This window comes from Victivallis sp. Marseille-Q1083 (genome assembly GCF_903645315.1).
Lineage (GTDB): Bacteria > Verrucomicrobiota > Lentisphaeria > Victivallales > Victivallaceae > UMGS1518.
In genome coordinates, this window is sequence record NZ_CAHJXL010000001.1 from 3620246 (window position 1) to 3676281 (window position 56036).

Genomic DNA, 56036 nt, shown 5'->3' on the forward strand with positions numbered 1-56036 from the left:
ATACCGTTTCGAGGCCGTTGCCGGCCGGCGGTATGCGCTCGACATTGAGCTGGTGGCCGAATTGCCGAATCCGGAGTTCAAACTGTTGTGGAGCGCTCCCGGCGATCAGGAAAGGATGGCGGCCGAAGCGGTGGCGCTGGCGGAACAGGCCGATGTGGTCATCTTTTGCGGTGGCACCAGCCATCTGTATGACAAGGAAGCGATGGGGTTCGGCAATGTGCTGGATGCCGACATTCCGGATCTGGAGCTGATCGGCCCGCAATCGGAGTTGATTCAGCGGATCGCCGCGGTCAATCCGAATACGGTGGTGGTGCTGACCAACGGTTCGGTTGTCAACGTCGAACCGTGGATCGACCAGGTGTCGGCGTTGCTGGAAACCTGGTATGCCGGCATGGAGGGCGGCAACGCGATTGCCGATGTCTTGTTCGGCGACAATTTCCCGGGCGGCAAGCTCTGTGTCAGTTGGGCGCGGCGGTTGAGCGATTACCCCTGCCACGCCAACGGCAACTATCCGGGCGTCCGCGAAGGCGACGATCCGCATGTCGATTATGATGAGGGAATCTTTGTCGGTTACCGGCATTTCGACCGGGCGCCGGCGGCGGTGCGTTTTCCGTTCGGCTTCGGTTTGTCCTATGCCAAATTCAAGCTGGACTGGGAGAATTTCGAGCTGGTATCGGCGGAGGCGTCGTCGCCGCAGGTGAAACTGGCGGTTCGGGTGACCAACGTCGGCAAACGCTGCGGGACGGAAGTGGTGCAGCTCTATGTCGGGGATGAAGCGTGCAGCGTGCCGCGACCGTTGAAGGAGTTGAAAGGGTTCGGCAAGGTGCTGCTCGATGCCGGTGAATCCAGCGTGGTCGAGTTGAGTTTGAACTGGCGCGATTTCGCCTTCTGGTCGCCGGATGCGCGGCAATGGATGATCGAGCCGGGGATTTTCAAGCTTTACGTCGGCACCTCTTCGGAAGATATCGCTTTTACCCGGAGCATCGAATTGAAATAATTGGGGTTGTCATGGCGTGAACGCCTGACGAGTTCAAACCGCTTGCGCATTGGGCCCAAGCGGTTTTTTTCTTGTTATTTTTTTCCGACAAACGGCGGTTCAAACGGTGCGGAGGCGGATGGAACTGGCGGAGAAGAACGTTTTTATCGGCGTTTTTTGACAAAAAACAGGCAATATTACTGCATATTTTATGAAATTGTCTGAAAAGTTCGACAAAATAGATTTGCTTGTATTCCTGAATTTTCCGGTTACTGTGATAGGGCAAAAGGAAAACGATTGAAAGAAAAAATGCTATGAGTCTCATCGCCATTCTCCTGATCTGCGTCACCGCTTTTACCCATTCCGGCTGGAATTTGCTCTGTAAATCCAAAAATCCGTCGGCGGCTTTCTTCGTCATCGTGGCGGTCTGCTCGATTGCCGTATTGTCGCCGTTTTATTTCCTGGGCTGGAATGCCATCGTCAATTTGCCGGCGTTTATCTGGCTGGCGCTGGCGGCGACCGGATTCATCCAGGCGGTTTATTATGCCTGCCTCGGCAATGCCTATCGCTTGTCGGAAATCAGCATCGCCTACCCGATCACCCGCTCGCTGCCGGTATTGATCATCCCGTTGGTGATCCGTTCGCTGCATCTCGGCGAAGAACTCGGCTATCCGGCCTGCCTCGGTATGATATTGATTTTCGTCGGCTGCATTTTTCTGCCGCTGCCGCGATTCCGCCAGTTGCTGCATTTGAAGGATTACGTCAACATCGGACTGCTGTTCGTCGTGATTGCCGCTTTCTGCACCGTCGGCTATACCGTCATCGACAATGAAGCGATGAAACGCCTGAATGACAGCGGGCTGGTCGCTTCGCAATACATTACCGGTCCGCTGTACCTGGCGCTGACGATGCTGTTCATCTTTCTTTTTCTGACGCCGTATGTGCTGTGCTGCCGTCCGGAACGGGAAAAATTGCGGGAAATTCTCAGACATTCGTGGAAAACGCCGTTTTGCGCCGGTTTGATGACCAGTTTCGACTATTCGCTGATTCTGACGGCGATGAGCCTGGTGCCGAATGTCAGCTATGTCGCCGCATTCCGGCAATTGAGCATTCCGGTCGGAGCGGTGCTCGGCATCATCCTGTTTGCCGAACGGCGCGATCCGCCGAAACTGGTCGGACTGCTGCTGATCGTTTCCGGCTTGGTGCTGGTGGCTGTCGACAAGTGACAGGAGAACAAACGCCGGTGCCCGGAAGCGGACACCGGCGGATGTTTTTTAGGGCGGTCTATTCCGGTTCCAGTTCCGTCGAATAGCCGCGTTCCATCCGGCAGATGACATAGATGGCGCCGATCAATGTCAGGTTAATCAGAATTTCATTCAGCCAGACGATGGTGGCTCCTTTGTCCATCTGGTAGAAAACGGCGGCCCAGGCCTGATAAAGACAGATGCCGAACAGCAGCAGATGTTTGATTGCCACGATCAGCAGGATGCCGTGATGCGGGATGCCGTTGCGCAGCGGGCGGCCCGCCCGGCTGGCGCGAATGTCGGCCATGATGCCGCGGCGGACCCATTGCCAGATCAGGTAGGTGACTGTCGCCGCTGGGACGGCCGCCCAGAGCAGATAGCGGCCGTCGGCGCCGGCGCCGTTGCGGTAGGCCCAATAGGCCATGAAGCCGGCGCCGGCCAGCGAGAGCAGCAGATTCAAGTCGAACAGCCAGAAGGTGATTTGCAGGCATTTCAGCCGGGGACCGATGGTTTTGGCAATCGGCATCGATTCAAATTTTCCCGGCGACCAGGGGGCCGGGGCCTTGAAACCGCGCGCGCCGCCGAGCGCCTGCCACTCGCGGTACATGTAGTAGGACATGATCAGGATCGGTATCGTCCAGCCGAATTCCCAGAGGAAGCCGAACCGGTAAGCGTAGTTCGGCGTTTCCGGGAAGAAATATTTGACGCCGTCGAGAAAGAGACCGGCGATGACGCCGAAGATCGTCGTGCTGGCGGAGCGCAGCAGCGCCTGGGCCGAACAGAATTGACCGTAACGGGATTTGGGGAACATCAGCATTTCGGCCGGGCATAACGCGGTGCCGAGCATCGCGCCGAGCAGGGCCCCGATCATTCCGACCGCCAGCGTACTGTAAAAATAGACGCCGACCGGAAACGTGAGGAACAGATATTTGCAGCCGACCAGCATGCTGCAGGAGACGAAGAATGCGCCGTACAGCGTGATGCGCACCGGATGCCAACTGTCGATGAAAATAGCCGCGAAATAGGTGAGGATTGCGGCGATGATCAGCGAGGCGATGCCGTTGACGAAGTTGAAATTGCCGATGTCCGTCAGGCTCATGCCCATTTCCTGCGAGAGAAAAATGCCGAAAACGTAGATGAGCCCGCTGATGGCCGTCATCGCGGTGATTCCGAAACGCAGCCAGTAAAATTTGTGGGAAAAACTCTCTTTGAGGAAAGTGATGACTCCGGCGATGCCGTTGCTCTGCCGTTTGTCCTCTTCGCTCAGCGGCGGATATTCTCCTTCCTTCAGCATGAAACACATGATGCCGACGCCGATCGCGTAGACGACGGCGCCGCCGAGCATGATCTCCCGGTAATGGGTTTCGGCGTGGCGGAAGATGAAATAATTGAAGATGGCCGCCGCCGCCGTGTTGACGATGGAAAACAGGCCGTTCATGCGGGCCAGGAATTGCGGCGGGGTGATGTCGTTGGGGATATACCAGAGGACCGAACCGACGAACATGAAGAAGAATTGATAGAGCGCCATGATGACCAGGATGACGCCGATGGTGATCGTCGTCGGCGCGATGCCGGCCAGCAGTCCGACGTTCTTCTGCACGAATGCCGAAATTTCGTCGCCGAAGGCGAAGAGCGCCAGCGCCAGGCAGAAAAAAGGCAGCGTTTTTAAAATGAACGGAATGCGCCGTCCCCATTTGCTGCGGTAGCGGTCGCTTTTGAAGCTGACCATCGGGCAGATGGTCATGTTGAAGATGCCGCCGATGGCGGTCATGATCGTACTGATCTGCCAGTCGGCGGCGTGCAGCGCTTTCAGCTTCAACGGCACCAGCGCCGGCACGATTGCCACGGTCAAGCTGTAGCAGAAAGCGCCCAGGAGAAACCAGATGAAGGCCAGCGCCAGGCCGCCGAGCGTATAGCGCAGAGTGCCGCACTGGTAAAGGGTGGGAGATGTCGTCGTTTTCAATTTGAACTATCCTGTCGATGGAAAGAGCGGTAAAGGATGAGAATAAATCAGCCGCCGGCAGTGCTGCCGGCGGCCGGTTGCCTCGGCGAAGCCCGTCGAGGTCATTCGAGGTTGCGGGTCTCGGCGGCCTTTTTCATCGCATCGGTCAACGGCCGGCTGCCGTCCGGCATCCGGTCATGCACCATCGCCCAGCAGAACACGCCGCCGTAACCGTTGCTCAAAGCCCACTGCGTTTTTTCATAAATGCTCTGCGGACTGTCGAGCGTCATGATCTGGCTGCCGTCCGGCGAGAAATACCAGGTGCCCTTGGAATTCGGTTCGTAGACCTTTTTCCAGCCGTCGCTGCGGGATATCATCGACGCATAGGAGTCGTCGAACCAGTTGTCGTCCTCTGCTTTGGCGAAGCGCGGGGTGTGGCGGTAAGTGTTGCCGTAAAACGGCACGCCGACTGACAGTCTGGCCCGCGGCACGCCGACGACTTTTTCCAGATATTCCAAACCTTCGACCGTGCTGTCGTGCAGCGGATCCTCCGGGTCGGCGAACAGCGGCGCATGATAGGCGGCTTTGCCCCAATTGTGGTCGTAACACATGACATTGATGTAATCAAGACAGGTCCGCAGCACCGCTTTATCGATGAATTCATAGGCCCATTCACCGGCCGGCAGCGCGGAAGTCAAATACATTTTGCGGCCTTTTTCGTTGCCGGTTTTGTCGAGTTTCAGGCGCAATGTGATCATCAGCTCTTTCCAGCGTTCCCCATCCTCCGGCGTCCGCGGCAGTTCCCAGTCCAGATCGACTCCGTCATAATCGTTCCGGTCGACGAAATCGACGATGGCATCGGCGAATTTGCGGAGCTTTTCCGGTGTTTCGAGGATGACCGGAAAATCGCCGAAGCCGCCGCCGCCGAGCGAGACGATCACTTTGGCGCCGTTTTTATGCGCCTGTTCGACCAGCTCCGGATAAGGCAGATAACGTTCGTCCAGTTGCAGTACGCCGTCCCGGTTGGCGTTCAGAAAAGCTTGAAAGACGAAATTGTAGGTGTCGTAACGAACTTCGTCGACCGGCATGCTGTAGGTGAAATAGCCGCCGAGCATCGGTTCCGGCGGTTCGGCTCCCCGGCAGGGCTGACAGCAGCCGCCCAGCAGGCCGACGGCCAGCAAGCCGGAGAAAAAACGGCGAACGGGATGATTCATAAATGGCACTCCTGTTGTGAATTGATTGCGATATCGGATCTTATCATTAGTATACAAAAAATTCGGGAGAAAAACAATTGCCATGATCTGGACAAATCGTCTATTAATCATCAGAAAACGATTACCCGCCGATGTTACAATCTCCTATTTTTCCCGAATCCCCGACTGGACAAGTCGCCGTTGTCACTGTAATTTTATAAAAAGTGTTTGCCGAAAGTGGAATTGGACGGGAAGAATGAGCGGACCATTTGAAATCACGCTGGTGCTCGACCGGCTGCGCAGCGCGCACAATACCGGCAATATTTTCCGGCTGGCCGAAGCGGTCGGCGCCAGGGAGATCATTGCCTGCGGCTATACGCCGTCGCCGCCGCATCCCAAACTGGCCAAAACGGCGATGGGAACCGACCGGCTGGTGCCGTGCCGCAGCGTGGAAAGTTCTTTGCTGGCGGTGGAATTGCTGCGCCGGGAAGGCGTCCGGCAGGTGTTGGCGGTCGAATGCACCGACAACAGCGTGCCGGCCTGGGAATTCGACTATCGGTTTCCGCTGGCGCTGGTGTTCGGCAACGAGGCGCTCGGCGTGGCGGCGGAAACGCTGGCCGTTTGCGACGGCGTGGTCAGTTTGCCGATGTTCGGCGCCAAGGCATCGATCAATGTCGGCAATGCGGCGGCGGCGGTGTTGTATGCTTTGATCGCCAAATGTAAACTCTCTGAAAAAAACGGAACGACGGCATGAATATCAGATTGATCGGTAAAAATCTGGCCGATATCGCGCCGGGCCTGGCCTCCATCGGCCTGGCCGGGACGGACGCGGCGCCGCAACTGGTGGTGGCGCACGGCGGCGACGGCACCTTGCTGCAGGCGGTGCGGCGGTTTCCCGAATTGCCGGTCTGGCCGATCCGGGATGCGGCGACCGCGCCATTGTGCGGGCGTCACCGCTACGACCGGCAACTGGCCGCCTTTCAGGCCGGTTTGACGCCTCTGCATATCCTGCCGTTGTTGAGCGGCAGTTTCGAGGCGCGGGAGGTGCGGGCGCTCAACGATATTTTCATCCACAATCGGGAACGGGTCAGCGCGCTGCGCTACCGGGTCTGGATTGACGACGAGTTGTACGCCAATGAAATTGTCGGCGACGGCGTCGGGTTGGCGACGGTCCACGGCAGCACGGCTTATTACCGCAGCATCACCCACAGCCTGTTCCGGGTGGGAATCGGTTTGGCTTTCAGCAACAGCACCGAAGAGGTGAATCACCTGGTTTTGCCGGATACGGTCCAGGTGCGGATTCAGATCATTCGCGGCCCCGGCTGCATGGTGGCCGACAATTCTCCCGATATCATCGAAATTCCGGAAGGCGGCGAAGTGGTCATCCGGCGTTCGCCGGCGACGGCGTTGATTTACGGCATCAACGATTTCATGTGTCCGGAATGCCGGCTGCTGCGCCATCCCAATAAATATCCGGTCCAATATTTCACCATGTATGCCCAGGCGCATCCGGAAACGCGGAAGGACACGCATGAATAAGACGGCCGAAACGGTGTTGATCACCGCCGGGCCGACCCGGGAAAAGATCGATGCGGTGCGTTTCCTGTCCAACCGGTCGAGCGGCAAGATGGGCTATGCGCTGGCGCAAGCGGCGGCGGAAGCCGGGTTCCGGGTCGTCCTGGTCAGCGGTCCGACTGCGTTGACGCCGCCGGAGGGCGTGGCGTTGATCGACGTGGAGTCGGCGGCGGAGATGGCCCGGGCGGTTCATCGTCTGGCGCCGTCGGCGCGGCTGATCATCATGGCGGCGGCGGTGGCGGATTACCGGCCGTTGACGGCGGTTGATTACAAGCTGAAAAAGCTGCCCGGCAAACTGGTGCTGGAACTGGAGCGGACCGAAGATATCCTGCAATCGCTGGGACAGCGGAAAAGGCCCGGCCAGGTTCTGGTCGGCTTCGCCGCCGAAACGGACGATCTGCTGGCCAACGCGCAGGGCAAGCTGGAACGTAAAAACCTGGATTGGATCGCCGCCAACGATGTACGGTCCGCCGTCAGCGGCTTCGGCGTCGATACCAACGCGATTACGCTGCTGAGCCGGGACGGCCGGCAAATTGAAATTCCGCTGGCCGACAAACTGACGGTCGCCCGGCGATTGCTGGAAATTGTCGCCCGACCGATTTCATCTTGAGCGGCGGGCCGGCGATATTTTCCCCGGCTCGCCGCGACAGGGATTCCTGCCGGTCAGTTGCCGCCGAACTGGGTGGTATGCAGTTGCTTGTAAACCCCGTCCAGCGCCAGCAGTTCCGCATGGGTGCCGCGTTCGATGATTTTGCCGTCTTTCAGAACGATGATCAGGTCGGCGTTTTGAATGGTGCTCAGCCGGTGGGCGATGGCGAAGACCGTCCGGTTGCTCATCACCCGGTTCAAGGCATCCTGCACCAGTCGTTCGGTCACCGTGTCCAGCGCGCTGGTCGCCTCATCCAGGATCAGAATCGGCGGATTCTTGAGAATCGCCCGGGCGATGGCCACCCGCTGCTTTTCGCCGCCGGAGAGTTTGAACCCCTTTTCGCCGACTTCGGTGTCGTAACCTTCGGTGTGATGGCCGTCGACGATGAACTGATGGGCGTTGGCCTGTTTGGCCGCTTCGACGATCGCTTCCGGACTGGCGTTGGGGCAGCCGTAAGCGATGTTGTTGGCAATCGTATCGTTGAAGAGGATGGCATCCTGGGTGACGATGCCGATGTGCCGGCGCAGCGAAGCGAGGCTGAAATCACGGACATCGACGCCGTCGATGGTGACGCTGCCGCGGTCGACATCGTAAAAGCGGGCGATCAAATTGGCGATCGTCGTTTTGCCGGAACCGGTTTCGCCGACGACGGCGACGACGCTGCCCTTCGGAATGTCGAAGGAAATGTCGTCGAGAATCTTATGGTCGGCATAGGCGAATTCGACATGCTGAAAGGAGATCCGGTCGTTGAAGTTTTGCAGCTCGACGGCGTCCGCCTTCTCGCTCAGGGCGGTATGGGTGTCGATCAGGTCGAAATAACGATCGGCGGCGGCCATGCTTTTCTGCAGTTCCGGTATCACCTTGGAGAGGTTCTTGATCGGCTCGTAGGCCAGAAAGGCCGGCGCCAGCAGAGCGACAAGCTGTTCGAGTTTGATGCCGCTGCGATAGGCGTAGAGCAGGAACACCAGCGTCGCTGCGACCGCCACCACTTCCATCAGCGGCGCCATCAGCAGTTGAAGTTTCAAGGCATGGACGATCGTCCGGAAATATTTCCGGTTGATCTGGCGGAAACGTTGTTCCTCGCGCTCGGCGGTGTTGTAAGCCTTGACGACCAGAATGCCGGTGAAGACCTCGTGCATCCGGGAGATGACTTCGGCAATTTTGGCGAACGACGCTTTATAGGTCTTGCGGATTTTACGGCTCAGGATGATGACCGGCAGGATCACCATCGGCATGCCGATCACCAGAATGATCAACAGCGTGTAATTGTCGTATTGGCGGCAGGCGACCAGGGTGGCGGCGACGCAGGCGAGGATTTCAATCGGACAGCGGGTCGCGTCGGCGATGACGCTGGAAACCGACGATTCGATCGCCGAAGTGTCGTTGGAACAGCGGCTGATCAAGTGGCCGATATCCATTTTGCCGTAGAAACGCAGCGATTGATTGAGCAGACTGCGGAACACTTCGTTGCGCAAATCGGCCACCACCCGGGCGCCGACCCAGCGGGTATAATAACGGTTGATATAGGTGGCCAGGTTTTTCAGCGTCCAGGCCAGCACGAATCCGACCATATACAGCGCGAACAACTGCCAGGCGATCCGGTCGTCGGCCCCCTTGACCGGCAGCGAGAACTCAATCGGCCAGGTGACGTGAATGCTGTAGCCTTCCACTTTCAGCGGCAGATAATAACGCTCCGCCGCCTTTTCCAGTTGCTTGAGCATTTTGGCCAGTTGCGGGTCGTCCTCCGGCGGCGCCAGGATGTTTTCCACCAGTTGGATGCGCTCCGCCTGGTTGCGGTTTGGATTCTGCTCCAGTTGCCGGCAGATCTCTTCGGCGGTTGCGGCGGAAACCGTCACCGCCGGGTTATTCTGCGGCTGCTGGGAGTCGAAAACCTGCGTCAACTGCGGCAGCAGCATGATGGCCAGGAACAGCGAGCCGCCGACCAGCAAACCGGCGGTGACGCCGATGATCAGCCGCCAGCGGTAAGGCTTGGCATAATTCAGCAGGCGGAAATAGCTTTGGCGCTTGAATTCCCGCTCATTTTCTTGATTTTTTCCCATGGGCGATCAACCGAGAATCTGCTCGGCTGCCGAAACCAGATAAGCGCGCTGCTCATGGCTGGACTCCGCATAGATCGGCAGCGCCAGAATATCCTGCGAAACCGCTTCGCTGACCGGATAATCACCGGTTTTGCCGCCCAGCGACCGGAAACAATCCTGCAGATGCAGCGACAGCGGATAGTAGATCGCACAACCGATGCCGCGCTCCTGCAAACCGGCTTTCAATTCGTCGCGCCGTCCGTCGGCGACCCGGATGCAGAACTGGTTGTAAATATGGCGAACCGGGTAGGGGGCTTCCTGCGGCAACGCGATTCGATCGCCGATTTTGGAGGCGGCGAACAGTTGCCGGTAATCGGCGGCGTTATGCTGGCGTCCGGCGGTCCAGCTGTCGAGATGTTTCAACTTGATCGACAGAACCGCCGCCTGCAATGCGTCGAGCCGGAAATTACCGCCGACATATTGATGAATATAGGTGCCGCTCTGGCCGTGGTTGCGGAAGATCTTCAGCAATTTCGCTTTCGCTTCGTCGTTGGTGGTCACCAGCCCGCCGTCGCCGAAACAGCCGAGATTTTTGCTCGGGAAGAACGAAAAACAGCCGTAATCGCCGATACTGCCGGCCCGTCTGCCCTTGTATTCGGCGCCGATGGATTGGCAGGCGTCCTCGATGACGATGAGATTATGCCGGCGGGCCAATTCCATAATCGGATCCATATCGGCGCATTGGCCGAACAGGTGAACCGGGAGGATTGCTTTGGTTTTCGGCGTGATTTTGGCGGCGATCGCTTCCGGCGCAATGTTGAAGGTCACCGGATCGATATCCGCGAAGACCGGCGTGGCGCCGACCCGGGCGATGGCGCCGACGGTGGCGAAGAAGGTGAACGGGGAAGTGATGACCTCGTCGCCCGGTCCGATTTTTTCGACCATCAAGGCGATGATCAGCGCGTCCGAGCCGGACGTGACGCCGCAGGCGTACGGCGTACCGCAATATCTGGCGGCTTCCGCTTCGAACTGTTCCACCTTGGGACCGAGAATAAAACGCTGCGATTCGCAGATATCGGTAATTTCGGCGAGGACTTCATCTTTGATCGTCCGGTATTGCATCTGTAAATCCAACAGAGGAACCTGCATGCTATGGTACTCCTTCCATAAATATTTCAAAATTCGGCAGAAAAACATCCGCCCATTAACATACCACCACTTGGAACGTATTTCATCCGGTGATTATGTTTTTTTTACTTTTTTCTATGTTGATCCGGCTGAAAATAAACTTTGCTCAATGTATATTATGGAATGACTGTGGAATCGAAAGCAAATGTTGGGCAATTGGGAAAGGGACGACGTGAAAGTCGGAGAGCGTTTTAAAGCGGAAGTGCAGGAAGTGGTGTTCGGCGGAGCGGGGCTGGTTCGGCTGGGCGCGCTGGTGGTGTTCGTCGAAGGGGTGGCGCCGCATGAAGTGATCCTGGGCGAAATCACCCAGCTCAAAAGCGATTACTGCCGCGCCAAGGTGATCGAATTTCTGACGAAGAGCCCGCGGCGGGTCGAGCCGCTCTGCCGCTATTTCGGCCGTTGCCCCGGCTGCAGCTATCAGCATCTCGACTATTCGCTGGAGTGCGAAATCAAGCAGGAGCAGTTGCGTCATCAACTGCAGGGCGTTCTGGCCGCGCCGGGGAATGAAACGGTGCTGCAAACGCCGATTGGTCCGGCCGACCCCTATCATTACCGCAACAAAATCGTCCTGCACGTGCAGAAACGCGGCGGGGAGACGCTGCTCGGCTATTTCGGGCGAGATAACACGACGGTGATCGACATCGAATCCTGCCCGCTGGCCGCTCCGGCCATCGATGAAAAGCTGCGGGAACTGCGTGCCGATCGCGGTTTTTTCCATACCTTGCACGATCGCATGAGTTTGACTTTGCGCCATACCGCCTGGAATGGGGCGCTTTACTGGCGCAATCAGCCGCCGGGACGTTTGAGTTGGCTGAAAGAGTCTTTGGAAGCCGGCACTTTTGCGGTGCCGGCCGGCAGTTTTTTTCAGGTCAATCCGGCCGGCGGCCAGGCGTTGCTGCGCGAGGTTTCGAGCTGGCTGAAGCGGCTCCGGGTGCCGCAACTGATTGATGCTTATTGCGGGGCGGGCGTTTTCACGGTGACGGCGGCGCTGGCCGGCGTGCCGGAGGTGATCGGCGTGGAGCTGGATGCGGCGGCGGTCGCGGCGGCGGAATACAATTTGAAACAATTTCAGTGTGCCAATGGCCGGGTGATTGCCGGGGATGCCGGAACATGGTTGCCGGAACTGCTGAAGCAGGCGCCGGCCGGCGCCGTGCTGCTCGTCGACCCGCCGCGGACCGGCCTGGCGGCCCGGGCGGTCCAGGCGGTGATGGACAGTTCGCTGCGCGGCTTGCTTTACATATCCTGCAATCCGGCGACGCTGTATCGCGACCTGCGTAAATTGACATCGGCCGGTTTCCGGCTGCGCACGGTGCGGCTGATCGACATGTTTCCGCGCAGCGCCCATTTTGAAGTATTGACTTTTTTAAGCCGCGAATAGACGGGAGAACGGACGAAGATGACGGAATTTGATTGGCAGAAAGGACATCGGCAGCGATTGCGCGAGCGGTTCAAACGCACCGGCTTTGTCGGTATGCACGACTATGAGAAACTGGAACTGCTGCTGACCTATGCGATCCCGCGCCGGGATGTCAAGCCGGTTGCCAAGGCGCTGCTGCTGAAATTCGAGTCATTGCCCGGCGTGCTGGATGCCACGCTGGAGGAGCTTTGCCAGGTGCCGTGGGTGGGGGAGAACGTCGCGCTGTTTCTCAAATGCCAGCGGGAGCTCTGCTGCGCTTATCTGGAACAGCGGATGCGCAGCGTCGATGTGCTGGCCACGCCGGAAGCCGCCGCCGATTTTGCCCGGATGAAACTGGGCGCCAACCGGCATGAAACCTTCATGGTCATTTACTTGAATCCGCAGGCGCACGTCATCGATTTCGCCTGTATCGAAGGCGCGGTGGACCGGGCGGCGGTCTATCCGCGCAATATCGTCGAAGAGTGTCTGCGTCTCAAAGCGGTTTCGGTGATCCTGATTCACAACCATCCCAGCGGCGTTTGCCTGCCGTCCAACGAGGACATCGCGGTGACCAGGGCGGTGGAAAAAACCTTGAATGCGATGAACATCCGCCTGATCGACCACCTGATCGTCAGTCCGGCAAGTTTGCGCAGCATGGCGCGTGACGGGTTGCTGTCATCATGAATGAAGAGGAAGCGAAACCGGCGGCAATGGTGTTGTCGCCGCTGGAAACCGGCAATATCATCGTTTATGCGCGCCGGCTGGAGACGCTGCTGCGGGAGCTGGGTGCTTCGCCGGAAGCCGGCGGGCTGCATACCGCCACCGATGAATTGCAGCATAAGCTGCCGGCTGAAACGGTGAGCCGGCTGCATTATATCGCTTCGATCCGCAACAAGGCGGCCCATGGCGACGGCTTGATTGAAAATTTGAACTATCCGGAATTCGAGGCGACCTGCCGGCAGGTGCTGGAAACTTTGCAGCATCTGAAAGAGGGCGGCCGCCCGGCGGAGCCGAAGAAAAAAAATACGGCGCGGAAAGCGGCTCCCCGGGCGGATGATGAAGCCGTTCCGGAGCTGTTCAGCGAGGAGTATCGCAAACTCAATAAAATTCTGGGGATTTGTGCCTGTATTCCGGTGGTCAATTGTCTTTATTTCCTGGTCATGCTGCTGCGCGGCCTGTTTGCGGCGCGGTTGGCGATCGTTTTGTTGACGTTTTATACGCTGGCATTGCCGATCATCATCGACGGGTACCAGAAAAATAATCAACTGGTCTGGGGGGCGGGGGCACTGCTGATGCTGCTGGTTTACGTCGGCGGCATCGTTTCCGGTGAACTGTTGCGCCGGGACGGCTGCCGGGTGTCGCGCGTTCTTTACTGGCTGCCGGGCATCGACCTGATTTATTTCATCGTTTTATTGCTGTTGACGATCGAATGGCGGTTGCTGATCAGCGGGGCGGTGCCGCTCGGCATTACCGTCGGCGCCGGTTATGCTTTTCGGGCCGGCTGGGAAGCGGTCGGTTATATTGCCTTATCGCTGGCTTATTTGATGAGCCTGTTGTCGCTCTGGTTCGACCAGCGTCATCTGCTCTGGCCGGAGGAGGAAGTCTCGGAATAACCGGAAATCTCCGGGCGTGAAAACGGAGATTTCCGGGGGGGGAATTTTATTTTTTCAACCGGGCGGCCAGTCCTTCGCAATACTGCCGGAGGCCGAGCACATCGCAGCCGATGTTGACCAGCCGATACCCCATCCGGCTGTATTCCGCGAACGATTCCGGGCTGCCGGTGGTGCCGGCCAGTTTGCCGTGCCGGGTGGCGCATGCGGCGATTTTCTGACGGGCGGCATTGACTTCCGGGTGCGCCAACTGGCCGGGAACGCCCAGGGCATGGCTGTAATCGCCGGGGCCGAAAAAAATCATGTCGATGCCCGGCGTGGCGCAGATGTCGTCCAGCTCCGCCATCGGTTCGGGATCTTCGATCTGGATGATCACCATCCGGTTGGCATTGGCCGATTGCGTGTATTCTTCAGTCGGCAGCAGGCCGAAGCCGCCGTCGGCGTTGCCGCCGTCCAGCGGCCGCCGGCCGATCGGATGAAACTTGGTCTGCCGGGCGATGCGGGCGGCTTCGGCGGCGCTCATGACGTGCGGCACCATGATGCCGGCGGCATCCATTTCTAGCGGCAGCACCAGATCGCTGTAGGAACCGCGTTTGACCCGGACGATCAAATCCATATCGCAGGCTTGAGCCGCCAGCACCTGTTGTTCGATTGCCGCTGTGCCGTTGGGCGTGTGTTCCATATCGCTCCACAGGCAGTCGAATAATTTCAGTTGGCCGATCTGTTGGACGATCCGGCCGCCTTCGAGGTTGAATTTGAAACAGCTGATTGTTTCTCCGGCCCGCATCCGTTTCAATGCCCGACACTCTTTGGATACCATGATGTAAAATTCCTTAAAAAAATGAATGGTTTCGGAAATGGTTCCGGTTGGGATTTCCCTACATAGTATAGCAAAGGATGATCAATTTGGCTACGATAGAGAAAAGCTTTTGATTGCAGAAATATGCACTTTTTTCCGAAACGGTTTGATTTGTTTTTTTTGCGATCGATTCATTTGCTTATTGCCCTTTGGCCGGTTATTGTTAAGAAAGTGATCAGGAGGAACCGGTAGTGGATTGGTATGAGATTGTTTTTTTACTGCTGCTGTGTCTGGTGATTGCCGGAGGTGTTTGGTATGTTTCCTGGCGCCGGAAGCGGCGGCGCACCTGGCTGATGCAGCATCAGATTACGCCGAGCCAGGTGAAAATTCTGCACCGGCTGCCGTTGTATCGGCGTTTGCCGCATCAATTGCGCCGGGAGCTGCGCGGGCGGCTGGCGATTTTTCTCGATGAAAAGGTTTTCGAAGGGTGCGGCGGACTGAAAGTGACTGAAGAGATGCAGGTGATGATCGGCGCGATGGGTTGTCTGCTTCTGTTGGGCAAGGAGCTCGACGACTATCCGGATCTGGACTCCATCTTGATCTATCCGAATGCTTATGTCGTGCCGGTGAAGCCGGCGCTGTTCAACAACGAAGTGCATTTGCGTGCCGAAAGTGTCCGCCTGGGGGAATCCTGGCTGCACGGCAGTTTGGTGCTGGCCTGGTCGCAGGTCCGTTCGGAATGCCTGAACCCGCACACCAGGAGCAATGTGGTGCTGCATGAATTTGCCCATCAACTGGATCAGCTCAACGGTCCGGCCGACGGCATTCCGCCGCTGCCGGACGGTAAAACGATTTTTCTGGAATGGCGGACCTTGATGAAAGCGGAATATGACCAGCTGGTGGCCGAGGCGCGGCACGCGGTGCCGGACGTGCTTGACTGGTATGGCGCGACCAATGCGGCGGAATTTTTCGCGGTGACGACGGAGAGTTTTTTCTGTTCACCGATCCGTTTGAAGGAAGTGCATCCGAATCTCTACGAGTTGTTCCGGGAGTTTTATCGAGTGGACCCGGCCGGCTTTGCGGCGGTTTGACCGCTCGGCAATATTTGGTCGGGAAAATTTCATTTTTTGTTGCAATTTAGAAAATAGTAATTATTATTAATAAGCAATACGTCTTTCTTTAAGGTTGTCAAGCAGGAGAATAAAAATGGCGGTTTACGTTTGTGAAGTTTGTCAGTTCGAATACGATGAAGTGGCGGAAGGCGTGGCGTTTGCCGATTTGCCGGCCGATTGGCAATGTCCGGTGTGCGGCGCCGAAAAAGAAGGCTACCACTTGAAAAGCGGAGCGGCCGCCACTTCGGAAGCCGTTTCAACAGCGGTGGATATGAGCAAATTCATGCGGTCCGGAGACGATCTGGAAAGCTATATGAGCGATATCAAGGCGATTGCCGAAAGCGGCAAATCGCTGGATGAGGCGATGCGGACCAGACTGCCGGTCATTTCGTGGGACGATATTTTGATCAAGGGCTGCCAGTTGTCCCGGTTGCCGCTGCTGCAGGAGGAGACGGTGGCGACCGAAACCGTCATCGGTCCGAACGCGAAACAACCGATGCGGCTGGAAACGCCGATCATCGTCAGCCACATGTCGTTCGGCGCGTTGTCAAAGGAAGCGAAGATCGCTCTGGCGCAGGGCAGCGCGCAGGTCGGCGCGGCGATGTGTTCCGGGGAGGGCGGCATCCTGGAGGAGAGCATCGCGGCGGCGCACCGGTATATTTTTGAATATGTGCCGAACCGCTATGGAGTGACGCCGGAAAATTTACAGCGCTCCGATGCGGTGGAGATCAAATTCGGGCAATCCGCCAAACCCGGTATGGGCGGTCATCTGCCGGGGGAGAAAGTCACCCCGGAAATCAGTGCGGTGCGCGGTTTTCCGGTGGGACGGGACATTCTGAGTCCGGCACATTATGCGGATATTACCTCGACCCGGGAATTGAAGGCGAAAATCGATTGGCTGCGGGAAATCTCCGGCGGCCGGCCGATCGGCGTCAAATTGGCGGCCGGCCATATCGAGGAAGATCTTGATTTCGTTCTGCCCGCCGCGCCGGATTTCATCACCTTCGACGGCCGGCCCGGCGGAACCGGTTCGGCGCCGAAGTACATCAAGCAGGCGACGTCGATTCCGACTATTTTTGCGTTGTACCGGGCCCGGAAGCATCTGGACGCCTGCCGGGCGGAAGGCGTTTCGCTGATCATCACCGGCGGCTTGCGGATTTCGCCGGATTTCGCCAAAGCGCTGGCGCTCGGCGCGGATGCGGTGGCGATTGCCACCAGCGCGTTGATCGCCCTGGGATGCCAGCAGTACCGGATGTGCAATTCCGGCCGTTGTCCGGTCGGCATCACTTCGCAGGACAAGGCGCTGCGGGCCAATTTCCAGCCGGCTGCCGCCGCAACGCGGTTGGCCAATTTCCTGCGGGTCAGCACCGGGGAATTGCAGCAATTCGCCCGGATTACCGGCCACCGCGACGTGCATGAGCTGAATATTGACGACTTGTGTACTTGCAATTCTGAAATATCGGATTACACTTCTATAAAGCATGTGTGATCCCAAACACCAAGCAAAAGGAGTAATGAAAAATGAAATCGGTCAAGGGAACTGAAACGGAAAAAAATTTGCTGAAGGCGTTTGCCGGTGAATCGCAGGCGCGCAACCGCTACACCTATTTCGCCAGCCGGGCGGCCAAGGACGGGTACATGCAGATTGCCGATATTTTCACCGAGACGGCCAATCAGGAAAAAGAGCACGCCGAGCGTTTCTTCAAATTCCTGGAGGGCGGCGATCTGGAAATAACCGCTTCCTATCCGGCCGGCGCGCTGCGTTCGACGCTGGAAAATTTGCAGGAAGCGGCGGCCGGCGAATACGATGAATGGCACAATCTTTATCCGGCGTTTGCCGACAAGGCCCGCGAGGAAGGCTTTGAGGCGATCGCCTCGGTCTGGGATCATGTCTGTGTCGCCGAGCGGCAGCATGAACGGCGTTATCGCGCACTGTTGGCGAATATCGAAAACGACACCGTGTTCAGGAAGCCGGAAAAGGTGGTATGGCGCTGCCGCAACTGCGGCTATCTGCATGAAGGCACCGAAGCGCCGGAAACCTGTCCGGCCTGCGCCCATCCGAAAGCCTATTTCGAAATCCTGGCGGAAAACTGGTAAAACGGCGTTTGCCAATTGAAAGATTCCGGCTGACTTTGCCGTCCAGGCAGGTCAGCCGTTTTTTTTCAATTGGTGAAACGACATGCGGCTTCCGCCTGGCCGGCAACACTTGTTCCCTCTCTCCTCCGTGCATTCAGAACGCGGAGGTGACGGCCGGTTGAGCGTGCGGCAGCCGCCGTTCCAATTGCTGCAGGAAGTCGGCGATGTCGCGCCATTCCGGCCGGTCGTCCGGATTTTTGGCCAGCATGCTGGCGATAAAATCGGAAAGCTGCGGGTCGAAACAGCCGCGCTCCTTCAGCGGTTCCGGAACCGTGAAGCGATGCTGGTCGAGCACCCATTGCTGGTCATCGCTCGGGAAGGGGGCTTCACCGGCAAACAATTCATACAGCGTGGCGCCGAAACTGTAGATATCGCTTTTATAGCCCATATGTTCAAAATCGAAATTAATCACTTCCGGCGGCGCATACAGCGGCGTGGCCATCACCTCATCCTGATAAGGCTCGTTGGCGAATTTGGCCAGCCCCAGGTCGGCCAGTTTGGGACATTTGTCGCTCTGGCGGATGATGATATTGCCGGGTTTGATGTCGCCGTGGGTCATGCCGTATTTTTCCCAGGCGTAGGCCAGCGCATCGGAAATGCGGGCGCCGATTTTCAGCGCTTCGGCATAAGTCAGGGCGCCGAATGCCAGCAGCCAATCGTCGAGCGATTTACCGGCGACCAGTTCCATCGCAAAAAAGCCGTAGCCGTGTTCGGTGACGCCGGCGGCCCAGGCCTGGACGATGTTCGGGTGGCTCAATTTGGCGGTCACCTTGCTCTCCCGGAAAAATGCCTGCCGGGTTGCCGGCTCCTCGAAACGTTCCGGCGGCAGGATTTTCAACGCCACCTCACGGTTCAAAATTTGCTGACGGGCCAGGTAAACCACGCCGTTGTTGCCGCGGCCGAGCTCGGCCAGCACGGTGAATTCGCCGATCCGGCCGCCGGAAAATTCTCCGGCCAGTTCCTCGCCGCAGTGCGGACAGCGCCCGGTGGAGAATTCCGGTGAGGTGCTGTCGGACTGCCGGCGGCAAAAGCTGCAACGGTAAAGCATGCGTCTCCTGAAAGTGAATGTTCTTTTCCGGTTTTTCCATTCCGGCGGGAACGCCGGAAACGGCCAGATACTTTACAGCCGAAGTGCCGCAAAAGCAAGGTCATTCTTTTTACGGAAATCCGTCGAAAACGCTTGTTAAGTGGACAAGGTACGATATATTATACGACTTGTTCACAATACATAAAACATCTGGATGAATGAAAGATATGGCTCAGAAGGAATTGGAGTGCCGCCGGCAGGTGTTGGCCGAGTGCCGCCAGGTGGTGGTCAAAGTCGGGACCCGGTTGTTGACTGACCAGAGCCGGATTCCGAAATTGATTGCCGGGATTGCGGCGCTGCGGGAAAAAGGGTATCAGGTACTGCTGGTCAGCTCCGGTGCGGTCGGAATCGGCATGCAGCAACTGGGGCTGGCGAAGCGGCCGCGGAAATTGTCGGAAGTGCAGGCGCTGGCGGCGATCGGGCAGGAGAAATTGATGTCGCTGTACGATCAGGCTTGTCAGCCGTTCGGATTCAAGTCGGCGCAACTGCTGTTGACCGCGGCCGATTTGCGTGCCCGTGAACGGCATTTGAACGTACTGAACTGCATCAAGGCATTGTGGGCGCATCGGGTATTGCCGATCGTCAATGAGAACGACTCGGTGTCGGTCGACGAATTGCGGTTCGGCGACAATGACATTCTGGCCGGGATGCTTTCGACGATGACTGGTTCGCAGTTGACGATCATCCTGACGACCGAAGTGGGGCTGCGGCAGCGGAATGCCGACGGGGCGCTGGGGGAACGCATTTCGCTGGTCGGCAGGATCGACGATACGATGCGGGCTTCGGCGACCGGTACCGACAATGCCACGTTTTCGATCGGCGGCATGACCTCCAAGCTGCGGGCGGCGGCGATGGTGACGGCGGCCGGCGACTATCTCTGGATTGCCGACGGCCGCAGGGACGACATGCTGCAGCGGATGATTGCCGGCGAGGATGTCGGCACTTTGTTCGTGCCGCGCCATTCCAAATTGCAGGCCCGCAAACGGTTCATCCGCTTTTTTGCCAAATGCGCCGGCGCGGTGACCGTCGACGACGGGGCGGCGGCGGCGGTCGTCGACCGGGGCCGCAGCCTGTTGCCGTCCGGGGTGGTGTCGGTCAGCGGTAAATTCCGGCGCGGCGACACCGTGGAAGTGCTCGACCGGCAAGGCCGGGTGCTCGGCCGGGGATTGGTGAATTTCGCCAGCGAGGAGTGTGCCTTGATCATCGGCAAACACGGTGTGGAAATCCCGAAAATCCTGCAGCGCGATGCCGATGAGGAACTGATCCACCGCGACAATCTGTCGATCGCGGAAAATTGAACGGAAAATTGGAATGACCCGTCCTTTGCAGATTTATATCAAGACTTACGGCTGCCAGATGAACGAACGCGATTCGGCGGCTTTGGCCGGCAAACTCATGCGGTTGGGCCACGCGATGGTCGAACGGGAAGAGGAGGCCGACGTGCTGATTTTCAACACCTGTAGCGTCCGCGACCAGGCGGAACGCAAGGCGGTCGGCAAGATCAGTTATCTGAAAAAGCTGAAGCGGCGCAAGCCGGAACTGCTGATCGGCGTAATCGGCTGCATGGCCCAGAATCGGGGCGAATCGCTGTTCCGGGAGTTGCCGCATCTGGATTTCGTGGTCGGAACCGGCCAGTTGCATCAGTTGCCGGAGATTATCGCTTCGCTGCGGGAGGATCGGCGGCAAATCGCCCGGCTGGCGACCGGCAGCGAAGTGTTGACGGAAATGGGCGTCCATCAGCCGGAAGCGAAGTTGAGCGATTTTATCGCGATTACCCGTGGTTGCAACCGGTTCTGCGCCTATTGCATCGTGCCGTATGTGCGCGGCCGGGAGATCAGCCGGGAGATCGGCGATGTGGTGGCGGAAGCGCGGGAACTGGTCGCCAACGGCACCCGGGAAATTATGCTGCTTGGACAGAATGTCGCCGCGTTCGGCTGGAACGGCAATGTCAATCCGCCGCCGGACGATGTTTCGCCGTTTGCCGATCTGCTGAAGGAACTGCAACAAATCGAGGGGCTGTACCGAATTCGTTTCACATCTCCTTATCCGTCTTATTTCAACGCGAAGCTGATTGCGGTGATGGCGGAGTGTTCCAAAGTATGCCACAGCGTGCATCTGCCGCTGCAGTCCGGTTCCGCCCGGGTCCTGAAAGCGATGAACCGGCAATATACGCCGGAACAGTATCTGCAAATCGTCGGGGCGTTGCGACAGGCGATGCCGGATATCGCTTTTTCGACCGATGTCATCGTCGGATTTCCGACCGAGAGTGCGGCTGAATTCGAGGAAACTTGCCAGTTGATGGAACGGGTTGGTTTTGACAACGCGTTCATCTTCAAGTATTCGCCGCGCGCCGGCACCAGAAGCGCCGAAATGCCCGACGATGTGCCGCAGGCGGTCAAGGAAGCGCGGAACCAGCGGTTGCTGCAACTGCTGTCCGCAAGCGCCTGGCGCAACAATCGCCAATTGGTCGGCACCTGCCAGGAAGTGCTGGTCGAAGGGCCGAGCCATCGCAACCCGGCCCGCTGGACCGGGAAAACCGCCACCGCCAAAAGTGTGATGTTCGCGCCGCAGCCGTCGGTGCGTCGCGGTGATCTCCACCGGGTGACGATCGCCAGAGTGACCGATATGACGCTGTTTGCCGACGATATTCCGGATTTGCCGTCCGAGTGAATCGCGACCGGCCGGTGAAGTGCAGAAAGCAGCTTGAACAATGGCGCGAATATGGTGAATTTTGCCGGTTGTCGGCGGTTTTTTTGCAAATGGGGCGTCCGGGAAGGAAGCATGAGCATACCGCACCGGCCCGTCTCTTCGTCCAAGCCGGCGGGAGTTGAGGCGCCGCGCCTTCTTGGCGTCAGGCCTGGCCGACCGCCTGTTTCAGCAGGTGCAGCGCTTCCCGGTCCAGTTGCGCCATTTCGTCGATATGCTCGGCGATCTTTCGGCGGTTGTCCGGATCGATGAACTTTTCCGCCAAAATCTCCATCGGTGCGCCGTAATCGCCCAGGATATTCCAGATTTTCCAGCAGGTATTGTGAATGATCATGAATTTGTCGCCGGCCCGCTCCGCCGCTGGCGCATCCGACGGCAAATCCGGCTTGCCGCCGAGATAGAAACAGGTATAAGCCCGCGCTTCCGCCAGGTTACCGACCAGGATATGATGCAGGAAATGACGCCGGCGAATTTCTTCCGGCGGCACGGCATCGGCCAGCACATAGGTTTTCCAGGCTTCATAGGCGGCCTGGCCGGCCAGATAATTCTCCACGCTGGTTTTGGTCATGATCCGAATGCCATGTTCGAGGCATTGCTGCATCCTTTCGGGACTACGCAGGTCGACCGGCGCGCCTTTTTCTTTCAGAAAGACGAATTTCCATACCTTCGACCAGTCGCGCAACAGCAGCATGCCGTTGTCATGCTGTTCACAGGGAAATTCTTTCTGGAAAAAGTCCCAGCCCAGCAGTTCTCCGCCATCCTTCCGGTAACCGCAGACAATGCCGCACTCCGGCGGCTCGACCAGCCCGAAGGCGAGCACCGGAAAACCGGTGTCGATCGATTCGACCAGGCGTTGTTTGATGAGTGCGGCGGTTTCGGCGTTGTTTTCGATGATGTCGGCACGGCAGCCGATTCCAGCGAAGCCGCGCTCGATGGTCTGATCGTGGGAATCGTTGACCTGGCTCAGATCGGTACAGGAAGGACAGCCGCCGGGATACCACAGCAATCCGAATCCCATGCCGGTCCAGGCCAGCAAATCGAAATAAAGTTGCCGCTGCCGCCAGCCGTCTTCGGTGATCCGAATCCCCATATCCCGGCCGATGCTGCCGGCCAAACTGGTCAGGCAGGACGGCAGGCAGAGATCCTCCGGCGAATTTTTATCGTTTTCATGGAAATGGACCCGTTCGACATTGGTCAGTATTCGTTCGCCCATCATGTTTTCCTTTCGGTTTGGCGCAGTTGGGGTATCTGTTGCCCGCCGGCAGGGAAAGGTTACGCTTCCAGATAAACCAAATGGGAGCAATTGTCGCAACTGGCCATGGCGCCGCGCTTGGCCAGCGTCAGGGTCTGCGGCGTGATGCGCAAATGACAATTGGTACAATTTTCATTGACGATTTTGACCAGCGGCGCACCGGCTTTGCCGCGCAGCAACGCTTCGTAGCGCCGCAACAGTTCGCTTTCCACCTGGGTGGCGCACTTGCTCCGCTCCTGCTCCAGTTCGCCGAGCATTTCATCGATTTCCTTGACCAGTCCCTGGAGCTCTTTGATTTCATTGCGGATGTTGACGGTCTGGGCGTCCGTTTCGGCGGAGATTTCCTTGAGCCGCAGTTTCTGGGCATCCTGCTTGTCCATCAGCAGGATGATGTCGCTTTCCAGCTCTTCGATTTTGGCCTTGTTGTTGGCGATTTCCGTCAAGGCCGCCTGGTATTCGTCGTTTTTGCGAATCATCGTCGAACGTTGCTGCTTCTGGGCAATGGCGTCGTAAAGCTTGACGATCTGAGCTTCATTTTCCTTGATGGCCACTTCCGTCTGGTGAGCGGCGATTTTGGCTTCCCGCAACTCGCTCTGGGCTTCGTCCAGCTCCTTGGTCAGTCTGGCTTCCTCCTGTGGAATCATCTTCTTGCGGATATTCAGATTGCGGATTTGCATGTCCACTTCCTGGAGCGCCAACAGCGTCTCGATCCATCTTGTCATCTCGCTTCCTCCTGTCCCGTCTTCTTGTGTGGTTGATGAATATGGCGATCGTTCACTTTCATTGCCCTCGGGAAAACGCATCATCCGTCTTGAGGCCGGCAGCGCCAAGACTTTCACTCAGGCAATCGATTCCGCCTTTCCCCGGGGAAAAAGCAGTCAAACGACTATTCAAATAATTCCGGTTGATCACTCATTTTCCGCTGTCCCGCCGGCAGCGGCAATTTCAATTTCCGCCAGGCTTTCGGCGTCGCGATCCGTCCTTTCGGCGTTCGGACCAGATAGCCTTCCTGGATCAAAAACGGCTCATATACCTCTTCGATCGTGCCGTCCTCCTCACCGACTGAAACGGAGATATTTTTCAAACCCACCGGACCGCCGTTGAAATTGTAAATGATGGTTTCCAGCAGCCGGTTGTCCATCTCATCGAGGCCGTTGCTGTCGATGTTGAGCATCGTCAGCGCCGCCGCCGCCACTTCGCCGGTGATGACCGAATCGGCCCGCACCTGGGCATAATCGCGCGCCCAGGCCAGCAATTTGTTGGCAATCCGCGGCGTTCCCCGGCAGCGGCCGGCGATTTCACTCGCGCCCTCGTCGTCAATGGCGATGCCCAGGATGGCGGCGGAACGTTTGACGATGATTTCCAGACTGTCGGCGTCGTAATAGTCCAGCCGGCAGCACAGGCCGAAACGGGAACGCAGCGGCGCCGACAGCATGCCCTGGCGGGTGGTCGCTCCCAGCAGCGTGAAATGCGGCACCGTCAACCGGACCGAGCGGGCGCCCGGTCCCTGTTCCAGCATGATGTCGATGAAAAAATCCTCCATCGCGCTGTAGAGATACTCCTCCACCGTCGTATTGAGCCGATGGATTTCATCGATGAACAAAATGTCGCCATCCTGCAGTGAAGTGAGCAGCCCGGCCAGATCGCCCGGCTTTTCGATGACCGGCCCGCTGGAAGATTTGATGTTGGCGCCTTTTTCGGCCGCGATGATGTAAGCGAGCGTCGTCTTGCCGAGGCCGGGCGGGCCGCTCAGCAGAATATGATCCATCGCTTCCTGCCGTTCTTTGGCGGCGCAGACAAAGAGTTCGAGGCGCTCCTTGACCTTGGCCTGTCCGGGAAATTCCCGGAAAGAGAGCGGACGCAATTTGTTCTCTTTGGGCAGGTCGCGTTTATTCAGTGTCGACGTAACAAAGCGTTCGGTCATATGAATTGAAAAAATCCGCTTTCGTTTGCTTTTTTTTCGTAAATAATGGTATAAATTCTTATTTTTCATTATACATTATAAAGAAGCAAATTCCAAGTCAGAATTGATAAAAATAAGCAGAAAGGCGGCAATTGATGGAGAACTGTGCGAAAATGAAACTGGCAGCCGACACCATCCGGGTGTTGGCCGCAGATGCGATTCAGAAAGCGAAATCGGGACATCCCGGCATGCCGATGGGTTGCGCCGATTTCGCTTTTACGTTGTTTTACAAATATTTGCGTCATAATCCGAAGAATCCGAAGTGGCTCGGCCGCGACCGTTTCGTGCTGTCGGCCGGCCACGGCTCGATGCTGGAATATGCGCTGCTGCATCTGTTCGAATACGGCTTGTCGATGGATGAATTGAAAGCCTTCCGGCAGTGGGGCAGCAGGACGCCGGGCCATCCGGAATACAATCATACCGCCGGGGTGGATATTACCACCGGGCCGCTTGGCAGCGGTTTCGCGTCGGCGGTCGGCATGGCCATCGCCGGAAAGCATCTGGCGGCGGTCGGCGGCCTGGAGCAGAGCGGACTGCTGAACTATCGGATTTTCGTCATCGCCGGAGACGGTTGCATGATGGAAGGGGTTTCGTCGGAAGCGGCGTCGCTGGCCGGCCACCTGAAACTGGACAATCTGATCTGCTTTTATGACGACAACGCCATCTCCATCGAAGGGTCCACCAATCTGGCATTTTCCGAAGATGTCGGCAAACGCTTTGAAGCGTTCCGGTGGCGGGTGCTCAGGCTGGACAACGCCAATGACGTGGCCGCCTGCGACCGGACGCTGGCGGCGGCGGTCCAGTCCGACGGCCGGCCGACCTTGATCATCGGCAAGACGCAGATCGCTTTCGGCGCGCCGGACAAGCAGGGCAAAGCCTCGGCCCACGGCGAACCGCTCGGCGAGGCGGAGGTCTTGGCGACCAAACGGGCGTTGGGTTTGCCGGAAGAGGCGTTCCATGTCGCGCCGGAAGTCTACGCGATGTGTCATGCCCGGGTGGAAGCGCTGGAACAGGCGGCGGCGGCCTGGGACCGCGAATTTCAGGCGTTTTTGACCGCCGATGCCGGGCGGGCGGCGCTGTTGAGCAAATTGATCAACCGGGAGGTGCCGGAAAATATTTTGGCGGAACTGCTGGAGGCGGTGCAGGATGACAAGCCGCTGGCCAGCCGGGTCTCCAGCGGCATGATGCTGCAGAAAGCGGCGTCGCTGGTGCCGTCCTTGCTCGGCGGCGCTGCCGACCTGGCTCCGTCGACGAAGACGAACATCAAGGCGGGTGGTGATTTTTCCGCTGCCGACCGCTGTGGCCGCAACCTCCATTTTGGTGTCCGGGAGATGGCGATGGGCATGGTCGGCAACGGTATGGCGTTGACGGAATGCTGCATTCCGTACACTTCGACTTTTTTCGTGTTCAGCGATTATATGAAGCCGGCGCTGCGGCTGGCGGCCATCCAGCAGTTGCATGAGCTTTATTTCTTCACCCATGACTCGTTTTACGTCGGGGAGGACGGCCCGACCCACGAGCCGGTCGAACAGTTGGCGATGCTGCGCAGCATGCCGGGCATGACGGTGATCCGGCCGGCGGAAGTGCATGAGGTTGCCCATGCCTGGGCGGCGGCCCTGCGGGCGTCCGGACCGGTGGTGCTGGTGCTGACCCGGCAGGATCTGGAACCGTTTGCCCCGGAACTGGCGGCCAGGGTCGATGTGGCGCGCGGCGCTTACGTGCTGAGCGATGACGAAAATTTCAGCGCGATTCTGATTGCCAGCGGTTCGGAGGTGAATCTGGCTTTGCAGACCGCGGCTTTGATGCGTCGGCAGGGCTGTAAAGTGCGGGTGGTTTCCATGCCGTCGCAGGAGTTGTTCCTGCAGCAGGATCCGGCGTATCGCGATGCCGTGCTGCCGCCGGATTGCCGGAAGCGGATTTCGTTGGAAGCCGGCGCGACGTTCGGCTGGGAGCGATTTGTCGGGCTTGACGGTCTGGCCATCGGTCTGGATCATTTCGGCGCCTCGGCGCCTTACAAGGTATTGATGGAAAAATTCGGCTTCACGCCGGAAGCGGTGTTGCGGAAAATTCAAACCTATTTCAATTGCGGCAGTTGCTGAAATCGGTCGGAAACGTCGTAGGACTCCGGAACTTCGCCGAAGCGCCGGAGTTTTTTTGAAGTGCTGCGGGAGAGGTATTGACCGGGCCGTCTGCTTTTCAGGATAAAGGGTGAAATCAAATGTGGATGGGAGTGTTTCTCGCGCTGGTAACCGGCGTGTTGTGGATTGTCGTCGGGATCATTTTGCGTTATGCCGGCAACCGTATCAAGATGCTGGATGCCACGCTGCTGTATTCGTTGCTGCAGTTGCCGTTTTTTCTATGGCTGCTGGACGGGGTGGCAGAATTTTCCTCCGCCAATTTCTGGCATTTGCTGGGCATGCTGCTGGCCGGCGGGGTCAACGTCTGGGCGATGCTGCTGCTGCAGAAGGCGATGGCCGACGGCAACAGCGGCGTGTCCTGGGCGATCGGCCAGTCGGCGCTGGTGTCCTCTTTCGTCACCGGCATTCTGTTTTTCGGTGAAGAATTTTCCATCATCCGTTGTTCCGGCGCCGTGCTGATCGTCTGCGGCATGGTTGTCCTGGGATTCTCGCAGCGCGACCCCCGGAGCAATGTGCGGAGCAGCCGCCGTTGGCTGTGGTATGCGTTCGCGGCATTTCTGTTGTTGTGCTTTGCCCAGGCAACCGTAGCGGCCGGCAGCAATTGGCAGTTGTCCAGCGGCATGCGGGGAGCCTTGATGACCATCGGCGCGATCGGCTTCTGCGTCGGCCGGAAATATACTTCGCCGGAGCGTGGCTTTGTTTTCAATAAAGTCATGTGGGTGACGGTCCTCGGGCTGGCGGTGGTGGGTCTGGTTTCCGAAATGACCAATTTTATCGCTCTGGACTATCTGGCGGAGGTCAATCTTTCCGGCATCGGTTACCCGCTTTGTCTCGGCAGTTGCATCGCCGGTTTTGCCTTGTACAGTGCGCTGGTGTTGCGGGAAAAAACCAATCCGGCGACCTGGTGCGGAATTTTACTGATTGTTCTGGGCATTTTTCTGATGCCGAATTACAGCAGCTTCGCTCCGGCGCCGGAAGCTTTGGCCGGCGAAATCGCCGAATAGGGGCTCGGCAATGCGATATTTACGGGCAGTCGGCAAATGGTTGGGAACGGCGCTGCTGCTGGGCTATCTCTGGTTTGCCGTCTCTTATGTCTGTGCCGCGACCACGACGCCGGCTTCGCGGGCCGTCACGATGTTGATTGTCTGTCTGATCGTCAGTCTCGGCACGGCGGCGGTATTCCAGTTCCGGGTATGCCGGCGCCGGAGCGGCAACTTGCTGGTGGTGGCGGCCGCCTGGGTGATATGCTGGCTGCTCCTCCATTTCATCGCCGACCGGAATGTCGGGCAATGGATCACCCGGCCCGATTCGGCGAACCGCAATTACCTGGAATTTCGGGGTAAACCGGCCGGCTTTCAACCGGAGAATTCACCGGAAATAAAACAGGACAGCCGTTAAAGAACTCCGGCCGTCCTGTTGATTGCGGGCGAGGCACTTGGCAAATTTACTGCCTGGCGCGCTCCTGAATGACGTCGATGCGCTGCCAGTCGGGACGTCCTTCCTGCAGGATGTAATAACTCTCTACGGTGATGCCGGCAGCTTCGAAATAGCGGAGAACGGCATCGACATCCTGTTCCGGCAGCCATGAAGAGATCGCCACTTTGTCGATGTGGCGCGCCTTCAGGTCCCGGATCAGGTCGTCCTGTTTGTAGAACATCCCCCCGTAAAAAGTCTGGATCTGGTAACCGTCCGGACGGTCGTCGTTGACTTCGTAAGAGACGGCGGCGCCGAGCGTCTGATCGTTGTAGCCGGTACAACAGCCGGCGGACAGCAGGATCAGCGTTGAAACCAAGGCGGCAATGCAAATGGACAGAACGGTTTTCATCCTTCCTGCTCCTGTAAGTGATCGAGTGATTGTTGAACGCGTTGTTTGAAATTTTCCCAGCTCTGTTCATCCAGGATGCGGTGCGGGCAGTACTTGCCGGTCCAATCCTGGTGTTTGCGCAAATCGTTGACGGACAGATTGAATTTTTTCAACAGCCAGGCCGTCAGTTTGACGGCGTTTTCCTCGCTGGCGCGATAGAGCGGCTCCTGCGTCCCGTAACATTGGCTGCGGCAGATTTCGATGCCGATGCTGCGCAAATTGCCGTCGCCTTTCGAACCGTCGCCGGCATGCCAGGCGTGTTCGGTCAATTCCATGATTTGCACCGCCTCGTTTTCGTCGACGGCGAAATGGAAGGAAACCGATTTGTTGTCGCGCCGGTTGTTGACGCGGTCGCGTTCCTGGCGGGCGGAGAAAGGTTCCGCCGTATTGTGGATGGTGATATATTTGACCTCCGGAAACGGACCGGGCCGCTTGTAGTCGCGGTTGTATTCATTGTCGTCGATGATCGAATTGCGCACCATGACGCCGTTGTGGCAGGTGACTGCTCCGGCCTCGCTGTCGCCGCAGAGGCTGGCGCAGCCCCAGCCCCACAGGCACAATACCGCGCCCAGGATGGGCGCCAGCGGCTTTCGCCCACTGGATTTCATAATCTTGGTTCCCTCTTTGCTTTGAAATTTGGAAAAACGAAAGGGAAAGATATCCTGAAAAATCGGACATTTCAAGTCTTGCGTTCAAAAAATCCGGAATGTCAATCGGCGGACCGGCGAAGCCGGCCGCCTTGCCGCTCATTGGCGGCAAGCACATAGATGTAATGTTTCCAACAGCGCTCGAAACGCTCCAATTCCCAGCATTGCCGGATTTCCGACGGAGTTTGTCCCCAGGGATCGTTGAGAAACAGCCGCCCGGAATTGCCGTGGCAGTGAAATCCTCTGACGACCACCAAATGACCTTCGGAACGGGTACCGTCGGCCAGCACGCCGGGGCGGATGGAGGCGATGACCGGCAAGCCGGCGAGCAGATAGTCTTGAACCGTCCGCAATGAAGCGGCGTATTCGACGTGGGCTGTCAAACCGAATTCGGCCGCCGCCGCGGTATTGAACGGCCAATTGCCGTAAAGGGATGACGACGGGTCGAAGACCTGCGCCGCCACTTGAGCGGTCGGCAGATCAACGCCGTGGCAGGCCATCGCCATCGCCAGTGAAGTCGGACTGCAGAGAAATCGGCCGATCGCCGACACTGCCCGCTGCGAGCGGGGCGGAACCGGCAGGAGCCGTAGACCGGCGAGCAGCGGCGGCGATTTTTGCGGCGCGCCCGGTACCGTCGTGACCGCAACCTGACGCAGGCGGGGCGACGGTTCGGACAAATTCCGGCGCCGCAGAAAGACCCGGTACTGCAGGGCGACGGCAACAGGCCGGGCGATCAGGCGGTCGATGTCGAACTGGATGCCGGAGTGCTCCCGACTGCTGCCGCCGCATCGACCGGCGGGCTGGCGCGTCCACACGCCGAAGCTGACATAACCGCTCCAGCGGCCGCTGGACGACAGCAAACGCACCTGCAGCTCGACATCGCCGTGGCTGCTGAACGCATTCCAACTGCCGACGCATTCGCGAAATTCCGGCAGCGGAACGACCGGCGAAAGCAGACAGCCGCGGCAGGCGCCCGGCAACAGCTCCATTTCGCCGCGGCGGTTGCAACGCAATTGCTCGTACTCCCCGGTCAGGAATGCCGTGCCGCGATGGATGATCGTATTCATAGCCGGCTATTTCAGCAGCATGCAGTCTCCGTAGCTGTAGAAGCGCATCCGCTCCCGGATGGCCAGCTCATAAGCGGCCAGCATTTTTTCCCGGTCGACGAAGGTGGCTACCAGCATCAGCAACGTACTTTTCGGCAGATGAAAATTGGTCAGCAGCATGTCGACGCAGCGGGGATGGTAAGGCGGGTACAGGAAGATATCGGTTGCGCCGCACCGGGGCGTCACCGTGCCGTCGGGAGCGGCGCAGCTTTCCAGAACCCGGACGCTGGTCGTGCCGACTGCCATGATTTTTCGGCCTTCGGCATGGGTGCGGTTGATCAAATCGGCCGTCGTCTCCGGCAGGCTGAACCGTTCGGTATGCATATGATGCCGGGCGATATCGTCGACGGAAACCGGTTTGAACGTTCCCGGTCCGACATGCAGCGTCACCGCGGCGGAGCGCACCGCACCGGCCGCCAGTTCGGCCATGATTTCCGGAGTGAAATGCAACCCGGCGGTCGGCGCTGCCACCGCACCGGATTCCCGGGCGAAAATCGTCTGATACCGTTCGGCGTCGGCATTTTCGTCGCCGCGCTGAATATACGGCGGCAGGGGAATGTGGCCGTAAACCGCCTGCAGGCGTTCCAGTTCGTCGGTGTTGAATTCGACGTTGAAGGAGCCGTCCGGACAGCGGGAAAGCACCGTAAAAGAGTCGCCTTGCCCATTGATCCGGCCGGCATGGTCGGTGAAAACCACGACCGTACCGGCGGCGGCCCGCTTGCCAGGTTTCAGCAGGACGTTCCAGCGCCGGGCCGTGTCGAGCGGCGCCACCAGCAGCAGCTCGAATCTGGCCGCTTCCGGCCGGCCATTTTTCCGGCCGTACATCCGGGCTTTCATCACTTTGGTGTCGTTGAAAACCAGCGTGTCGCCGGGGGACAGATAATCGACGATCCGGCCGAACGGCAGAATCGAGCAATCGCCGCTTTGCCGGTCAAGCACCAGCATCCGCGAGCCGTCGCGTTTTTCCGTCGGCCGCTGGGCGATCAGTTCTGTCGGCAACTGGTAATCGAACAGATCCGTGGCAAGTCCCATGATCAGTGTTTGCCCCGCATCTGCTCGCGAGCGCGCCGCAGAATTTCCGTCTCTTCCGGCGTCAGGCTGTTGATGCCGGTTTTGGAAATTTTATCCAGCAGGTAGTCGATATCCTGCGATTTGATTTTAGAACCCGGCTTGACGGTAAAATCCGGCTGCCGCCACATCCGGGGACCGGCGCCCGGCGGCGGTGTTTCGCCCGGTCTGACCCGCCGCCGCGGCAGGATGTCCCAGGCCAGGTTGGGGCCGAACAGGAATTTGATGTACAAGTAGCCGCCGAGCAGGCCGCCGAGGTGGGCGAGATGGGCGATGCCGTCGCTCTGGCCGCCGTTGCCGAATTGAAAGAGCAGTTCGATGACGGCATAGACGATGACCAGCGTTTTGGCTTTGACCGGAATCGGCGGCAGCAGCATGATGAATTGCACATTGGGCCGCAGCAGGGCGACGGCGGCCATGATGCCGAACAATGCGCCGCTGGCTCCCATCAGGTAAAACGGATTGCCCCAGTTGAACAGCAGAAAAATGAGATTGCCGCTCAGGCCGCCGATCAGGTACAGCCACAATATCTTATAACCGTTCATCAGCGGCGCGAGCAGCATGCCGAACAAGTACAGCCCGTACATATTGAACAGAATATGGTAGAAATCGGCGTGCATGAACATGGCGGTCACCAGTTGCCAGATTTGTCCGGAGGCGATTCCCCGGGAGGATAGCACCAGACGGTAATAAGGGAAATCCGGATCGACCAGTTGCTGCATCGTGCGCGGCGCCGGAAAGATCAGGTACAGAAAAATGTTGATGCCGATCAAGATGAAAATCATCGTCCGGCCGGATAATTCTTGGCCGCCGGAGGACGGCCGCATGTAATTTCGATCCTGCAGCATAATGTAACTTTACGAACCTTTCATCAATAAAAACAAATCCCTTTGACGGCAGCGCGGCCGAAAGGGATTTTTCCCGTTTTTCTTACCACGCAACCGCGTTATTTCTTGTCGCCGTTGCGCAACTCTTCGAGCAAATCGACCGTCGCTTCCCGGACATGCTGGAGATTGTCGGCAATCGTCATCAGTGGTCCCTGCAACGCTTTCTGCCGCCGCATCATCATGTTCAACGAACCGAAGATATCGTTCAGATCGGCCAGCACCCGTTTACCGAGGCTGATTTTCAGCGCCCGCATTTCCGGATCGTCGATTTCGATAAAATTGGAAAAACGCGACAACAGTTTACCGAACCGGCAAGTCAACGCCAGCCCTTCACGTAAAAAACTGCTGCGCAGTCCGGCGGCGAACACCACATTCCACTCCCGCGCCTGCCGGTCCAGTTGCCGCAGCAGGTCGTAACCGGCCCGGTGGCAGAAGTCGTCCGGCGGGTTCTCCTCGTCTTCCTCATCGTGTTGTGCGTAAAACTCCGAAAGCGACTGTTGGGACCATTCCACTCCGGTCGGCACCAGATCCTGCTGGCTCATCAACCGTTTGAAAATCATCTCCTCCTCCCCCGGCAGGTCCAGACAGACCCGCAGCGCCTGGAAATAACGATTGATTCGCAATTCATCCTTACGAATCTCTTTTTCCCACTGGAATTCGTTCCAATTCTGACGTGATGCAGGGTTGAACATTTTATCGCTTCCTTCCGTGATTGCGGTAAAACAACGCGGTCACTTCCCGATCGTCAACTGCTCCAGACTGCGGACGGCCGCCAATTGCGGCGCGTCGCCCCATAAGCTTTCCAGATTATAGCGTTCCCGGGTCTCCGGGGTCATCACATGGACCATCACCGGTCCGAAATCGATCAAAACCCAACCGCTGCCCGGCCGTCCGTCAACCGCCAGCGGGCGCAATTTGAACACTTCCCGCACCCGGCGTTCGAGATTGCCGGTGACCGCTTGAATCTGCGGTTCGGAATTGGCGGTGCACAATACGAAATAATCGGCGATCGTCGTCAATTCGCCGACTTTCAGCGCCACGATATTTTCCGCCAGCTTGGCATCCGCCTGCTCGACGCAGAACTGCGCCAATTTTTCGGCATCGATTTTTATCGGTTCGGTCATCCTGGTTGCCTTCTCCTCTTGAGATTGATATAATTTTTTTTCTTCGATATACTTCGCTACCGCTTCGGGAATAAAATTACTCACCTTTTCGCCATTTGCCACTTTTTTTCTGATTTCCGTGGAAGATATCCTGAAAAAAGGCAGTTTTTTGATCGAAGCGGCCAGCCGGTCGACGGTCTCCGACGGCCAGTGCGCCGATAATTCCGCGCGGTCCGGCAGCGCGCCGGAACGCGGATACACGATAATTTCGAATTCCCGGACCAGCTCCGCCGCCCGGTGCCAACTGTGCAGCATCTGCAGACTGTCGCTGCCGATCAGCAATTGAAAACGGTCCTGCGGCTGCCGCTGTCGCAGCCGGTCGAGAATTTCCAGCGTAAAAGACGGCGACAAACGGACCTGCCGCTCGAAATCCGACACCGCCACATCGCGCTGACCGGCAGTCGCCAACTGCAGCATCGCCAACCGGTCCTCGTAGGACGAGACGGCCTGTCCCTGCTTGTGCGGCGGCGCATAGGCCGGCACCAGCCAGACCCGGTCGGTGAAATCGCCGGCCAATACCGCTGCGGCCAATTGCAGGTGTCCGCAATGCGGCGGATCGAAGGTGCCGCCGAAAAAAGCAATGCGCATTGAAATTCCTCAACCTCCAGTTCCATGTCATCACCGTTACTATATATCCAGACCGGCCGTTTTACAATTTGGTTCTGCCGGATTGGACAAAACGTTTTTCGGCTGCTATAGTTTTGACCGTGGAGAATGAACGTCGGCCATTTGGAAGGGGAGGGTGGTTCTCATGATGACTGCTGCGGTTCGCGGTCTGGTCTGGGCGTTGCTCAGCGCCGTGATGTGGAGCGGAATGTACGCACTGGGCCGGGCATTGATGGCCGACCGGGCGATCGATCCGGTTTCGCTTTCCTGGCTGCGGTTCGCCAGCGCCGGAATTTTACTGCTGCTGATCGGTTTGCTGAGGCGCGGACGGCGGATGTTCGCCGTTCGGCGGCGGGATTGGCTGCCGCTGATCGGGCAGGGGATTCTGGGGGCCGGCGGCACCAGCATTTTTGTATTCTGGGCGCAGGAAACGGCGACGGCGGTCGAATCTTCGATGCTGGAGGCGGTCATTCCGATCATGATCTTCCTGGGCGGGGTGGTTACCGGTGAAAAAGTTTCCCGCAGTCAATTGTGCGGCATCGGTTTGAGTACCGTCGGCTGCCTGCTGGTGGTCCAGGTGATCCAGGTGCGGGGACTGATGCTGGAACGGCTCGATTTCGGCATGCTGTTGATTGTGATCGCCGGAATCTGTTGGGCGGCTTATGTCGTCTGGGGCAGAAAATTGGCGCGGCGGCTGGATGGGTTCATCTATACGACATGGAGTTTTCTGGGCGGTGCGGCGGTGTTGACGATCGTGGAAGTGGCGCATTGGCATGACATCGTGCTGCCGGTTCATCTGCATGACTGGCTGCTGGTCGTTGCGATGATCCTGATCCCGACGGTCGGTGCATTCATCGCCTGGAATCAGGCGGAACGGCTGATCAATTTGAATTTGCTGAACATGTCGCAATATATCATCGGGCCGCTGGCGGTATTCTGGGCCTGGCTGTTTCTGAAGGAATCGGTCAGCGTCCTGCAGATTCTCGGCGTCCTGCTGATCCTTGGCGGCATCGGACTCGGACCGGATTCGCTGCGGTATTACCGCCGATTATATATGCGGTTCCGGCAGCAGCAGTTGCCGGATGGCCGCCGGCGTCAGCTCGAGGCTGATGTTCAGCCGGTGCCCGATCCGGGTGTGGGTAGCGGCGATGATGCCGCGCGGCAGCAGGATGATGGCGTCGGCGCCGGGACAGCGGATCATTAGTTTGCCGGGCGGCACCGACCGGTGCAATTGCCGGACCACCTGTTCGGCGTCGACGAAAATAATGTCCAGTTTGCAGGGGGCCAGTCCGAGAAACAATGTGTGCCGCCGCTGCAGCACCATGGCGTCGTACTGCATGCGGCGCAGACGCTTGGCGCCGAAGCGCAGCAGTTGCTGCCAGCGCGAGAGAACCGCTACCGGTGCTTCGGCAATGGTGCGGCGGGTATCCAGATTGACGATCATATCATTTGGCCTCGTTGCGAATTACCGTTAATATAGACAACGAAAAGAAGGATTGCAATGATTCCGGAGGAAAAATCGCGGAACCGGAGCCGGATTTTGTCTCGATAATTTTTTATCCAGCCATTGCCTTTCAGAGGGCCGGGTATTATATTAACGGAGCGAAATTCAACGTTTGAAAGAGAGGTTCTGTCCATGCCGAAGATTCATCCCAGTGCAGTTGTTTCCCCTGCTGCCGAGATCGCTGACGATGTCGAAATCGGGCCGTTGTGTTATATCGGGCCGCAGGTGAAGATCGGCCCCGGCTGCCGGTTGATTGCCCAGTGCCATGTCAGCGGCCGGACGACGCTGGGCAGCAACAATATACTCTATCCGTTCGCCGCGCTCGGCCAGAACGCCCAGGATTACAAAGTGGAGAGCGACGAAACCTATCTGGTCGTCGGCAATGACAATATCTTCCGCGAGGGCACTACCGCCCATACCGGCACCAAGCCGGGGACGACGACCCGGATCGGCAACGGCTGCATGTTCATGAACGCATCGCATGTCGCCCACAACTGCCAGATCGGCGACCAGGTCATTCTGGTCGGTTTTGCCGGATTGGCCGGTTACTGTGAAATCGGCGACCATGCGCTGATTTCCGGGCTGACCGGACTGCACCAGTTCTGCCGGGTTGGCCGTTTCGCGATCATCAGCGGCGGTTCGGCGTTGTCCAAGGATGTCCCGCCGTTCATGATGGCGGAGGGACGCAACGGCGGAGTCAAGATGATCAACCTGGTCGGTTTGCAGCGGGCCGGTTTTCCGGCGGCGACCATCCGGGCGTTGAAGAATGTTTTCAAAATTTACTATCGTTCCGAATTGAGTCCGGCCAACGCGCTGCAGAAGATCAGGGAAGAGGTCCCGCCGCTGCCGGAGGTGGTGGAGTTCATCGAATTCTGCGCCAATTCCAAGCGCGGCGTACTGTCCGCCCGGCACGGCAGCGGCAACCGCAATTGATTGTTTCAAAATTTTTTTAATTCAGGAGAATCGCGTTATGTTGAATCCATTGAGCAAAAACAGCAAATTTACTCCGCGCCGCGGCCCGGTCGTTCTGATGATCATGGATGGAGTCGGTTTCGGCAAATATACCGACGGCGACGGATTTCTGCACGCCTATACGCCGGAACTGGACAGGTTGATGAAAACCTGTCCGTTCACCAGGTTGAAGGCGCACGGCACGGCGGTGGGAATGCCTTCGGATGCGGATATGGGCAACAGCGAAGTCGGCCACAATGCGATCGGCTGCGGCCGGGTGTTTGCACAGGGCGCCAAACTGGTGGACGACGCCATCACGACCGGCAAGCTCTTCGACGGCGCGGTCTGGCACGATCTGGTCGACAACGTGGTGCGCCACCATAGCACGCTGCATTTCATCGGTCTTTTTTCCGACGGCAACGTCCACAGCAACCTGAGCCATCTCAAAGCGATGCTGGAGCGGGCCAAAGCCGCCGGCGTGAAGAAGGTCAGAATACATGCCCTGCTGGACGGCCGCGACGTGCCGGAAACCTCGGCGCTGGATTACATCGATCCGTTTGAAGCGTTTCTGGCCAATTTGAATGCCGACGGCGTCGATTACCGGATCGCCTCCGGCGGCGGCCGCATGGTCATCACCATGGATCGCTACAACGCCAATTGGGATATGGTGCGCAAGGGCTGGGAAACCCATGTGCACGGTTCCGGCGATTACTTCAAGACCGCGCACGACGCAATCGTCGCTTTGCGGGAGAAAACCGGTGCGATCGACCAGGATTTGCCGCCGTTTGTCATCTCCGACGATGGCGTGAATCCGGTCGGGCCGATTCTGGACAACGATTCGGTGGTGTTCTACAACTTCCGCGGCGACCGGGCGCTGGAAATCACCGCGGCATTCGAAAACGAGGCGTTCGACCGTTTCGACCGCGGCCGCCGGCCGAAAGTGGTTTATGCCGGCATGATGGAATATGACGGCGATTTGCATGTGCCGAAAAGATATCTGGTTTCTCCGCCGGAAATCGACCGGACGATGGGCGAATACCTCTGCGCCACCGATGTCAAGCAACTGGCGATCAGCGAGACGCAGAAGTTCGGCCACGTCACCTATTTTTTCAACGGCAACCGCTCCGGCAAATTCGACGAGGCGCTGGAAGATTATGTCGAAGTGCCTTCCGACATCGTGCCGTTCGAGCAGCGTCCGTGGATGAAGTCGGCGGAAATCACCGACAAGGTGGTTGAAGCGATCGCCAGCGGCAAGTACCGGATGATCCGGCTGAATTATCCGAATGGCGACATGGTCGGCCATACCGGCATTTATCAGGCGGTCCTGGTGGCGATGGGCGCGCTGGATATTTGCGTCAAACGGGTGCGCGAAGCGGTGGAAAAAGCCGGCGGGGTTCTGGTCATCACCGCCGACCACGGCAATGCCGACGATATGTTCGAACACAACAAAAAAGGCGAGATTCTCTACGATGACAACGGCGAACCGTGCCACAAGACCAGCCATTCGCTCAACCCGGTGCCCTGCATTGTCTTCGACCCGGAGAATCAGGGGGAATATTACCCGGAATTGCGCAATGGCCTGGGGATCAGTTCCCTGGCGGCGACCTGCATTGAACTGCTCGGCTACAATGCGCCGGAAGGGTATGATCCCAGCGTGTTGAATTTCAAATAATTCGCTTTCGATGGCGATTTTTCCGGCAAAACACCGGCGTCAATGCCGGTGTTTTGTTGTTTCTGGAGTGTCAGCGTGGGGGATGATAAGCGGAACCGTTCAATTGCTGCCGGAACTTCTGAGGACTGATGCCGGCCTGCAGTTTAAATTTCCGGCTGAAATGGAACGCGTCGGCATAACCGAGTTTTTCGGCGATCCGGGCCAGCGGCTCAGCAGACCCCAGCAGCAGATTGCAGGCATCCCGAAACCGTTTCCGTTCCAGATAGACGGTAGGCGAACCGCCGGTCAATTCGTGAAAGAGGGCCAGGAAGCGTGACCGGGAGAGGGAAACCAGTTCCGCCAGTTCGGCGCTGGATGGGGCAGGTTGACCGGGCTGAAGTTGGGCAAGCGTTTCGAAAACGCGCCGGAAGCGTTGCAGTTTTTCAAATTTGGCATTGCAGACTTCCCGGCAGGACGCTCCGGCCAGCAGTTCCGCTCCGAATGCCAGGCCGGACAACTGCAGCGTCAGCGAATCGGCGAAGTTGAGATATTTGGGCAGGCGCACCATCGTGTCCAATTTTTCCCGAAGCCGTTCGGCGCGGTCGCCTCGATAAAGCAGCGGCAGGTCGAAGAACTCAAAAACGCTGAAAACATGGAAAACCGTCAGGCGGAAATGGAGCCATAAACTGACCACCGGTTGTCCGGCCAGGTTGCTGATCCGATGGCGCACTCCTTCCGGGATCAAAATGGCTTCCCCGCCCGGTGAAAACTCCAACGGCGGACGTCCCGCCACTTCCAGCAGAGTCCGGCCGCCGGCCGGGGCAAGCGGGATGGTGCAGAGTGCAAACGGCATCATCCGCCAACTGGTCGAATCGCCGGCCGGGACATCCGTGTAGTTGCCGACGATAAATTGAAACGTCGGCTGCATGGGCCACTCCCGCTTTCCGGAATCGGCGTCTACCGGCTTGCAGTAGAGCGGAGCAGTAAATTCATTCATCTTTTTGAGAATTTCAGCCATTCCATTTTTATGATTTTTCCGGTATAATATAACGGTGTTCATAACCTTTTCACAACCGTGGGGAACGAATTTTTATGGTTTTAGCACTCAATATTGCCGGATTCTTTTTGCTCCAGATCATTGCCGCCTTGTTGTTTAAGTGGGCCAGCGCGGCGCCGCAATGGTATTGGTACGGTTTCGGCATCGGCAACCTGTGCGGGGTGACCAGCATCCTGATGCTGATCCAGATCTATAAGATGCTGCATCCGAATCTGGCCGCCGCCGTTTGCACCGGCGGCAGCTTTCTGGCAATCCAACTGGCACTGACCCTGGTTTACCGGGCGCCAATCGGAATGGTTCCGCTTCTGGGCATCATCCTGATAGCCGCGGGCATTTTCCTGATGACTTTCCTGCGTTAATCGGCAGTTTCGCGGCATTGGACATGCTTGAATTTTCAATTTCGCCATCTTCGTGAAAGGCGAAAATGGCCTTCCTCGACGGCAGTCTGTTTGGGAGGATCGAGGATGTCGGTTTCCTGCACCTGCCGTTATGCGAACATTTCACAGGCCTATCCGATGGCGTGCGCTGCCGGTTCCGCTGACGGTGATCGTCACCGGAGTTTTCGGGCTTCGGCAAACGGTTGACGTCTCTGGTGTTTGTCGGAATGGCCGTTATTTTCATCGGCTGTGTTTTAATGCCGCTTTCCGGGGGCGCCGCGATTGCGACGGCGGCTATACGAACGTGGACAGTTTCGTCATTCGGACGTTGGCGGAATGTGACCCGGGAACAAGCCGGCTGCCGGTGCCGGGAGTTACTCGGGTCGGCGGGAGCCGGTCGCAATGGGATATGTCACGAAAAAGCGCCGCCGCCGTTCCGTCGGTCTGAATTGGCGGAACGGCGGCGGTTTGTCTGATGCCGGCATTAACTTTCGGTGTTTTCCGCCGCTTGGGTTGACGGCGGCTGCACGCTGCCCAGATAGTTCGGCAAATCGATGCCGGCCATGCTGGCCACTTCGTGCAGTGGCGGCAGACTCTGCATCATGCCGCTCAGGAAATTGGCGGTGGAAGTCTTGCCGTCGGCGGAAGCCTTGCCGGAATCCCAGACCGTGACCTTGTCGATCTTGATATTCTTGATCGCTTCGGTCTGCAGCGAAACGATATCCTGCAATTTTTCAATCAGCAGCATCTTGGCGGCCGCGTCGGCATTCTGGTTGCAGGCGTCGATGATTGAATGGTAGCCTTCGCCTTTGGCTTTGAGAATTTCAAAGTTGCCGCGGGCTTCCGCTTCCAGTTTGGCGTAGATGGCGTCGGCCTGGCCGCGGGCTTCCCGGCGCAATTTTTCCGCCTCGGCTTCGGCGGCAATTTCGATTTTCTGCTTGTTGATTTCGGCCGGGACGATCACTTCGGCGCGCTGCCGTTCGGTTTCCATCTGAGCGCGGGAAATCTGCGCTTCGGCTTCGGCGATGAATTTGGCTTTTTCAATCTGCTGCACGGCGATTTGCCGGGCCGCTTCCGCCCGCCGGTACGCTTCGGCTTCCTGTTCACTGCGGGCCGCGTTGGATTTGGCGATTTCGATGGCGGCGATATTTTCCCCCTGCGTCGCTGCCGAATCGGCCTGCTTGACGGCGATACGCCGGCCGCGATCGGCATCCGCTTCCCCGGAGGTGGCTTCCGCTTCCGCCTGGGCGACGGCGACGCGTTCGGCTTTGCGGGCTTCGGCTTCCCCGATGCTTCCCTTGCGGGTCTCCTCGGCGACGTCGATCTTGGCCTTGTTGATCGCTTCGGCCGCCGCCCGTTTGCCGATCGCCTGAATGTAACCGGACTCGTCGGTGATGTCGGTGATGTTGACGTTCAGCAGTTCCAGGCCGATCTTCTTCAATTCTTCGGCGACGTTGGCTTCGACGGCGCGCAGGAAAGTTTCCCGGTCGGCATTGATCTCCTCGATCATCATCGACGCGATCACCAGGCGCAGCTGTCCGAAGATGATATCTTTGGCCAGATTGGCGATCGCTTCGGGACTTTGTCCGAACAGGCGTTCGGCGGCGTTGCCCATGATATCCGGCTGGGTACTGACGCCGACGGTGAACACCGACGGGACGTTGATGCGGATGTTCTGTTTGCACAAGGCATTGTCCAGATTGACTTCAATCTGCAATGGCCGCAGCGAAATGTAACCGTAGTCTTGAATGACCGGCCAAACGAATTTGGCCCCGCCGTGGATGCATTTGGCGGCCTGGTGCCCGCCGGTTTTTCCGTAAATGATCATAATCCGGTCGGACGGACATTTGCGGTACCAGTGCACCCATGAGAGCAGCAGCATCAAAAACAGCAACGCGGCCAATATTCCGATGATAATCACCCAGGGCATAACTTCCCATCTCCTTTCTGATTGGGGTTAATTCGGCAATTGTATTTTATTTTCCGGAAGAAAACGGCAACAGCAGGAACAGGGCGACGATGACTGTTCCGATGATGATGACACAGTACATGGTCTTGCTCCTATTATGAAAAAGTCAAGAGACTGACTCTTTCTTTGTTTGTATTTTTCCTGTTATTTGTTGTTATTTGCGAAACTCCGCCTCAAAGGGCAGAGGACTTCCATCTGTAAATATTTTTACAGTCTTCCAATTAAAGATTATCTTCTGGTTGCGGTTCGGGCAAAAATCGGACACTATTATTGACGACAACTCTTGAATGAATTCAAGGTTTCGCATTTTGCTGTTCCACTCTGAAATAGCACTCGCAAACTGTTTTACATGATCCCCTCGGATCAAGGAGCAAACGAACGACGTGCTAAAAAGAACCGAATTTCACAGTCACAGCAAACAGAATCTCCGAAACTACTTAAATCTTATTCACTTGCGGATACCATGTAATCACGTTCCTGGAGCCACACGGCCCGAAGCGCATAGAGCAATTTCTTGCCGATGATCGAAATAGCCCGTTGTGGACTGGCCCCCTTATGAAGCAAGGCTCCATATCTGGCCCGAATCTCCAGATTGTACGACACCGACCTCCACGCCGACTGGATCAGGATGGCATGCAGTTGCTTTTTCTTGCGATTCCCGGCGGATTTGACGGCCTCGTGTTCGCCGCTGCCGACCAACCTCGGTGCGAATCCCACATACGAGCTCAGCGAATCCTTGTCTTCAAAGCGCAGCAAGTCCCACAATTCGGCCTGCAGCATCACCGCCGTATGAAACCCGACGCCAGGTATACTCTGTAGATGCTTCTGTACTTTGTCGCGCTTCAAACGCTTCAGACACCGCCGTTCATCGCGGATCACATGCAGTTTCTCTTCTCTGAGAAAACGCAGTTCCCGCAACATGCTCTGCAAGGCATAATCGTAACGCTTTGCCGCGTCCGCATACATCATTTTCAAAGAACTTCCAGACCAACTTCCAAACTTCAACCCCATAAAATTCAGGTGTCCTTTGATCCGGTTTTTGACCCTGGTTATATTGCCGGTCAGTTTCGTTTCACGTCTGACCAGGTTTCTCAATTCCAAATTATCTTCAGGCGGAATATAGATCCCTTCCAATGTCCGGTTCTCCAGTTCCCGCGCCAATTTTCGGCTGTCCACCGCATCGTTCTTGCGGTCGCGCTCCTTGCCGCTGGTCGGCACGTCCGCCGGGTTGATTACGATATTCTCAATCCCGAGCTCACACAATCGCCGGTGCGCCCAGAATCCGCTGAATCCTGCCTCGTAAACGCTCCGGTACTCGGCGCCCGGATAGTTCATCTTCAGATACTTCGCCAACATCTCAGGGCTCGGATTCATGCTGAACTTGTCCAGTTCACGGTGGCAATGCCGCAAATTCACCACCCAACTTTCCTTGTGCACATCAATTCCGACAAATATCACTTGACCTTCGAACGATACCGTGCTACATTTTCTCATGGCTGATGTCTCCTTTTGTGATGTTTTAACTGTCTGCATGACTCTGTCCGTCAGAGCCGATGTCTTATTTTACAGTATCACATCTTTGAGAATCAGCCTCTTTCATTTCATAACCGCTACCTCATTCCTTTTTACCATAGCAACTGTTTTTTTATATTACGAGGGGGAGCCGGAATCAGCCGGCGGCTCTTCCAGCCGGCTGACCCGGAAACAGTCGCCGCCGATGATTTCCTGAATCTTCACCGGCGTGCCGGTCGGCAACAGTTCGTCGGCCAGCGCTTTGATCTGGCGGGTGCAATTCGGCAGCGCCACCGTCACTTTGCCGGATTCCGAACCGCCCGGAATCGTCAGGTAGACGATGCCGTTGCAGCCGAGGAATTGCCGGTTGTCGATGTTGCCGGACTGCTGCAGCTTCAGCATCAAGTAGATGACCAGCGAGGTCAACACCAGCATCAGCGAGCCGCAGATGAATGCCAGCAGCAGACCGCTCCAGCCTTTGTCTCCCCAGAAGACGCCGCCCCAGCCGAAAAACGTGATAAACGCGACAATGCTTTTCATCGAGAAGAAATTCAAATTGGCCAGGTCGCCTGCCGTTGCGGCATCCGGATTGATATCGACGCTGTCCGGCGCATCCAGCGAAAGATCGTCGCCGCCGTGCAGGCCGACCAGGCTCATAATGAACTGGATCGCGAAAATCGCCGTCCCGACCACGGCCAGGAACAGATAAAAGCTGTGAGCGCCGGACAGGAGCTGTCCGAAATCTTTGAAGAATTGCATCGATTCATCTCCTTGGTTGAAACGGCTTCCAGTCGGTCTATTGTGATTGCCCGAGTATAGTATGACATATTTTAAAAAAATATGCAACTGTTTTGGGAGAAAAAATGCGTTTTTTCGAATAAATTTCACACAATGTTTGCTTTTATTACTCTTCTTCACACAATGTGAAATTTCCAGTGGCGCATCCGGCCGCGGCGCCTCAAGGTCGCCGCCGGATCAATGGCGGCATAATTTCTGCCGGATTTCGCTGCCCAGCGCCATGATTTTATTTCGAACCAATCGCTTTTCGTCTTTCTGAATGGTCAGAATGTAGCTGAACAGCAAATAAACAGCGGCCCCGGCCGAAGAGGCGGCCAGAAGGTACAGAAATAACGCATCCCCCGGAGAAATCACTTTTTTCAGTCCGATCAGTGTAAGGCACATCGGAATGGCCGCGGCGAGCTGCAGCAACGCAATTTTCCAGACCAGGACATAATATTTCATCTTCATGTATCGAAGCAGCAGAGGCAGGATCAGCGCAAAAGTGCTTACGGCTTTGATTCCCAAGGCAATCAGCGTTACGGCGATGAAAGAAAAATACGGCAGCAGAAGCAGGCAGCAGATGACATTCACGCCGGCTTCCGCGATGACGATCCAGGAAATGAATTTATGGTAATCGGCCATAACCAGAAATTTGTCCGGAATACTCCGGAACACCAGAATGATGTAGAGTTCCATGGCAATGATCCGGCATCCCCAGGTGATGAGCGGGTCTTCGATTTTAAAAAGAAACTCCAGCAATTCTCCGCTCATGCATATCAGGGCCAGTGACATGCCGGTTGCCAGGAAACTGTTCCAGCGCATGGAATTCAGCAATATTCTGGACAATTCCGCATATTTCCCCTGGGCGTGCAAACCGGCGGCAGAAAACGCAGCGCCAGGCGCTTGCTGGAACCGGCGAAGGGAACAACGGTCCGGAATAATGTCATTCGTTCCCGATCGGCTGCCAGCCGGCGATATTCGGCGAAACGTTCGGCAATGGAGAAGTTTTCCATTTTGGGGTCTGTCCAGTACCGCAACAGGTAATCGGCATAAAACGAAACCAGGGGGTGGCGGACGCATTCCGGAATGTCGTGATCCCGCCAGAAATCCAGGAACGATATGACGTTGTCGATATGATGGGCCAAAGTGCGCAAATCTTTTTTCGTCATAAGGGGATCGGGCCGGCGGCGATAAAAATAATGGATAAAATAATGGGAGAGGACCCGCTTGGCATAAAACATTACGCGCGGGGTCCATTCATCATCCTCATGCAGGCGGCGGTCGATTTGGAACAACTCGTGATCCAGCAGGAATTGACGGCGGTAAATGCGCAGCCACACCATCAGGTATCCCGTTGCCAACATCGTCTGCAAAGCCGTTGAGCCGTCGATGATGCGGTCCGGCGGCAACAGTTCAAAATGTTGTTTGGTCTGCTGTTGACAATCGTCAGATCCTTCAATGAACGCGGTTCCGCCACAGACGATATCCGGCATCTGATACTGCTCGATCAATTGAGCAAAGGTTTGCAATGCATCCTCGTTCAGCCTGTCATCGCCGTCCAGCCAGACCATATACATGCCCCGGGCATGGCGCAACGCAAAATTCCTGCCGGACGCAACCGAACCGGAACGGGGACGTTCGAACAGCCGGAAACGTTCATCGCCGGCAAACAGCTCCCGGCAGATTCTTTCCGAGCCGTCGGTGCTGGTTTCGATGACTACAATTGCTTCAAAATTTCGATAGGTCTGATGCAATAGAGAATGGGCCGCTTGCGGTAAATAAGCAGCGATATTGCATACCGACACACCCACGGTAAACAGTGGCGGCACGGGCATCCTTTTGTTAGGCATCCATTATTTTGTTTTTCGGACCAGACCGTTATACGGCACTCCGCCGATTTGCCGGCTTAAAATAACCGGGGAAAACGAAATCGCAAGGTGCCTTTTCTGGTTCGATGATTGTTTTGTGAAAATTTCATTTTACTTTTTTTGGGTTTGATTCTCAAACAGTTCCGCCGCCAGCGCGACACAGGCTGCGCATGGATAATGCCGTGCCTGTTTCAATTCCCGGCAGCATACTGCGCCGGCCCGCCTTTGAAACTCGTCATGGATTGCCTGGCGTTTTTCCGCCGGCGCCAACAGCATGGCGGCGTACAACGCGCCGCAAAGCCCCTCCGGCGCTTTTCCGCCGCCGCAACCGTTCAATTCTCCGGCGAGGGTTTCGTCGCCGGCCGCCAGGGCTACGCACTGCGCGCAGTTGCCGCGCTTGGGTGTCTCGGTGAACAATTGTTCCGCTTTTTCTTTTAACATCGGTTTGGAATCCCTTCTGTAAAGTCGCCGCCGCTTACTGTAGCACGGCAGGTAGCCGACGCCAAGCCGTCTGCCGAATTTACCGGGAAGATATTGGCAACGGGAATTGTAAAAAGACGGAAGCTACGGTATATTCCAACGCGATGTGAAACGTAAAATCAATCCAAGTCCGAGGATCGTGAGCGATGGAAGAGGCGATTAAAAAGCTGCTGCACGGATTCCGGAGTTTTCGGGAGAATTATTTTGCCGGAGACTCCGAATTATTTGAACAACTCAAACACGGACAGCGGCCGAAAGCCCTGGTGATCGCCTGTTCCGATTCGCGGGTGGACCCGGCGCTGCTGACCGCCTGCGATCCCGGCGATATTTTCGTCATCCGCAACATTGCCAACCTGGTTCCGCCGTATGAACCGGACAGCCGGCATCACGGGGTCAGCGCCGCCATCGAATATGCGGTAAATTGTCTGAAGGTGGAACATGTCATCATTCTCGGCCATTCCGACTGCGGCGGCATTCATGCCCTGATGGAACGGACCGCCGACCGGCCGGCCGGGGAATTTCTGGAAGCCTGGCTCGATCTGGCCGAACCGGCCAAGCAGGCGGTCTGCCGGCAGTTGCAGACTTCCTCGGACACGACCCGGCACCGGGCTTGCGAAGAAGCGTCGCTGGTGCTGATGCTGGAAAATTTGCTCTCTTTTCCCTGGGTCAGGGAAAAAGTGGAACGCGGCCGGTTGAAGCTGCACGCCTGGTATTTCCATATCGCGACCGGCCGGCTTTTCGGCTTCGACCGCCAGAGCAATGAATTCCATGTGTTGACCGAGGCCGAGAATTGAATTTCCCGCCGGAGCGAGCCATCCGCTCCGGCGGAAGCCGGGCCGTCATAATTTGATCGTCAATTTGCCTTCCAGGAAATCGGCGATATTCTGCAGCGTGATTCGTCCGATGTTCGTCAACGCTTCCCGGGTGAAAAAGGCCTGATGGGAAGTGACCAGCACGTTCGGGAAGGTCAGCAGTCTGGCCAGAATGTCGTCGGCGATGGCCGAGGCGGAAAGGTCTTCGTAAAAATAATCTCCTTCCTCCTCATAGACGTCCAACGCGGCACCGCCGATTTTGTGCTTTTTCAGACCGACGATCAGTGCCGCCGTGTCGATCAGTTTGCCGCGGCTGGTATTGATGATGTAAACGCCGGTTTTCATCTTGGCGATGCTGCGCCGGTTGATCATGTGCTGATTGTCCGGCGTCAACGGACAATGCAGGCTGATGACGTCGCTTCTGGCGTAAAGTTCATCAAGGCTGACGTAATCGTAATGCAGTTCGGCAGCGGCGGCCTGGTTCGGATAGGGGTCGCTGGCCAGAATGTGGACCCCGAGCCCCTGCAGAATCTGAATGAAAGTCAGGCCGATTTTACCGGTGCCGATGACGCCGATGGTTTTGTCGAAGATATCGAAGCCGAGAAAGCCGTTGATCGAGAAGTTGTTGTCGCGCACCCGGTTGTAAGCGCGATGCAGCGAACGGTTCAGCGTCAGCAGCACGCCGAGCGTGTATTCCGCCACCGCCCGCGGCGAGTAGGCCGGAACCCGGGTGACGGTGATATCGTGCCGGTGGGCTGCCGCCAGATCGACGTTGTTGAAGCCGGCGCAGCGCATGGCGATCAATTTGGTTTTTTGTTTGGCAAGCTGTTCCAGCGTTGCCGCCCCCAGGTTGTCATTGACGAAAGCGCAGACGACCGGATAATCGTGCGCCATGCTGACCGAATCCGGATTCAGGCGCGGTTCGAAGAAATGGATATCGAAACCGAACGACTCGTTCTCCTGTTCGAAGAAACGCCGGTCATAAGGTTTGGTGTCGAAAAATGCAATCTTTATGTTGGAAAACTTCATCGCAATCCTCCTGTTTTTTCATTAACCTCTGTATGATAACTATACGTCTTTTTCGGATAATTGCAACCGGAATCGGTTTGTCTCTTGCAATTTATTGAAAACGTGTTAAACTGTAGACGAAGCAGGAGTAGGTCGGTTGTTTTTGGAGCGCTGAAAACAAGGAGGTGGAAAATGTTGAACGTGTATGCCGCGAAGTGGTGTCCGCATTGCAGCCGGACGGTCGAATTCTTGAAAACGCATAAAATTCCGTACAAGTATCACGAAATGGAGGAAGAGCCCGCATCGGTGATCTCCAAGGTTGTCGAAGTGAATGGCGGCGAAGACTGGGTGGTGCCGACGTTGGAATACAATGGTCAATGGCGCCCCGGCCAGGTCTTTTCCGCCGAAAAGCTGGAACGGGATTTGCGGGCGATGGGAGTGATGGAATGAAACAAGCCGATCGGGCGGAGAACTGGACCAAACTGGTTTTCCGCCAGGGCACGCTTTACCGTTTGCCGGAGAAAGAGCTTTTTGTCGTATTGATCAATCACAATCCGTTGAAAGAAGAGTCTCTGCTGTTCCGGTTGTCCCGGGAAGCGGTGGCGGGCGGTTGGCCGCTGAATACCGAACGGATTCCGGTACTCGGCGGCCGTTCTTATTATGTCGATTTGAATTCGGCCGGCGTCGTCACGCTGGATCAACTGATCGAAGTGCGCAAAGTTGGTTTATGGCAGGATTGCGGCGATCTGCCGTCGACGGAGACCGCCGGCATGCTCGGCTTGCTGCTGCGCAATCCGGCGCTGCCGGAGGAGTGGCGGCCGCTGTTGGAAGAGCTGGCTTGAGGCCGCCGAGTCGTTGGAGTATTTTTTCAGATTTTCAGGAGAGCGAAAGATGCATTTGATCCCTGCGGTCGCCAGGCAGGCGACCCGTCCCGGAAGGTTGTTCGTCGGCAAATTGGAAACGATTAAATTGCCGGTGCCGCTGTCGGAGTCGCTGTTGATGCTGGCCGGCAGCCTGGCCGATGAGATGGCGGCGGCCGTCGGCAGCCGGCCCCGGATTGTGCCGGCCGATTGTCCGGTGCCGGGCGGTGCCGTCGAGATCGTCTACGACCCGGCGATGACCGGATTGGAACATTATACGCTGGAGGTTCAGGAGCAGGCGGTCGTCATCCGGTCGAAGACGGAACGGGGTTGTTTTTACGGGATGCAGACGCTGCGTCAGTTGATCCGCGGCGAGGGGGCGTTGCTGCCGTTGACCGCCATCGACGATGAACCCTGTTTTCCGAATCGCGGTTTTTATCACGACTGTACCCGCAGCAAAGTGCCGACTTTGGCGACGCTGATGGCGCTGGTCGACAAACTTGCCTATTACAAAATCAATCAGCTTCAGCTTTATATCGAACATACTTTTGCCTTCGCCGGACATTCCGATATCTGGGCCGGTTGTGATCCGCTGACGGCGGAAGAAATTTTGCAGTTGGACCGCCATTGCCGGCTGCGCCAGGTCGAACTGGTGCCGTCTTTGAGCACATTCGGGCACTTTTACATGGTGCTGCGCAGCAAGCGCAAGGAGCATTTGAACGAATTGCCGGTCAACGCTTCGGAATTGCCATTTTCCTATCACGACCGCATGGCGCACTACACGCTGGACTGCCTGAATCCGGAGTCGTTGGAGCTGGTCCGGAAAATGCTGGCCGAATTCATCCCGCTGTTCAGTTCGCGTTATTTCAATATCTGCTGCGATGAAACCTTCGACCTCGGCAAAGGACGTAACCGGGCGGCGGCTGAAGCGGCCGGCGGCGCCGGGAAGCTTTATCTGGATTTTCTCAGGAAGGTGATCGATATTGTCGGCGGATATGGCAAGACGGCGATGTTCTGGGGCGATGTCATTCTGGAGACGCCGGAATTGATCAAAGCGTTGCCGCCGGGAACCATTGCGCTGGATTGGGATTACAGCATGGAGTCCCGGCGCAACGATACCGGCCGTTTTCAGGCGGCCGAAGTGCCGTTCTATGTTTGTCCGGGCGTCAGCGGCTGGAACCAGTGCGTCGCCAATATCGTCGTGGCGTCGGCCAATATCACCTCCTCGGCGGTCAAAGGAAAGAAATTCGGCGCCATCGGGCTGTTGAATACCGATTGGGGCGATCATGGACATATCAATCCGCTCGGCACCTCGTTCCATGGCCTCGCACATGGCGCCGCTGCCGGTTGGAATCCGGAAGCGGCGCTGGACTTTGCCGCATTCGACCGTGATTTTGAAGTTTTGGAACTGGGATTGCCGTCCGGCGGTTTCTGTGCGCTGTGGCGGGAATTTTTCAATATCGCACTCTGTTCGTGGTGGCATGTCCAGGTGCTGTTCGATCCGTCGCTCGGCATGGATTCGGCGTTCGCCGGTGACGTTCGAAAGGCGACGGCGGGAAAATTACCGGCCGCAATCGCCGAACTGGAAAAATTGCTGGTCAAATTGACTGCGGCGTTATCCGCCGCCGCGCCGTTGGACCCGCTGGAAAAAGCGGAGTTGCTGGTGGGATTTCAAGGACAGTTGCTGATGCATAAAATTATATTGGCGCTGCAGGAGCCGGCGGCCCAACCGCCGTGGCGGACGGCGGATGAATTGCGCAGATACGAACGGGATTTGAGTGATTTGTGGCATCGCCGCAACCGACCGGGCGAATATTTCCGTTTCCGCAGCGAGTTGCTGCAGATCGGGGACGCGCTGGATGCGCTGGGGCGTTCCGGCAATTGAATAGGTTGATTGATTGAAAAATAACTGGAATGGCGGTATTTTATCATTCGCGAAATTCTTTTGACAATATTCGAAGGTTTGACAGAAAATGATGGAGCGCACACAGCTTGTCGATAAGATCAACCGCTTGCGGAAGGAATGCAATGCGGTAATTCTGGCCCACAATTATGTTTTGGGGGAAGTGCAGGAAATTGCCGATTTCGTCGGTGATTCTCTGGAATTGTCGATCAAAGCGGCCGGGGTTACGGCCGGGGTGATCGTCTTTTGCGGGGTCAAATTCATGGCGGAGACGGCGAAAATTCTATCGCCGGAAAAAATGGTCCTTCATCCGGTTCCGCAAGCCGGCTGCCCGATGGCCGACATGGCCACGGCGGAACAGGTGCGGGCGCTGAAAAGGCGGCATCCGGATGCTGTGGTGGTATGTTATGTCAACAGTACGGCTGAAGTCAAGGCAGAGGTGGATATTTGCTGTACTTCCGCCAACGCGGCTAAGATTGTCGCGGCGATTCCGGCCGACCGGGAAATTATTTTCATGCCGGATTGCAACCTCGGCGCCAACATTGCCGCCGAATTGCGGCGGAAGCTGATCTTGTGGCCGGGCTGCTGTCCGGTGCATCAGCGGTTGACGCCGGAGATGGTCCGGCGGCGTCGGCGGGAATTTCCGAATGCCGCACTGTTCGTCCATCCGGAATGCGCGCCGGAGGTGGTGGCGCTGGCCGATGCGGCACTGTCCACTGGCGGCATGCTGCGTTATGTCCGGGAGAGCGAAGCGAAGGAGTTTATCGTCGGGACGGAGCAGGGGATCATCTATCGCCTGGCCAGGGAAAATCCGGACAAGACTTTTGTCGCGCTGTCCGAACAGGCGATTTGCCCGGATATGAAACTGACGACGTTGGAAGACGTGCTAGCCGCGCTGGAGAAGAAACAATATCAGGTCGATTTGCCGGCGGATATTCTGACCCGGGCCAGATTGCCGATCAGCCGGATGCTGGAAGCGTCCGTCTGAGCGCTTCCAGTGCTGCGGTAAAAATAAAAAACTCCGATGAAAGCGCTTTCATCGGAGTTTTTTGCTGCACGGGAACCCGTTCGATCAATCGACCGGCGAAAAATCGCTTTTGCCGGCGCCGCATTCCGGACAGACCCAGTCTTCCGGCAGGTCGGCGAAAGCCGTTCCGGCTTTGATGCCATTGTCGGGATCGCCGACGGCCGGATCGTACACGTAACCGCACACATCACAGACATACTTTTGCATTTCTTAATCCTCCCCGGGTTAATGGTTGTTGCGAGCGACCAACCGGCCGCCCAATTGATTGCCGAATTCAAATGCCCGCGCCAGGTCTTCACCGGTCGGCACATATTTCACCGTCAGCGGCGCCAACGGCTGTTCAACGCCCATATTGGTCAATTCCTGGGCAATCTGTTTGGGGGCTTCGCCGCTCCAGCCGAACGAGCCGAATGCGCCGCCCAGCAGGTTCTGCGGCTTCAGACCGCGCATGTAAGTCAGCACGTCGGCGACGGTCGGGAAAACGTTGTTGTTCATCGTCGGGCTGCCGACGACGAGCAATCCGGCGTCCATCAGCCTGGTCATCACCGCGCTGCGGTCGCTGCTGGCCATGCAGATCTGCTCCACCTCGATTCCGGCCTGGCGGATGCCGTCGGTAATGGAGGCGGCCAATTTTTCGGTCGAATGCCACATCGTGTCGAAGATCACCACCGCCTTGCGTTTGCCCTCCTGCAGCGCGTATTGCCGGTACAGTTCCAGAATCCGGCCGATATCCCTGCGCCACAGCGGACCGTGGTCCGGAGCCAGCAGGCGGATATCCAGATTCAACCCCGGCAACTGGTTCAGCAGGTCCAGAATTTTGGGCGCCTGCAGCAACAGAATGTTGGCGAAATATTTCTTGGCTTCCGTTTCGATGATATACGACGGATATTCATCGGCATAAAGCGGCGTCCCGGCCAGATGCATGCCGAAAGCATCCTGGGAAAAGAGAATCTTTTCGCCATCCAGGTAGCTGACCATACTGTCCGGCCAGTGCAGCATTTTGGTTTCGACAAAGCTTAGGTTGTTGCTGCCCAGGCTGATTTTGTCTCCGGTTTTGACCACCGTCAAATTCAACGCGTCGTGAAAATGCCCCTTCAGGTCTTTTTCGCCCATCGGAGAAGCGAAGACTTTTTCCGGCTGAATGGCCTGGACGGCCGCCGGGAGCGAACCGGAATGATCCATTTCCGAATGATTGGAAACGATATAGTCGATTTTTTTCGGATCGATGACGGAGCTGATACGCGCCATCAATTCACTGAAAAATGGCGCTTTCACCGTATCGATCAGGGTAACCTTCTCATCCAGCACCAAAAAGGCGTTGTAAGTAGTACCCCGCTGGGTGGCATAGCCGTGAAAATTCCGGATGTCCCAGTCGATCGCACCGACCCAATAGACTTTCTCGGTGATTTTCACCGCTTTCAAGTAATCGCTCATCTTCGCATTCTCCTAAATCGTTACCTCAGGCCTGCCACAATCCGTGCAGATTGCAGAATGCCCGCACTACGATATGCGCATGACGCGGCACATAAAATTCCGCTTCCGGCTGTTCGCCCGGCTTCAAATATTTCCGGTTGACGTAAGGCCCGTTGATCACTTCGATCCACTCGATGTAATGCTCCGGCGTCATCGGGTGCGGCACCGAACCGACTTTGACTTTGACGCCTTTTTCATCGCCCTCGACGACCGGGACATGTTTTTCCTTGGCCGCATCGACGGTATTGGCGACGATCTCCTTCATCGGCTGGTCGCCGCATTTCAATTCCAGACATTCCCCGCCGGGGCCGTGCCCGACCACTTCAACGAGAACTCCGTGATCCGCGCTTTGATACATCTTGTTCATAGTCTTACTCCTTAATAAATTAAGTTTAAACGACCTTTTGTCGCTGTCACCTTTTTTTATTTCAGTTCAGCCTGACGACATTTGCGGCAGACGCCGAAAAATTCCAGATAAAAGCCACTGCAGCCGACTTTCGGCAGCACTTCCATCAGCGCCATGTCCACCTGCTGCAACGTCGCTTCATGCAGATCTACCACCGCATCGCATTTTTCACAACGCATGTGATGGTGAAAATGCACATTGCCGTCGAAACGTTTCTGTTTTCCGGTCGTCGCCAGCTTCTGGATGACTCCCAATTGGGAGAGCTGTTCCAGATTGCGATAGACCGTCCCCAAACTGATTTGCGGCATTCGGCGGCGCAGCATGACGTAAAGCTCATCGGCCGTCGGATGAGTGTCGACACTGCGCAACTCCTCTAGAATTGCTTCGCGTTGGGCGGTTTTGTTCATAAAAGTCACCTGAATTGATAATAATTACTACTCTCAATATAGAGTGATTTCCTCAAAAATCAAACCCGGAATAAAAAAATAAATCGCCCGTCCTTTTTTGCCGTCAACCAAAAGTTATCAAAAAACAACTGAGTGAAATTTGTCTTCTGCTCCGTCCGTGAATATATTAACTCCATTCAGCGGCGAATGCCAGTGAAAAATCAAAAAATATTGAAGGTACTTTTATGATTTCGGAAAGTGAAGCCCTGGGAATTGAGAATGAGTTGGCTTCCGCCGATGCCGCGGTGCGTCGCAATGCGTTGTCGGAATTGAAAGAGTTGCTGGATATCAAAAAACTGATGCCGGCGGAACCCGGCCGCGACTGTTTTTTGAATTGTCGTCTTGCGCCGGACTCCGGAGCACCGGCGGCGCATTCGCCGAGCCATCTGGCTTATTTGGCCAGGAAGAACGGCTGGGCGGTGACCGGGCTGCTGGATGAGGCAAAGGGGGCGGAAGAGTTTATCGAGGCGGCCGTCTATCTGAATATCCGGGCCGCCATCGGTTTGAGCGGCTGCCTTGCCGGAGTGGAGGGGACCGGTCCGATGGTTTCATATTCGTGGCGGAAATCCGGACGGATCGAACAGCAGGCGCTGGGAATTCCGGTGAAGCGATTGCGTTTGTGCCTGCAGTTGTTGCAGGAGAAGTTGTCCATCAAGGAATTCAACGATTTCTTCCGGCTCTGCGGCGCTTTGCCGGCAGCGGTCGGATTGACCTGCTGCCCGGACCGCGTTTGGCTGGACTGGCATCGGGACAACGGCACGGCGTTGCTGCACCTGATGCCGGAAGAGGTCGACTGGTGCGATCTGGAACTTTTATTGCAGGAAGCGGCCCGGCGCGGTTTACCGGTCGTCCTGGATTTGCCGCCTGGAAAACGGACGGAAGCGGCGGAGCAGTTGTCGGAGACGAGCCGGAAACGATGCTTTGAAGGCGCGCTGCTGGTTGCCGGACACAGTTTGCTCGCCACCGTGGAAAAAGGGTATGCCGGCGACTGGGCGCAGCATGAATTGCCCGAGCTGGCGGAACGCAACCGTTTTTACAGCGATTTCGGCCGCCGGGTGCTGCCGAATGATTTTATTGCGCTGAAATTTTCTCCGGTGATGTCGCCGCAAGAAATATTCGCGCAACTTTGACGGCCGGTGACTTGACAATTTCCGGCCGGAGAATATAGTAATGGTTCAACGGTTCATGTGGTTGCGCGACGGATTGTCCAGTTGCGCCTGCTGCAGAACACGCAACCTACAAGGAAATAGGAAAGATGGACAAAGCTGCCAAGACGGCAATCGTCACCAAGTATGCCCGGCAGGAAGGCGACACCGGTTCTCCGGAAGTACAGGTCGCGATCCTGACTCAGCGCATCAGCGAACTGACCGAGCATTTGCGCAACAACAAGAAAGATCACAGCACCCGCCGCGGCCTGTTGGCCATGGTCAGCCGCCGCAAAAAGTTGCTGGCTTACCTGGCGCGTACCGATCATGACCGGTATTTGAGCTTGACTGACGAATTGGCGATCCGCCGCAAATAACGGCGATTTCCAAAAGCAGGCGGCGCCCGGAAATTTCCGGGCGCCGCCTGCTTTTTTATTGTTTTACCGCAATCTTACTTTTGA

Annotated in this window: 55 protein-coding genes (1 of these 55 cut by a window edge); 27 read left to right on the forward strand and 28 right to left on the reverse strand. The window is 57.1% G+C overall.

Features of this window, described 5'->3' with window-relative positions:
• Nucleotides 1-997, forward strand: partial view of a glycoside hydrolase family 3 C-terminal domain-containing protein gene (locus HWX74_RS14945; RefSeq protein WP_176014298.1) — the 3' portion only. It extends 1544 nt beyond the left edge of the window; the window shows 997 of its 2541 coding nt (coding positions 1545-2541); the start codon falls outside the window, past its left edge; the stop codon is at nucleotides 995-997.
• A gap of 293 nt (nucleotides 998-1290) precedes the next feature.
• Nucleotides 1291-2202, forward strand: a complete 912-nt coding sequence (locus tag HWX74_RS14950) for a DMT family transporter (protein ID WP_176014299.1) — start codon at nucleotides 1291-1293, stop codon at nucleotides 2200-2202.
• Between the two features lie 58 nt (nucleotides 2203-2260).
• Here HWX74_RS14950 and HWX74_RS14955 read toward each other — a convergent pair whose 3' ends face one another.
• A complete protein-coding gene (locus tag HWX74_RS14955) occupies nucleotides 2261-4183 on the reverse strand; it encodes a hypothetical protein (RefSeq protein WP_176014300.1) in 1923 nt (640 codons plus the stop codon).
• 101 nt (nucleotides 4184-4284) lie between these two features.
• Nucleotides 4285-5376 carry a glycoside hydrolase family 18 protein gene (locus tag HWX74_RS14960; RefSeq protein WP_176014301.1) on the reverse strand — a complete coding sequence of 364 codons (1092 nt, stop codon included), beginning with the start codon at nucleotides 5374-5376 and terminating at the stop codon, nucleotides 4285-4287.
• 235 nt (nucleotides 5377-5611) lie between these two features.
• Here HWX74_RS14960 and HWX74_RS14965 point away from each other — a divergent pair, with 235 nt between their 5' ends.
• The 3 genes from HWX74_RS14965 to coaBC are packed head-to-tail and all read left to right on the forward strand — an operon-like array spanning nucleotide 5612 to nucleotide 7540.
• A complete protein-coding gene (locus HWX74_RS14965; RefSeq protein WP_176014302.1) occupies nucleotides 5612-6109 on the forward strand; it encodes a TrmH family RNA methyltransferase in 498 nt (165 codons plus the stop codon).
• Nucleotides 6106-6894, forward strand: a complete 789-nt coding sequence (locus HWX74_RS14970; RefSeq protein WP_176014303.1) for a hypothetical protein — start codon at nucleotides 6106-6108, stop codon at nucleotides 6892-6894. The genes HWX74_RS14965 and HWX74_RS14970 overlap by 4 nt, the downstream gene beginning before the upstream one ends.
• Nucleotides 6887-7540, forward strand: coding sequence for a bifunctional phosphopantothenoylcysteine decarboxylase/phosphopantothenate--cysteine ligase CoaBC (gene coaBC / locus HWX74_RS14975; RefSeq protein ID WP_217704971.1), 654 nt, complete (start codon nucleotides 6887-6889; stop codon nucleotides 7538-7540). The genes HWX74_RS14970 and coaBC overlap by 8 nt, the downstream gene beginning before the upstream one ends.
• A 53-nt stretch (nucleotides 7541-7593) precedes the next feature.
• On the opposite strand, the gene HWX74_RS14980 is transcribed toward coaBC, so the two are convergent.
• Both HWX74_RS14980 and HWX74_RS14985 read right to left on the reverse strand, forming a co-directional pair.
• Complete coding sequence (locus HWX74_RS14980; RefSeq protein ID WP_176014305.1) at nucleotides 7594-9639, reverse strand: ABC transporter ATP-binding protein; 2046 nt, start codon at nucleotides 9637-9639, stop codon at nucleotides 7594-7596.
• Between the two features lie 6 nt (nucleotides 9640-9645).
• The gene (locus tag HWX74_RS14985) at nucleotides 9646-10767 is read right to left on the reverse strand and encodes a DegT/DnrJ/EryC1/StrS aminotransferase family protein (RefSeq protein WP_176014306.1); all 1122 of its coding nucleotides are present in this window, start codon (nucleotides 10765-10767) and stop codon (nucleotides 9646-9648) included.
• Between the two features lie 184 nt (nucleotides 10768-10951).
• Between HWX74_RS14985 and HWX74_RS14990 the strand changes: the two genes are divergently transcribed.
• From HWX74_RS14990 to HWX74_RS15000, 3 genes are read left to right on the forward strand one after another with little or no spacing between them, the layout of a single operon-like run.
• Nucleotides 10952-12184: a class I SAM-dependent RNA methyltransferase gene (locus HWX74_RS14990; protein WP_176014307.1), complete on the forward strand. Its 1233-nt coding sequence runs from the start codon at nucleotides 10952-10954 to the stop codon at nucleotides 12182-12184.
• A gap of 18 nt (nucleotides 12185-12202) precedes the next feature.
• Entirely contained in the window at nucleotides 12203-12886 is a 684-nt protein-coding gene (locus HWX74_RS14995) for a RadC family protein (RefSeq protein WP_176014308.1), read from the forward strand.
• The gene (locus tag HWX74_RS15000; protein ID WP_176014309.1) at nucleotides 12883-13815 is read left to right on the forward strand and encodes a hypothetical protein; all 933 of its coding nucleotides are present in this window, start codon (nucleotides 12883-12885) and stop codon (nucleotides 13813-13815) included. Before HWX74_RS14995 ends, HWX74_RS15000 begins: the two co-directional genes overlap by 4 nt.
• Before the next feature lie 46 nt (nucleotides 13816-13861).
• Here the strand turns inward: HWX74_RS15000 and HWX74_RS15005 are convergent, their stop codons facing one another.
• Nucleotides 13862-14632, reverse strand: a complete 771-nt coding sequence (locus tag HWX74_RS15005) for an HpcH/HpaI aldolase/citrate lyase family protein (protein ID WP_176014310.1) — start codon at nucleotides 14630-14632, stop codon at nucleotides 13862-13864.
• A gap of 230 nt (nucleotides 14633-14862) precedes the next feature.
• Here HWX74_RS15005 and HWX74_RS15010 point away from each other — a divergent pair, with 230 nt between their 5' ends.
• The 3 genes from HWX74_RS15010 (at nucleotide 14863) to rbr (ending at nucleotide 17820) form a co-directional block, all read left to right on the forward strand.
• Nucleotides 14863-15702 carry a zinc-dependent peptidase gene (locus tag HWX74_RS15010; protein WP_176014311.1) on the forward strand — a complete coding sequence of 280 codons (840 nt, stop codon included), beginning with the start codon at nucleotides 14863-14865 and terminating at the stop codon, nucleotides 15700-15702.
• 115 nt (nucleotides 15703-15817) lie between these two features.
• Entirely contained in the window at nucleotides 15818-17212 is a 1395-nt protein-coding gene (locus tag HWX74_RS15015) for a glutamate synthase-related protein (RefSeq protein WP_176014312.1), read from the forward strand.
• A gap of 32 nt (nucleotides 17213-17244) precedes the next feature.
• A complete protein-coding gene (gene rbr / locus HWX74_RS15020; protein ID WP_176014313.1) occupies nucleotides 17245-17820 on the forward strand; it encodes a rubrerythrin in 576 nt (191 codons plus the stop codon).
• Nucleotides 17821-17953: 133 nt separating this feature from the next.
• Here the strand turns inward: rbr and HWX74_RS15025 are convergent, their stop codons facing one another.
• Nucleotides 17954-18907 (reverse strand): serine/threonine-protein kinase, encoded by a 954-nt coding sequence (locus HWX74_RS15025; RefSeq protein WP_176014314.1) that lies wholly within the window; start codon nucleotides 18905-18907, stop codon nucleotides 17954-17956.
• 206 nt (nucleotides 18908-19113) lie between these two features.
• Between HWX74_RS15025 and proB the strand changes: the two genes are divergently transcribed.
• A complete protein-coding gene (gene proB, locus HWX74_RS15030) occupies nucleotides 19114-20244 on the forward strand; it encodes a glutamate 5-kinase (RefSeq protein WP_176014315.1) in 1131 nt (376 codons plus the stop codon).
• Between the two features lie 13 nt (nucleotides 20245-20257).
• Entirely contained in the window at nucleotides 20258-21616 is a 1359-nt protein-coding gene (gene miaB, locus HWX74_RS15035) for a tRNA (N6-isopentenyl adenosine(37)-C2)-methylthiotransferase MiaB (RefSeq protein ID WP_176014316.1), read from the forward strand.
• 181 nt (nucleotides 21617-21797) lie between these two features.
• Here the strand turns inward: miaB and HWX74_RS15040 are convergent, their stop codons facing one another.
• The 3 genes from HWX74_RS15040 to ruvB form a co-directional block, all read right to left on the reverse strand.
• Nucleotides 21798-22865, reverse strand: a complete 1068-nt coding sequence (locus tag HWX74_RS15040; protein ID WP_176014317.1) for a hypothetical protein — start codon at nucleotides 22863-22865, stop codon at nucleotides 21798-21800.
• Between the two features lie 59 nt (nucleotides 22866-22924).
• Nucleotides 22925-23626 (reverse strand): zinc ribbon domain-containing protein, encoded by a 702-nt coding sequence (locus HWX74_RS15045; RefSeq protein ID WP_176014318.1) that lies wholly within the window; start codon nucleotides 23624-23626, stop codon nucleotides 22925-22927.
• Nucleotides 23627-23790: 164 nt separating this feature from the next.
• Nucleotides 23791-24828: a Holliday junction branch migration DNA helicase RuvB gene (gene ruvB, locus HWX74_RS15050; protein ID WP_176014319.1), complete on the reverse strand. Its 1038-nt coding sequence runs from the start codon at nucleotides 24826-24828 to the stop codon at nucleotides 23791-23793.
• Nucleotides 24829-24980: 152 nt separating this feature from the next.
• Here ruvB and tkt point away from each other — a divergent pair, with 152 nt between their 5' ends.
• The 3 genes from tkt (at nucleotide 24981) to HWX74_RS15065 (ending at nucleotide 28403) form a co-directional block, all read left to right on the forward strand.
• A complete protein-coding gene (gene tkt / locus HWX74_RS15055; RefSeq protein ID WP_217704972.1) occupies nucleotides 24981-26966 on the forward strand; it encodes a transketolase in 1986 nt (661 codons plus the stop codon).
• Nucleotides 26967-27085: 119 nt separating this feature from the next.
• Nucleotides 27086-28009, forward strand: coding sequence for an EamA family transporter (locus HWX74_RS15060; protein ID WP_176014321.1), 924 nt, complete (start codon nucleotides 27086-27088; stop codon nucleotides 28007-28009).
• 10 nt (nucleotides 28010-28019) lie between these two features.
• Complete coding sequence (locus HWX74_RS15065; protein WP_176014322.1) at nucleotides 28020-28403, forward strand: hypothetical protein; 384 nt, start codon at nucleotides 28020-28022, stop codon at nucleotides 28401-28403.
• Nucleotides 28404-28449: 46 nt separating this feature from the next.
• Here HWX74_RS15065 and HWX74_RS15070 read toward each other — a convergent pair whose 3' ends face one another.
• From HWX74_RS15070 to nadD, 7 genes are all read right to left on the reverse strand, one after another.
• Nucleotides 28450-28830 carry a hypothetical protein gene (locus HWX74_RS15070; RefSeq protein WP_176014323.1) on the reverse strand — a complete coding sequence of 127 codons (381 nt, stop codon included), beginning with the start codon at nucleotides 28828-28830 and terminating at the stop codon, nucleotides 28450-28452.
• Complete coding sequence (locus HWX74_RS15075) at nucleotides 28827-29477, reverse strand: N-acetylmuramoyl-L-alanine amidase family protein (protein WP_176014324.1); 651 nt, start codon at nucleotides 29475-29477, stop codon at nucleotides 28827-28829. Before HWX74_RS15075 ends, HWX74_RS15070 begins: the two co-directional genes overlap by 4 nt.
• A gap of 101 nt (nucleotides 29478-29578) precedes the next feature.
• The gene (locus HWX74_RS15080) at nucleotides 29579-30583 is read right to left on the reverse strand and encodes a C39 family peptidase (protein WP_176014325.1); all 1005 of its coding nucleotides are present in this window, start codon (nucleotides 30581-30583) and stop codon (nucleotides 29579-29581) included.
• A 6-nt stretch (nucleotides 30584-30589) separates the two neighbouring features.
• Nucleotides 30590-31654, reverse strand: coding sequence for a tRNA preQ1(34) S-adenosylmethionine ribosyltransferase-isomerase QueA (queA, locus tag HWX74_RS15085; RefSeq protein WP_176014326.1), 1065 nt, complete (start codon nucleotides 31652-31654; stop codon nucleotides 30590-30592).
• Between the two features lie 2 nt (nucleotides 31655-31656).
• Entirely contained in the window at nucleotides 31657-32517 is an 861-nt protein-coding gene (locus HWX74_RS15090; RefSeq protein WP_176014327.1) for a rhomboid family intramembrane serine protease, read from the reverse strand.
• Between the two features lie 119 nt (nucleotides 32518-32636).
• A complete protein-coding gene (locus HWX74_RS15095) occupies nucleotides 32637-33269 on the reverse strand; it encodes a hypothetical protein (protein ID WP_176014328.1) in 633 nt (210 codons plus the stop codon).
• A 39-nt stretch (nucleotides 33270-33308) separates the two neighbouring features.
• Nucleotides 33309-34328: a nicotinate (nicotinamide) nucleotide adenylyltransferase gene (gene nadD / locus HWX74_RS15100; RefSeq protein WP_176014329.1), complete on the reverse strand. Its 1020-nt coding sequence runs from the start codon at nucleotides 34326-34328 to the stop codon at nucleotides 33309-33311.
• Nucleotides 34329-34491: 163 nt separating this feature from the next.
• Here nadD and HWX74_RS15105 point away from each other — a divergent pair, with 163 nt between their 5' ends.
• From HWX74_RS15105 to gpmI, 3 genes are all read left to right on the forward strand, one after another.
• Nucleotides 34492-35550: a DMT family transporter gene (locus HWX74_RS15105; protein WP_176014330.1), complete on the forward strand. Its 1059-nt coding sequence runs from the start codon at nucleotides 34492-34494 to the stop codon at nucleotides 35548-35550.
• 432 nt (nucleotides 35551-35982) lie between these two features.
• A complete protein-coding gene (lpxA, locus tag HWX74_RS15110) occupies nucleotides 35983-36783 on the forward strand; it encodes an acyl-ACP--UDP-N-acetylglucosamine O-acyltransferase (protein WP_176014331.1) in 801 nt (266 codons plus the stop codon).
• A gap of 37 nt (nucleotides 36784-36820) precedes the next feature.
• Nucleotides 36821-38473: a 2,3-bisphosphoglycerate-independent phosphoglycerate mutase gene (gene gpmI / locus HWX74_RS15115; protein ID WP_176014332.1), complete on the forward strand. Its 1653-nt coding sequence runs from the start codon at nucleotides 36821-36823 to the stop codon at nucleotides 38471-38473.
• Between the two features lie 70 nt (nucleotides 38474-38543).
• On the opposite strand, the gene HWX74_RS15120 is transcribed toward gpmI, so the two are convergent.
• Nucleotides 38544-39380, reverse strand: a complete 837-nt coding sequence (locus HWX74_RS15120) for an AraC family transcriptional regulator (protein ID WP_176014333.1) — start codon at nucleotides 39378-39380, stop codon at nucleotides 38544-38546.
• A gap of 164 nt (nucleotides 39381-39544) precedes the next feature.
• On the opposite strand from HWX74_RS15120, the gene HWX74_RS15125 reads away from it, so the two are divergent.
• The gene (locus HWX74_RS15125) at nucleotides 39545-39868 is read left to right on the forward strand and encodes a hypothetical protein (protein WP_176014334.1); all 324 of its coding nucleotides are present in this window, start codon (nucleotides 39545-39547) and stop codon (nucleotides 39866-39868) included.
• Between the two features lie 502 nt (nucleotides 39869-40370).
• Here HWX74_RS15125 and HWX74_RS15130 read toward each other — a convergent pair.
• The 6 genes from HWX74_RS15130 to HWX74_RS15155 form a co-directional block, all read right to left on the reverse strand.
• A complete protein-coding gene (locus HWX74_RS15130; protein ID WP_176014335.1) occupies nucleotides 40371-41816 on the reverse strand; it encodes a flotillin family protein in 1446 nt (481 codons plus the stop codon).
• 483 nt (nucleotides 41817-42299) lie between these two features.
• Nucleotides 42300-43349, reverse strand: a complete 1050-nt coding sequence (locus tag HWX74_RS15135) for an IS110 family transposase (RefSeq protein ID WP_176011898.1) — start codon at nucleotides 43347-43349, stop codon at nucleotides 42300-42302.
• A 156-nt stretch (nucleotides 43350-43505) separates the two neighbouring features.
• Nucleotides 43506-44126, reverse strand: coding sequence for a hypothetical protein (locus HWX74_RS15140; RefSeq protein WP_176014336.1), 621 nt, complete (start codon nucleotides 44124-44126; stop codon nucleotides 43506-43508).
• Between the two features lie 216 nt (nucleotides 44127-44342).
• Complete coding sequence (locus HWX74_RS15145; protein WP_176014337.1) at nucleotides 44343-44993, reverse strand: hypothetical protein; 651 nt, start codon at nucleotides 44991-44993, stop codon at nucleotides 44343-44345.
• Complete coding sequence (locus HWX74_RS15150; RefSeq protein WP_176014338.1) at nucleotides 44975-45976, reverse strand: glycosyltransferase; 1002 nt, start codon at nucleotides 45974-45976, stop codon at nucleotides 44975-44977. Before HWX74_RS15150 ends, HWX74_RS15145 begins: the two co-directional genes overlap by 19 nt.
• Nucleotides 45977-46126: 150 nt before the next feature.
• A complete protein-coding gene (locus tag HWX74_RS15155; RefSeq protein WP_176014339.1) occupies nucleotides 46127-46456 on the reverse strand; it encodes a C-GCAxxG-C-C family protein in 330 nt (109 codons plus the stop codon).
• A 185-nt stretch (nucleotides 46457-46641) separates the two neighbouring features.
• Here HWX74_RS15155 and HWX74_RS15160 point away from each other — a divergent pair, with 185 nt between their 5' ends.
• Nucleotides 46642-47289 carry a carbonic anhydrase gene (locus HWX74_RS15160; protein ID WP_176014340.1) on the forward strand — a complete coding sequence of 216 codons (648 nt, stop codon included), beginning with the start codon at nucleotides 46642-46644 and terminating at the stop codon, nucleotides 47287-47289.
• A gap of 45 nt (nucleotides 47290-47334) precedes the next feature.
• Here the strand turns inward: HWX74_RS15160 and HWX74_RS15165 are convergent, their stop codons facing one another.
• On the reverse strand, nucleotides 47335-48336 hold the full coding sequence (locus HWX74_RS15165; RefSeq protein ID WP_254872328.1) for a 2-hydroxyacid dehydrogenase: 1002 nt from the start codon (nucleotides 48334-48336) through the stop codon (nucleotides 47335-47337).
• A 171-nt stretch (nucleotides 48337-48507) separates the two neighbouring features.
• Between HWX74_RS15165 and HWX74_RS15170 the strand changes: the two genes are divergently transcribed.
• The 4 genes from HWX74_RS15170 to nadA all read left to right on the forward strand — a co-directional run bounded on the left by HWX74_RS15170 (nucleotide 48508) and on the right by nadA (nucleotide 52066).
• Nucleotides 48508-48765 carry a glutaredoxin domain-containing protein gene (locus HWX74_RS15170; RefSeq protein WP_176014341.1) on the forward strand — a complete coding sequence of 86 codons (258 nt, stop codon included), beginning with the start codon at nucleotides 48508-48510 and terminating at the stop codon, nucleotides 48763-48765.
• The gene (locus tag HWX74_RS15175; protein WP_176014342.1) at nucleotides 48762-49157 is read left to right on the forward strand and encodes a hypothetical protein; all 396 of its coding nucleotides are present in this window, start codon (nucleotides 48762-48764) and stop codon (nucleotides 49155-49157) included. Before HWX74_RS15170 ends, HWX74_RS15175 begins: the two co-directional genes overlap by 4 nt.
• Nucleotides 49158-49206: 49 nt before the next feature.
• Complete coding sequence (locus HWX74_RS15180; RefSeq protein ID WP_176014343.1) at nucleotides 49207-51060, forward strand: glycoside hydrolase family 20 zincin-like fold domain-containing protein; 1854 nt, start codon at nucleotides 49207-49209, stop codon at nucleotides 51058-51060.
• A 91-nt stretch (nucleotides 51061-51151) separates the two neighbouring features.
• Nucleotides 51152-52066 (forward strand): quinolinate synthase NadA, encoded by a 915-nt coding sequence (gene nadA / locus HWX74_RS15185; RefSeq protein WP_368506830.1) that lies wholly within the window; start codon nucleotides 51152-51154, stop codon nucleotides 52064-52066.
• Nucleotides 52067-52150: 84 nt separating this feature from the next.
• On the opposite strand, the gene rd is transcribed toward nadA, so the two are convergent.
• Genes rd through HWX74_RS15205 form a run of 4 tightly spaced genes read right to left on the reverse strand, consistent with a single transcriptional unit; the run spans nucleotide 52151 to nucleotide 54391 of the window.
• Nucleotides 52151-52312 (reverse strand): rubredoxin, encoded by a 162-nt coding sequence (gene rd / locus HWX74_RS15190; RefSeq protein ID WP_176014345.1) that lies wholly within the window; start codon nucleotides 52310-52312, stop codon nucleotides 52151-52153.
• Nucleotides 52313-52330: 18 nt separating this feature from the next.
• A complete protein-coding gene (locus HWX74_RS15195; RefSeq protein WP_217704973.1) occupies nucleotides 52331-53539 on the reverse strand; it encodes an FprA family A-type flavoprotein in 1209 nt (402 codons plus the stop codon).
• A gap of 25 nt (nucleotides 53540-53564) precedes the next feature.
• On the reverse strand, nucleotides 53565-53945 hold the full coding sequence (locus HWX74_RS15200) for a desulfoferrodoxin family protein (protein WP_176014346.1): 381 nt from the start codon (nucleotides 53943-53945) through the stop codon (nucleotides 53565-53567).
• 56 nt (nucleotides 53946-54001) lie between these two features.
• The gene (locus HWX74_RS15205; RefSeq protein WP_176014347.1) at nucleotides 54002-54391 is read right to left on the reverse strand and encodes a transcriptional repressor; all 390 of its coding nucleotides are present in this window, start codon (nucleotides 54389-54391) and stop codon (nucleotides 54002-54004) included.
• 224 nt (nucleotides 54392-54615) lie between these two features.
• On the opposite strand from HWX74_RS15205, the gene HWX74_RS15210 reads away from it, so the two are divergent.
• Both HWX74_RS15210 and rpsO read left to right on the forward strand, forming a co-directional pair.
• Nucleotides 54616-55560: a hypothetical protein gene (locus tag HWX74_RS15210; protein ID WP_176014348.1), complete on the forward strand. Its 945-nt coding sequence runs from the start codon at nucleotides 54616-54618 to the stop codon at nucleotides 55558-55560.
• Between the two features lie 125 nt (nucleotides 55561-55685).
• Complete coding sequence (gene rpsO, locus HWX74_RS15215) at nucleotides 55686-55952, forward strand: 30S ribosomal protein S15 (protein ID WP_176014349.1); 267 nt, start codon at nucleotides 55686-55688, stop codon at nucleotides 55950-55952.
• Nucleotides 55953-56036 lie beyond the last annotated feature (84 nt).

Excerpts from the sequence above, each read along its gene's own strand:
- HWX74_RS14950 (WP_176014299.1), top strand. The coding sequence starts at position 1,291 with ATGAGTCTCATCGCCATTCTCCTGATCTGCGTCACCGCTTTTACCCAT.
- HWX74_RS14960 (WP_176014301.1), bottom strand. The coding sequence starts at position 5,376 with ATGAATCATCCCGTTCGCCGTTTTTTCTCCGGCTTGCTGGCCGTCGGC.
- HWX74_RS14965 (WP_176014302.1), top strand. The coding sequence starts at position 5,612 with ATGAGCGGACCATTTGAAATCACGCTGGTGCTCGACCGGCTGCGCAGC.
- HWX74_RS14970 (WP_176014303.1), top strand. The coding sequence starts at position 6,106 with ATGAATATCAGATTGATCGGTAAAAATCTGGCCGATATCGCGCCGGGC.
- coaBC (WP_217704971.1), top strand. The coding sequence starts at position 6,887 with ATGAATAAGACGGCCGAAACGGTGTTGATCACCGCCGGGCCGACCCGG.
- HWX74_RS14980 (WP_176014305.1), bottom strand. The coding sequence starts at position 9,639 with ATGGGAAAAAATCAAGAAAATGAGCGGGAATTCAAGCGCCAAAGCTAT.
- HWX74_RS14985 (WP_176014306.1), bottom strand. The coding sequence starts at position 10,767 with ATGCAGGTTCCTCTGTTGGATTTACAGATGCAATACCGGACGATCAAA.
- HWX74_RS14990 (WP_176014307.1), top strand. The coding sequence starts at position 10,952 with ATGTTGGGCAATTGGGAAAGGGACGACGTGAAAGTCGGAGAGCGTTTT.
- HWX74_RS14995 (WP_176014308.1), top strand. The coding sequence starts at position 12,203 with ATGACGGAATTTGATTGGCAGAAAGGACATCGGCAGCGATTGCGCGAG.
- HWX74_RS15000 (WP_176014309.1), top strand. The coding sequence starts at position 12,883 with ATGAATGAAGAGGAAGCGAAACCGGCGGCAATGGTGTTGTCGCCGCTG.
- HWX74_RS15005 (WP_176014310.1), bottom strand. The coding sequence starts at position 14,632 with ATGGTATCCAAAGAGTGTCGGGCATTGAAACGGATGCGGGCCGGAGAA.
- HWX74_RS15015 (WP_176014312.1), top strand. The coding sequence starts at position 15,818 with ATGGCGGTTTACGTTTGTGAAGTTTGTCAGTTCGAATACGATGAAGTG.
- rbr (WP_176014313.1), top strand. The coding sequence starts at position 17,245 with ATGAAATCGGTCAAGGGAACTGAAACGGAAAAAAATTTGCTGAAGGCG.
- HWX74_RS15025 (WP_176014314.1), bottom strand. The coding sequence starts at position 18,907 with ATGCTTTACCGTTGCAGCTTTTGCCGCCGGCAGTCCGACAGCACCTCA.
- proB (WP_176014315.1), top strand. The coding sequence starts at position 19,114 with ATGGCTCAGAAGGAATTGGAGTGCCGCCGGCAGGTGTTGGCCGAGTGC.
- miaB (WP_176014316.1), top strand. The coding sequence starts at position 20,258 with ATGACCCGTCCTTTGCAGATTTATATCAAGACTTACGGCTGCCAGATG.
- HWX74_RS15040 (WP_176014317.1), bottom strand. The coding sequence starts at position 22,865 with ATGGGCGAACGAATACTGACCAATGTCGAACGGGTCCATTTCCATGAA.
- HWX74_RS15045 (WP_176014318.1), bottom strand. The coding sequence starts at position 23,626 with ATGACAAGATGGATCGAGACGCTGTTGGCGCTCCAGGAAGTGGACATG.
- ruvB (WP_176014319.1), bottom strand. The coding sequence starts at position 24,828 with ATGACCGAACGCTTTGTTACGTCGACACTGAATAAACGCGACCTGCCC.
- tkt (WP_217704972.1), top strand. The coding sequence starts at position 24,981 with ATGAAACTGGCAGCCGACACCATCCGGGTGTTGGCCGCAGATGCGATT.
- HWX74_RS15060 (WP_176014321.1), top strand. The coding sequence starts at position 27,086 with ATGTGGATGGGAGTGTTTCTCGCGCTGGTAACCGGCGTGTTGTGGATT.
- HWX74_RS15065 (WP_176014322.1), top strand. The coding sequence starts at position 28,020 with ATGCGATATTTACGGGCAGTCGGCAAATGGTTGGGAACGGCGCTGCTG.
- HWX74_RS15070 (WP_176014323.1), bottom strand. The coding sequence starts at position 28,830 with ATGAAAACCGTTCTGTCCATTTGCATTGCCGCCTTGGTTTCAACGCTG.
- HWX74_RS15075 (WP_176014324.1), bottom strand. The coding sequence starts at position 29,477 with ATGAAATCCAGTGGGCGAAAGCCGCTGGCGCCCATCCTGGGCGCGGTA.
- HWX74_RS15080 (WP_176014325.1), bottom strand. The coding sequence starts at position 30,583 with ATGAATACGATCATCCATCGCGGCACGGCATTCCTGACCGGGGAGTAC.
- queA (WP_176014326.1), bottom strand. The coding sequence starts at position 31,654 with ATGGGACTTGCCACGGATCTGTTCGATTACCAGTTGCCGACAGAACTG.
- HWX74_RS15090 (WP_176014327.1), bottom strand. The coding sequence starts at position 32,517 with ATGCGGCCGTCCTCCGGCGGCCAAGAATTATCCGGCCGGACGATGATT.
- HWX74_RS15095 (WP_176014328.1), bottom strand. The coding sequence starts at position 33,269 with ATGTTCAACCCTGCATCACGTCAGAATTGGAACGAATTCCAGTGGGAA.
- nadD (WP_176014329.1), bottom strand. The coding sequence starts at position 34,328 with ATGCGCATTGCTTTTTTCGGCGGCACCTTCGATCCGCCGCATTGCGGA.
- HWX74_RS15105 (WP_176014330.1), top strand. The coding sequence starts at position 34,492 with ATGATGACTGCTGCGGTTCGCGGTCTGGTCTGGGCGTTGCTCAGCGCC.
- lpxA (WP_176014331.1), top strand. The coding sequence starts at position 35,983 with ATGCCGAAGATTCATCCCAGTGCAGTTGTTTCCCCTGCTGCCGAGATC.
- gpmI (WP_176014332.1), top strand. The coding sequence starts at position 36,821 with ATGTTGAATCCATTGAGCAAAAACAGCAAATTTACTCCGCGCCGCGGC.
- HWX74_RS15120 (WP_176014333.1), bottom strand. The coding sequence starts at position 39,380 with ATGCAGCCGACGTTTCAATTTATCGTCGGCAACTACACGGATGTCCCG.
- HWX74_RS15125 (WP_176014334.1), top strand. The coding sequence starts at position 39,545 with ATGGTTTTAGCACTCAATATTGCCGGATTCTTTTTGCTCCAGATCATT.
- HWX74_RS15130 (WP_176014335.1), bottom strand. The coding sequence starts at position 41,816 with ATGCCCTGGGTGATTATCATCGGAATATTGGCCGCGTTGCTGTTTTTG.
- HWX74_RS15135 (WP_176011898.1), bottom strand. The coding sequence starts at position 43,349 with ATGAGAAAATGTAGCACGGTATCGTTCGAAGGTCAAGTGATATTTGTC.
- HWX74_RS15140 (WP_176014336.1), bottom strand. The coding sequence starts at position 44,126 with ATGCAATTCTTCAAAGATTTCGGACAGCTCCTGTCCGGCGCTCACAGC.
- HWX74_RS15155 (WP_176014339.1), bottom strand. The coding sequence starts at position 46,456 with ATGTTAAAAGAAAAAGCGGAACAATTGTTCACCGAGACACCCAAGCGC.
- HWX74_RS15160 (WP_176014340.1), top strand. The coding sequence starts at position 46,642 with ATGGAAGAGGCGATTAAAAAGCTGCTGCACGGATTCCGGAGTTTTCGG.
- HWX74_RS15165 (WP_254872328.1), bottom strand. The coding sequence starts at position 48,336 with ATGAAGTTTTCCAACATAAAGATTGCATTTTTCGACACCAAACCTTAT.
- HWX74_RS15170 (WP_176014341.1), top strand. The coding sequence starts at position 48,508 with ATGTTGAACGTGTATGCCGCGAAGTGGTGTCCGCATTGCAGCCGGACG.
- HWX74_RS15175 (WP_176014342.1), top strand. The coding sequence starts at position 48,762 with ATGAAACAAGCCGATCGGGCGGAGAACTGGACCAAACTGGTTTTCCGC.
- HWX74_RS15180 (WP_176014343.1), top strand. The coding sequence starts at position 49,207 with ATGCATTTGATCCCTGCGGTCGCCAGGCAGGCGACCCGTCCCGGAAGG.
- nadA (WP_368506830.1), top strand. The coding sequence starts at position 51,152 with ATGGAGCGCACACAGCTTGTCGATAAGATCAACCGCTTGCGGAAGGAA.
- rd (WP_176014345.1), bottom strand. The coding sequence starts at position 52,312 with ATGCAAAAGTATGTCTGTGATGTGTGCGGTTACGTGTACGATCCGGCC.
- HWX74_RS15195 (WP_217704973.1), bottom strand. The coding sequence starts at position 53,539 with ATGAGCGATTACTTGAAAGCGGTGAAAATCACCGAGAAAGTCTATTGG.
- HWX74_RS15200 (WP_176014346.1), bottom strand. The coding sequence starts at position 53,945 with ATGAACAAGATGTATCAAAGCGCGGATCACGGAGTTCTCGTTGAAGTG.
- HWX74_RS15205 (WP_176014347.1), bottom strand. The coding sequence starts at position 54,391 with ATGAACAAAACCGCCCAACGCGAAGCAATTCTAGAGGAGTTGCGCAGT.
- HWX74_RS15210 (WP_176014348.1), top strand. The coding sequence starts at position 54,616 with ATGATTTCGGAAAGTGAAGCCCTGGGAATTGAGAATGAGTTGGCTTCC.
- rpsO (WP_176014349.1), top strand. The coding sequence starts at position 55,686 with ATGGACAAAGCTGCCAAGACGGCAATCGTCACCAAGTATGCCCGGCAG.